This window comes from Oscillibacter valericigenes (assembly GCF_021531435.1).
In the GTDB taxonomy this organism is placed as follows: Bacteria; Bacillota; Clostridia; order Oscillospirales; family Oscillospiraceae; genus Oscillibacter; species Oscillibacter valericigenes_B.
The window spans coordinates 1-56176 of sequence record NZ_JAFBIS010000015.1; the positions used below are offsets into that span (position 1 = coordinate 1).

Genomic DNA, 56176 nt, shown 5'->3' on the forward strand with positions numbered 1-56176 from the left:
GCCCCGGCCCCCGCGCCGGAGCCTCAGCAGTTTTTCTTTACCCGGGAAAACTTCCCCCGTCTCAACGGCTCCACCTCCACGGTGCCCCTGGGCCAGGCCATCGCCAGCGTCCTGCTGGGTGAGAGCCGGGAGGAGGTCAGCGACCTTATCCAGTTCTCCAAGACCACCCAGTCCTACCGAGACCTGATGTGGGGCAACGCTGACCTGCTCATCGCCGCCGAGCCCGCGGAGGTCATCTGGCAGGAAAAAAAGGAGCAAGGCTTCGACTGGAACATGGAGCCCTTCGCCGTAGATGCCCTGGTGTTCGTGGTGAACGCGGACAACCCGGTGGATTCCCTCACCGTGGAGCAGGTGCAGAAAATCTACACTGGCGAGATCACCAACTGGTCGGAGGTGGGCGGCGATAACCTGGAGATCGTCCCCTTCCAGCGGAACGCCGAGGCCGGCAGCCAGACCGCCATGCTGAAGCTGGTGATGAAAGATCTGCCCATGATGGAGGCCCCCGCAGACTACGTCCGGGGGGAGATGGGCGACCTCATTGAAGCCGTGGCCGCCTACGACGGCACCCACGCCGCCATCGGCTACACGGTCTACTACTACGCCAACGACATGAAAATGGCCGACGGCCTGAAAATTCTGTCCATCGACGGGGTAGTCCCTTGCGCCGACACCATCCGCAGCGGCGCCTACCCGTTCCTGAACAACTACTACGTCCTCACCGCCGCTGACCTCCCGGAGGACGCCCCCGCCAAAATCCTCTACGACTGGATTTTGAGTGAGGAAGGGCAGAAACTGGTGGCCTATGAGGGCTATGTCTCCGTGCTGGATGTGGGGGATAACGCATGAAGCGGCTGACGGTTTCCCTACTGGCGCTGATCCTGCTGGCGGGCTGCGCGTCTCCCGCCCCGGAACCCGCACCGGAGCCGGAACCCCTCTCCCCGGTCTACACCGACTGGTCCAAGCTGACGCCCTATGAACCGGCGAAAGAGCAGTACGCCTACGCCGATACTTACCGGGAGGACGGCGCGCTCCGGCCCAGTGGAGATTACGGTTTTCTGCTGCCCTACATCGGCAGCTATCTGGAGACGGAAAGCTACATGGGCCCCCTCACCACTCTGGGCCTGGTCACCGTCGACGGGCGGCTGGTGACGCCGCCGGTCTACGCGGAAATTGAAATGGCGCGGGACTGGCTGACAAACGCCTACGCCCCGTTTCTGCTGCTGTACCGGGGCGAGGTCACGGCCCGCCATGAGAACGAATGGGGTTCCTGGGCGGAGGGCGATTTCAATTTGACCGTGGCCTCCCCGGACGGAAGCTGGGTCCGGGAGCTGCCGCCCTGCTACGGCGGCGGCTGTCTCCTCAGCGGCGACCGGTTAGCGTTGGCGCTGACGGACGGCTCCGTCCTCATTTTGAATCCCGACGGAAGCACCGCCATGACTTTCCCCGCCTCCGCTCTGGAGCCGTATCTGGGCGAGGGCTTCACCTGGCAGTGGGACGGCGGCCCTAGCCTGGACTGGGTAGATGATGTAGGCCGGGTCTGGAAGTATGATGAAAACGACCCGGAAGGCAGCCGCTACGCCTGCTGGCTGAACCCGGACACCGGGGCCGTCACAATGGACCCGCCGCCTAGCTTTGTGGAGCCGGAATATGAATACCAGGAAGGCCCGGAGTTGGCCTTTCCCGGCTACAACGACTGGGATACCCTCACCGACCCCGTGACCGGAAAGCTATACTGCTCAGGTGCCCGGACAGACGGCAGCGGTATCCGGGACCTGCTGGACGAACAGGGGCAGGTCATTCTGGAAGACTGCGAGCTGTCCTACTGGGTCATGGGCATTGAACACGGCTGGCAAAGCCCCTGGGTCTGGGCGGACCGCATCGCCTGTTCCGAGGACGGCGTTTTCTGTTACTACGACCTGGGCGGGAACTGCGTGTTCCGCCGGACTATCCAAACGAATCTGGACTGAAAAACAGTGCCGTGGCTCATCAGCCACGGCACTGTTTTTTATTGCATCACTTCGTCGGAAATCCAAAATGATCCCGCATGCTGAACAGGAACTCCAGAAAGCCATCGGGATAGGGAATGAACTCCCCGCTTTTCACCATAGCCAGCAGCTCCTCCAGCGTCACCCAGCGGACGGCGCTGACCTCCTCCTTCTGGAGCGCCAGCTGCGTCTCGTCCAGGTCCCGGTTCACGATATAAAAATCATCGAACCCCTCCGGGAAATTCACCGTCACGGAGGGCCGCAGCCCCGTCAGGTCCAGGGGATACCCCAGCTCCTCCCGGAACTCCCGCTCGGCGCCCTGGCGGCTGGTCTCGCCCGCGTCCACGCCGCCGCCCACGGTCACGTCCCACAAGCCGGGCCAAATACGCTTCTCCGGCGTCCGCTTCTGAATGAGGAGGCAGCCCCGGCTGTCGAACACGCAGACATGGACCACGATGCGGTGCTCGCCGGGTCCCTTGGGGGCGTGGCGCTCCGCCGTCCGGCCCAGGGGTATCCGGTTTTCGTCATATAAATCCACCAATTCCATGCTGCTCTCTCCTCACTGACGCCGGGCGGTCTGGTAATCGTCGCCCCGGCGGTAAAAGGGGCAGGCGTTGTTGGCGCTGCGCAGAAACCGCTCCATCTCGTCCTCGTCCAGGTCCATCGTGCAGTAATACGCGTCGATCTCGTCGTCATAGTCGTAGTGGACGCATTCCTCACAATTCATACCATCATTCCCTTCTCACAGGATGATAGCATAAATGCCGTCGATCATCAAGTGCCGCGCCATCACCAAGTCCTCCAACGCCTCCCGTGCGTCAGGCGGCGCCGCCCAGCACATCCCGCACCCGGCGGTGATGCTCCGGGGCACGGGGATCAGCCGCCCCGGAAGGCCCACCTCCTTGCAGGAGCGCTCCATCGCCATGGCTCCGGCGGTGGTGCGGAAAGTCACCACGCACTTTTCCTGTTTTTGGCGCATCTCATTCCTCCGCCAGGATACGGACGGCCTCCGCCGCCGCGTCGGTCTCCGCCTCCGTGTTGAAGTACGACCAGGAGAACCGGACAGCTCCCTGCTCGGTCGTTCCAAGGGCCCGGTGGAGCCGGGGCGCGCAGTGGGCGCCGGGCCGGGTGGCGATGCCGAACCGCTCCGCCAGCTCATCGGCGACCTCGCCGGAATCCACGTCGGCAATATTCAAAGTCACCACAGGCGCCCGCTCTGTTTTGCTGTGATCGCCGTACACGGTCACGCCGGGAATTTCCCGCACCTGCTCGTAGAACCGCCGGGCTAACGCCGTCTCATGGGCCCGGATGTTGTCCGGCCCGGTCTCCAGCAAAAAGTCCACCGCCGCGGACAGTCCCGCCAGGCCGTGGCTGTTCAGCGTTCCTGCCTCCAGCCGGGTAGGATACTCCTCCGGCTGAGACTCCAGAAAGCTCTGGACCCCGGTGCCACCCACGGCGAAGGGCCGGATGTCCAGCCCCTCCCGGACGCACAGTCCCCCGGTGCCCTGGGGCCCCAGCAAACTCTTGTGTCCGGTGAAGCACACCACGTCGATGTGCTGGCGCTCCATGTCGATAGGGAACACTCCCGCCGTCTGGGAGGCGTCCAGGATGAACAGCAGGCCATGGGCGCGGCAGAATTCCCCCACCCGGTCAATGTCCACCAGGTCTCCCGTCAGGTTGGAGGCGTGGGTGCAGACCACCGCCCGGGTGTCGGGCCGCAGCAGCCGTTCAAAATCATCATAGTCGATTTGGCCCCGGCTGTCGGCGGACACAAAATCCAGCCCCATTCCCTGCCGCTCCAGGCGGTACAGGGGCCGCAGCACGGAGTTGTGCTCGAAGTCGGTGGAGATCACATGGTCTCCCGGCCCCAGCAGACCGGAAATGGCGATGTTCAGCGCCAGGGTGGAATTGGGCGTGAAGCACACATGGTCGGGCCGCCGGCAGCCGAACAGCCCCGCCAGCTTCTCCCGGAGGCCGTACACCGTCCGGGCCGCCGCCAGAGCCTCCGGGTGGACGCCCCGGCCGCAGTTGCCCCAGCCGTCCATGGCCGCCGTCACCGCATCCGCCACGCCGGGGGGCTTGGGCCGGGTAGTGGCGGCGTTGTCCAGATAGATCAAGGCTTGACCACCTTCCCGGCGCCCGCCAGCTTCTCCACAATGGAGTACATGTTGGTCACGGACCCCACCGCTAATCTTTCCGTCAGGCCGTAGTAGTTCAGGCAGGTGCCGCAGGTCAGGATCTCCACGCCCTGCTCCTCCAGCTTTTTCAGGTCCTCCAGAGAAGCGGAGCCCTCAGTGGTCAGTTTCGCGCCGCCGTTATAGAACAGCATGGTCTTTGGCGGCACGGGAAGCTGACTGACGGCGAAGAGGAAGCCCTTCATCAGAGTCTTTCCCAGCTCCTCGCTGCCCCGGCCCATGGCATCGGTATCCACCGCCACTACGAAATCCCCGGCAGCGGGGACGGTACAGGCCATCTCCGGCTCCTCGATGGGCGCATCACCCACAGGGGCCGTGACCTCCATCCTCACGGCAAATTCCTTTTCGCCCCGTTTTTCGGTCACGGCGGTCAGATGGTTCCCCGCGGCCATCCGCAGCAGGTTCTGCACGGCGGTTTCGTTATCCACCAATATTTCCAGCGTTCCCGGCTCGGTCATCTCCCGCAGGGCGCGGGTGGCCTTTACCACGGGGATCGGGCACTGTTCTCCCAAAGCGTTTACGACGATCATCGGCTCATCCTCTTTCTCCGCCGAAGCGGTTTTTCTCATTGTACCGCCTGCCGCCGGGAATGGCAAGGGGTTATTTTTTCAAAAGGATAGCCAAAATAGCCACAAATCCCCGGGCTCTTCCCGGGAAAAACCCGTGCAGTTCGCCGTTTCTCGCCGGATTTCTTGACAGAGCAACGCTTTACATCGTAAAATAGCAGACATGGTATCCAATACGCGGGATTTCCCGCGATTCTGAACGATTCGAGGTCGCCGCCCATGAAAACGCCGTTTGTGACAAAAGACCAGCTGGAGGCCATCGCCGCCCAGTATCCCACCCCCTTCCACATCTACGATGAGAAGGGCATCCGTGAAAACGCCCGCCGCCTGAAGGCCGCCTTCGCCTGGAACCCCGGCTACCGGGAGTATTTCGCGGTGAAGGCCACTCCCACCCCCGCCATTCTGAAAATCCTGAAAGAGGAGGGCTGCGGCTGCGACTGCTCCTCCGAGGCGGAGCTGGTCATGGCCCAGCGGTGCGGCGTCACCGGGGATGGCATCATGTTCTCCTCCAACAACACCCCCGCCCGGGAGTACCAGCTGGCGGACGAGCTGAACGCCATCATCAACCTGGACGACCTGACCATGGTGGACTATCTGGAGCAGTCCATCGGCCACATTCCGGAAAAGGTCTGCTGCCGGTATAATCCCGGCGGCGTGTTCACCCTGGGCGAGACCCGGGAGGGCTTCCAGGTCATGGACAACCCCGGCGACGCCAAGTACGGCATGACCCGCGCCCAGATCGCCGAGGCGTTCACCCGCCTTGCAGCCAAGGGCGCCAAGGAGTTCGGCATCCACAGCTTCCTGGCCTCCAACACCCTCTCCAACGAGTATTATCCCGCCCTGGCCCGCATCCTGTTCCAGCTGGCGGTGGAGCTGAAGCAGGAGACCGGCGTCCACATCACCTTCATCAACCTCTCCGGCGGCGTGGGCATCCCCTACAAGCCCAACCAGCCCGCCAACGACATCGCCGTCATCGGCGAGGGCGTGCGGAAAGCCTATGAAGAAATCCTGGTGCCCGCCGGGATGGGCGATGTGGCCCTCTGCACGGAGCTGGGCCGCTTCATGCTGGCCCCCTACGGCCACCTGGTCACCCGGGCCATCCACGAAAAGCACATCTACAAGGAATACATCGGCGTGGACGCCTGCGCCTGCAACCTGATGCGGCCCGCCATGTACGGCGCTTACCACCACATCACGGTCATGGGCAAGGAAAACGCCCCCTGCGATCACAAGTACGATGTGTCAGGCGGCCTGTGCGAGAACAACGACAAATTCGCCGTTGACCGGATGCTGCCGAAGATCGACATCGGCGACCTGCTGGTCATCCACGACACCGGCGCCCACGGCTTCTCCATGGGCTATAACTACAACGGCAAGCTCCGCTCCGCCGAGCTGCTGCTCCGGGAGGACGGCAGCGTGGAGCTGATCCGGCGGGCGGAGACGCTGGATGATTACTTTGAAACTCTGGTCTGGTAAAAAGTGCTGACCGCCGCGGAACAGTTTGTTCCGCGGCGGTTTTTTTCGGCAAAAGACGCAACGTTTTTCCCCCGCCGCACGTCTAGGAAAGTGAATGCCGGGGGAGCGCTCCCCGGAAAGGAGGTGCCCCATGGACGATGATCTATCCGCCCGGCTGCGGCTGGGCGATCCCGCCGCCCTGGAAGAGGCCATGGACCGTTATGCGTCCTACGCGGCCAAAATCATCGCGGCCTATCTGAACCGCACACTGCCGCCCGAGGATATGGAGGAGGTCCTCTCCGATGTATTCGTCAGCCTTTGGAACAGCCGGGAGCGTCTGAAAGGCGAGGTAAAACCCTATCTGGCGGCGATCGCCCGGAATGCCGCCCGTCAGAAGCTGCGGCAGTTCCGGCCCATGGAAGCGCTGCCGGAGGACCGGGAGCTGGCGGATGAAGCGCCCCAGCCGGAGCAGCGGGCGGAGACAGCGGAACGGGACGCCTCCTTGCACCAGGCCATCGGCGCCCTGTCCCCGGAGGACCGGGCGCTGTTCATCCGTTACTACTACCTGGAACAGACGGTGGAGGAGATCAGCGCCGTCACGGGACAAAATCCCTCCACCCTGCGGGTCCGGCTCCACCGGGGCCGGAAAAAGCTGAAGCAATTTTTGTTGGAAAGGGGTGTTTGCGGTGACTGAATTTCATATTCCCACCGAGCAGGAGCTGGACGCCCTGCTTGGCGAGGAGCCGCAGTTCGACCTGGACGCCGTGAAGCGCCGCGCCCTTTCCCGTATCGGCGAACCGGCGGAACAGCCCCGCAAGCGGCGGCTGCCCCTGCGGGGCCTTCTGATCGCCGCCGTGGTCTGTGTCCTGTCCGCCGGCGTCGTGGCCGCGGCGGATCACGCCACCAACGGTCAGATCACCCAGGCTTTGGGCATCCGGAAGCCCGCGGTGGAGGCCGTGGCCCCGCCCGCGCCGGAGAAAGCCGCCGTACCGGAGGAAAAAGCGCCCCCTGTCCAGCCCGCAAAGCCGAAGCCCGTGCCGGAGGAGCCCCCGGAGCTGGATGAGCAGGTGGCCGAAGCCCTGTCCATTCCCAAGGTGCAGGCCCATAAGCTGCGCCCCGCTGTTCAAAAGGTCGGGCAGACAGCGGAGGACCAGGGCGTCCGCATGACGGTACTGCAGACCCTGGGAGACCCCTCCTGTCTGTATATCAAGCTGCGGTTCGACTTCCCGGAAACGGTCACCGCCAGCGGCTATCTGGAATTTGACTCCCTGAACATCTCTCTTGAAGACGCTGACGGGTACGGCTGGAGCGAAACCATTCTGGAGCAGGATGACCGCTCCATCACCTATCTGCTGTCGACCCATTTCTACGGCGGAGACTCCCTGAACGGCCGAACCATCACCGTGACCGCCGAAAACTACGGCCATCCCCACCAGTATACCGCCGATGAGTCCGTCCAGCTGGCAGGGGAGGCCGGAAAGCCCTATACCTCCATCCTATACCCCGACGGCACCATCGACTGGGCGGTCACGGAGGAGGACCTGGCCGCCCTGCCCCCGGAGGCGGAGCCCACCGTCATTCGCTCCGAAGGCTTCACCATCAGCGTGAGGACGGACGGCAGCAAGGTGGTGACCTACGACGGCGAGCACGGCGACCAGATGCTGACGGTCTATTTGGTGCCGGACTTCGACACGGTGGTCGCCGGCAAATGGGAACAGTCCTGGACGCTTCAATACCAGGACCTCTCCCTCTACTGGAGAGGCGAAACAGAGCTGTTCGACCCCCGGCTGACCCTAACGGAACTCCGCCTCTCGCCTCTTTCCTGGGAGGCCCGCTTCACCGCCCGGGAGCCGCAAGGGGAGGAACTGGGCTTCGGCCTGCTGTACGGCAAAGCCTGGAACACCCAGCTCCGCCGCCGGGACGGCTCCCTGACGGATCTCCCCCAGCATTTCAATGCCGGTCTCTCAGAAAACGGAACGCCGGACGGTATGTATACCGTCTCCACTTTCAGCACGGGCACCGTGTTTGACCAGCCCATCGACCTCTCGGACGTCACCGCCATCGTGATCGGCGGCACGGAATTTCCCCTCTCCTGACATAAAAAGCCTCTCCGCGGCGTTTCGCGGAGAGGCTTTTTCGTCACCGTGTGGGAATGATCTCGACCCAGTACCCGTCCGGGTCGCTGATGAAGTAGATGCCCATGGTGGGATTTTCAAAGCAGATGCAGCCCATGGCCTCATGCTTTTTGTGGGCGGCCTCAAAATCCTCCGCCCGGAGGGCCAGGTGGAACTCGCACTCGCCCAGGTCGTACTTCTGGGGATGGTCCCGCAGCCAGGTCAGCTCCAGCCGGAAGTCCGTTTTGCCATCGCCCAGATAGACGATGACAAAGCTGCCGTCGGCGGCTTCCTTCCGCGCCCCCACCGGCTCCAGTCCCAGGGCCTCCTTGTAAAACGCCAGGGACTTGTCCAGATCGGCCACGTTGAAATTAAAATGGTTGAATGAAAACATAACCGCACACCTCATCTTTCATATATTTCAGTATACCACAGCTGTTTCCGCTCCCGCAAGCCTTTCCAACTTACACAAAAGGGCAGAAAAAGTTTGTCGGTTTTTCTGACAGTTTTCTATTTGACGAAGGCAGTTAGTCGTGGTAAACTCTCCATAGTTAGAAAGAACTAACTTAGGAGGAGATTGTTATGACTTTAGATACTCTGCCTTTAAACCGGGACGCCATCATTACAGCTGTCGGCGGCGAAGGCCCCCTGCGCTGCCGCCTGCTGGACATGGGGCTGATCCCCAAGACCACTGTCCGGGTGGAAAAGGTTGCCCCGCTGGGAGACCCCATCGAACTGCGGGTCCGGGGCTATTCCCTGTCCCTGCGGAAGGAGGACGCCCGCAGCATCGAGGTGGAGGTGAAGGACGCATGATCTTTGCCCTTGCCGGAAACCAGAACTGCGGAAAAACCACCCTGTTCAACCAGCTCACCGGCTCCAACCAGCACGTGGGCAACTTCCCCGGCGTCACCGTGGACCAGAAGTCCGGCGCTGTCCGGGGTCAGAAAAACTGCACGGTGGTGGACCTGCCGGGCATCTACTCCATCCGGCCCTACACGCCGGAGGAGATCGTCACCCGGGATTTCATCATCGACCAGAAGCCCGACGGCATCATCAACATCGTGGACGCCACCAACATCGAGCGGAACCTGTACCTGACCCTCCAGCTGATGGAGATGCGCATTCCCATGGTACTGGCTCTGAATATGATGGACGAGGTCACCAGCGGCGGCGGCACCATCGACATCAAGGGCATGAGCCGCGCCCTGGGCATCCCCGTCATCCCCATCTCCGCCGTGAAAAACGAGGGCGTGGACGAGCTGATCCGCACCGCTGTGGAAACGGCCAAGAACAGAGTTTATCCCCAGGTGTACGACTTCTGCGCCCCCGGCCCCATCCACCGCTGCATCCACGCCGTGGTGCATCAGATCGAGGACCACGCCGAAAAGACCGGCCTGCCTGTCCGCTTTGCCGCCACCAAGCTCATTGAGGGCGATGAGGACATCCGGGCACGGCTGGAGCTGGACCAGAACGAGCTGGAGCTGATCGAGCACAGCGTTCAGGAGATGGAGGCCGAGCACGGCATGGACCGCAACGCCGCCCTGGCGGATATGCGGTATGACTTCATCGAGGGGGTCTGCGCCGACACGGTGGTCAAGTGCCGGGAATCCAGGGAGCGGACCCGCAGCGAGGCCATCGACCGCATCGTCACCAACAAGTATCTGGCCCTCCCTATTTTCTTCGGCGTCATGCTGCTGATCTTCTACCTGACCTTCAACGTCATCGGTGCGTTCCTCTCCGACCTGCTGGCGGCGGGCATCGACGCCCTCACCGCCGCTGTGGACGCCGGGCTGACGGCTTACGGCCTGAACTCCGTGGTACACAGCCTGGTCATCGACGGCGTATTCGCCGGTGTGGGCAGTGTATTGAGCTTTTTACCTATTATAGTGGTTCTTTTCTTCTTTTTGTCCATTCTGGAGGACACCGGCTACATGGCCCGCGTGGCCTTCGTCATGGACCAGCTTCTGCGGAAAATGGGTCTGTCCGGCCGCAGTATCGTCCCCATGCTCATCGGCTTCGGCTGCTCCGTCCCGGCCATCATGTCCACCCGGACGCTGGCCTCGGAGCGGGACCGCCGCATGACCATCCTGCTGACGCCCTTTATGAGCTGCTCCGCCAAGATCCCCATCTACGCCGTGTTCACCGCCGCCTTCTTCCCCAAATACGCGGCGCTGGTGATGATCGGCCTGTACCTGGGCGGTATTCTGGTGGGCATCATCGCCGCTAAGGTGCTGGGCGCCACCGCCTTCCGGGGCAATCCCGTCCCCTTTGTCATGGAGCTGCCAAACTACCGTTTCCCCTCTGCCAAGAGCGTAGGCCAGCTGTGCTGGGATAAGGCCAAGGACTTCCTGACCCGTGCTTTTACCATCATTTTTGTGGCGACCATCGTGGTCTGGTTCCTCCAGACCTTTGACACCCGGCTGAATCTGGTCAGCGACAGCGCCGACAGCCTGCTGGCCACCGTGGGCGCCGTTCTCGCTCCCCTGTTCAAGCCCCTGGGCTTCGGTGACTGGCGGGTCTCCACCGCCCTCATCACCGGATTTATCGCCAAGGAATCCGTCATCTCCACCCTGGGTATCCTCACCGGCGCCGGATCCGAGGTCACGGTGGCGGCCCTGGGCACGCTGTTCTCCACCGTCAGCGCCCTGAGCTTCCTGGTGTTCACCCTGCTGTACACCCCCTGCGTGGCCGCCATCTCCGCGGTGAAACGGGAGCTGGACTCCGGCTGGAAGGCCGCAGGCGTGGCCCTCAGCCAATGCGTAGTCGCCTGGGTGGTGGCCTTCCTGGTGTATCACGCGGCCCTGCTTGTGGTGTGATACTGATTTCAAATAAAATGATTTATTTGAAATCCCGCGTGCTTCACACGCTCGTGCCGCACATGCCGTGCGTCACGCCGTCTCATAAAAACCTGACGTGCTCCGCACTATAAAAAACTTTTTAGCTTTTTATCAGGTTTTAGTATAAGGAGGTCGTATGCTGGAAGTTCTGATCCTCGCCCTGCTGGGCGGCTGGCTGGTGCTGGCCCTGCGGTCCTGCCGCCGCAGAAAAGGCGGCTGCGGCGGCTGTGACGGCTGTTGCTCCACCTGCCGGAAGCACCGCTCCTGATAAAAAAGTCCCCGAGCCGCAGTTTTATAACTGCCGTTCGGGGGCTTTTCCATTTCAGTGCGCGTCCTTCAAAATGGTGTAAACATCATAGATCTCGCTGATGCTGTAAGTCGCCTTCACGCCGTCCGGCACATCCTTGTCCCGGGACGCCGTCAGGTGGGAGTGGATGTGGAACGTCGCGCCAAAGCCCAGATTCTGAGGGCCGATGACGTCGCGGGAGAAGGTGTCTCCCACGTAGGCGCAGGTGGACGGGTCGGACTGCACCTGCTTCAGGGCCACCAAAAAGATATTGGGGTCGGGCTTGCGGTAGCCGGTGACGGAGGAAAGGGTCACATCCTGGAAATAATCCCGGATGCCGTACTCCTTCAGGATCCAGAACACCTGATACATGCTGGCGGTGTTGCTGACAACGCCCAGCTTCATCCCCAGGCTCTTCAGCCCGTCCAGCATCTCTTTGACGCCGGGCCGCAGGCTGCGGTGGTAATAGGTCACTTCCCACATATGGGCCAGTTCCTCCGCGAAAGGCTTGACCGTCTCAAAGTCCAGACCAAAGCGGCCATTCAGAACATAATTGCCCCAGATCTCCTCCGGTTTCAGCTCCCGGTTCGTGGGGCCGCGGTAGGCCGCGTAGCGGTCCCAGCCTTCGGCCAGCTCCTGGACCGCCTCCGGAACATCCATGGAAACGGGGATTCCCTTTTCCCGCAGGATACGCAGGACTTCGCGGGCAGACGCCTCTTTGCTGGCGTCATCCACATAGATGTCCTCCAGCGTGCCGCCCATGTCAAAAAGAACGGTATCGATCATAATTTCACTGCCTTTTCCAGGGTTCCGCCTCCTTGACCGCAGGCGGGTTTTTCAGATAGCGACTGTAAAGAAAGGCCGATGCTCCGCCGCCCAGCAGGATCGGCGCCGGAACGGCCTGTGCGAAGAAAATGAGGAACAGATTCCTCGCCTCCGGCTCATCCCGCATCAGGACCAGCATGGCGATCAGGCAGGCCATGGCCAGCAGGAACATCCAGGTGAAGCTGGCCGGAAGCATCCGCTTTTCCTTAAAAAGCGGCCAGGTCAGCATACACACAGCTGTCCCGAAGACGGCGGGGACCAGGGCCTCCGTCAGATAGACCAGGGCTTTCGGCTCGCCGGATACCAGTGCCTCCAGCGGGTCCAGCAAAAAGAAGAACGAGACGGCATAAATGACGATAAATACCCAGCACAGGCAGAAAGAGTACAGCAGCAGCGTACTTTTCACCTTGCCGTTTTCCGTCATCTGAAACGCCGACCAAAAGCTGTCCGCCGCTTTCGTGACCTTCTGGTTCCACTCTTGATTCTCGATGGGGTTTGAGCCTTTGCCGAGCATGGGGTCCTCCTTTTAGAAGGGCGGGCGGCCGGTTGGCCGCCCGCCCAGTGCGTTTCCGCAATCAGCAATGGGTCAGGATGCTTACTTCTGGTTCAGCCAGTAGGTCCACATATCCTGAACATCGGGATAGATGGCATAGATCGCGTCCAGATCGTTGGGGATAGCGCCCAGCTCAGACAAAGTGGCAGGGTTCTTCTTATCCTCGAAGTCGTCACGCAGAGGCCAGTTGCCGACCTTGGTGAAGGGCTTCAGACCGCCGCTCTGGCAGTCAGCGCCGCCGGTGATGTAGCGGATGAACAGACGGGCGCCGGCAGGGCTGTTGGAGCCGGCAACGGCCATCAGGGATTCAACGTTCAGCAGTGCATTGTAAGGCTTCAGGTTGATGCACCAGGCGATGTTGTAGCCGGACTCCTCCTGGTTCTCGATCTTGCCGGCGGAGGCCAGGCACAGAGCGGGATCGTCCTTGGTGGAGTTATGGACAGCCAGCACCAGCTCGTCACCGTCGCCGATGAAGGTCATCTCAGCCTGAGTGAAGCGCCACAGGTACTCAACACCGGCGTTGTTCTCGGGCACCTCAAAGTTGAAGGAAGAAGCGTCATAGGTGTACTCCAGATCCTTGCCGTAAACGCGCTTGTAGTCCTCGGCCATCTGATCGGCGTTGTTGATGAAGCTGGCGAACAGGGACAGGTAAGCAGACTCCTGTCCGATCTCCTTGGTGTACAGGCGGAAACGCTGCTTGCCATTCTCGTCCTTCTCGATGATCTGCCACCAGCTGTCGATGGGCTGACCATCGGGAAACGCCTCGGTGTTATAATACCAGAAGGCCTGAGAGGCGTACAGAGGATAGCTGTACTTCAGGTTGCCCTCGTCGATGTGGGAGCAGATGTCGCGGGGATAGAAGGGCTCGATGATGCCCTGATAGTAGTACTCATAGAACACACTGCCGTTGACATCCTTGGTCTGCAGCACGTCGGCGGTGACGTTGCCGGTCTCGTTCTCGATCTGAGCCTTGCTCAGAACCTCGTCGGAGTCCAGGTCGGAAACGACCAGATCCAGACCGGGGTACATCTCTTCGAAAGGCTCCTCGGCCTTCAGCATCTTGGAGGAGGTGGCATAGACGTTGATGGTGGTGTCCTCCTTCAGAGCCAGCTCATAGAGCTCCTCGTCGGTCATGTCGCTCCACTCATCCCAGTAGGGACCGTAGGCCTCAGCGCCGGTGGTGGGGTCATAGCCCAGGGGGAGGTCAGTGGTGGGCTCAGCAGGAGCAGCGGGCTCCTCAGTAGAAGTGCCGGGGTCGGCGGGTGCGGCGGGGGTGTCAGCCTTCTTGCCGCAGGATGCCAGGCTGAGAACCATGACAACCGCCATCAGCAGTGCAAACAACTTCTTTTTCATCGGGTCTTCTCCTTTCGTTTTGAAAACATGTAGGGAATTCCGCTGGGACATTTATAAACTCGCGGTCAGACCGCGCGCTTAATGAGACGGGTGGTTTCTTTATTATACACGTTGAGCTTGTTCTGGTCAATAATCGCCCAGACCTTCTGGTCCAGATCGTAGTGGACCTGACCCAGCTCCTTCACCAGGAACTCCTCGTCGCCTGCCTTCAATGTCACGATGGTTTCGGAACCGGCGGGCTGGTTGGCGTACACGGTGACGGGCAGGGCGCCCTCCACGGGCTCCCGGGAGATGGTGATCTGCTCGGGGCGGCAGGCCAGCACGCAGTCGAACTCGCCGCTGGCGGGCTTCTCCTCGTCAGTCAGGAACTCGGCGCCGAAGGTATGGCCGCCCAGTTCGCTCTTGACCACCAGCTGGCCGTTCTTCATCTCGGCCTTGCCGGGGATCAGGTTGATGCGGGGGTTGCCGATGAAGTCGGCGGCCTCCAGATCGATGGGGTTGTTGTACAGCTCCATGGGGGTGGCCACCTGGTTCAGCTCGCCGGCCTTGAACAGGGCAATCTTGGTGGACATGGTCAGAGCCTCGGTCTGGTCGTGGGTAACATAGATGATGGTGGTACCCAGTTCCTTGTGCAGACGCTGCAGCTCGGCGCGCATGTCGATACGCAGCTTGGCGTCCAGGTTGGAAAGGGGCTCATCGAGGAGCAGCAGCTTGGGGCTGGAAGCCACGGCACGGGCAATGGCCACGCGCTGCTGCTGGCCGCCGGAGAGCTCCGTGGGATAGCGATCCTTGTACATATCGATGCGCATCATCTTCAGGGAGTCCATGACACGGCGGTCGATCTCAGCCTTATCCATCTTCTGGATCTTCAGGCCAAAGGCGATGTTGTCATACACGGTCATGTGGGGCCACAGGGCGTAGGACTGGAACACCAGGTTCAGTCCGCGCTTGCTGGGCTCGGCATAGTAGGCGTCGTTGGCGTTGATCATCTCAACGCCGTCGATGGTCATAATGCCGTTCTGGGGCTTCTCCAGACCGGAGACCACGCGCAGGGTGGTGGTCTTGCCGCAGCCGGAGGGGCCCAGCAGGGTCATGAAGTCGCCGTCCTCGATGGTCAGGTTGATGTCCCGCAGCACGTGGTTGCTGCCGTAAAATTTATCAATATGCTTTAATTCAATACGACTCATATCATTCTTTCCTTTCAGTCAATTGGCTCCGTGGATTACCAGCTCTTGCTGATGTCGGCGCCGCCGATCTTGTTGGCCGCGATGTAGCACAACAGGATGTAGAACAGCACGCACACGGAAATGGCGTCGGACATCTGGTTGTAGCCCTCCTGAGAGTAAGTGAAGGCCAGATAGGACAGCGTCCGGGTGGTGGGAGTCATCATGATGATGATCAGATCCAGCTCCTTGGCGATGGAAATGAACACCAGCATGAAGCCGGAGATGAATCCGTTCTTCGCCAGGGGGATGATGATGGAGGTCATCCGCTTCCAGAAGCTGGCGCCGGCAATGTCGGCAGCCTCTTCCAGCTCCACGCTGATGGACAGCATGTTGGCGGTACCGGAGCGGCTGGCGAAGGGGAAGTGCTTGACCACAGAGGTCAGAATGATGAGGGTAAAGGTGCCATACAGAGAGGGGATCAGGCCGCCCAGATGGGGACGGGAGAACATGGAGAAGTACATGGTGGAGAACGCCACGCCGCTCATCAGGTAGGGCACGAACACCAGCTGCTCGGTCAGGTTGCCATACCACTTGCCGCGGCCGCGGGAGCTGATGTAGCCCAGGAACTGGCCACAGAAGGCGGTGATGATGGAGGCGATCAGGGACAGGCGGACGGTGTTCCACAAAGCACTCATGAACTCGGGATTGCGGAAGATACCGGGATAGTTGGTGTACTTCACGGCGGCATCCGTGGTACCGATCCAGTTATACAGGGTCAGGTTCTCGAGGCCGTAGCCGGCGCCGGTGGTGATCTGGAATGTCTCCATGATCAGCACAAAGAAGGGCATGACCATAGCCAGGAACAGGAAGATGAACAGGAACAGCATCATGGGCTTCTTGGCGGCGCCCAGAGGCATCAGGGTGCTGCGGCCGCCCTTGCCGCCCACGGTGGCATAGGACTTGCGGACGCCGATGATGCGCTGGTTGCCCATCAGGATCAGAGCGGCCATGCCGACCAGAACGATGGACATGGCGTAACCGACGCCGCGGGGACCCTGATCGATGAACACGCGCATCTTGGTGGCCAGGGTGTAGTAGCCGATACGGTTGCCCAGGTTGGCGGCAACGCCGTAAGTACCGATGGACTTGGAAACGGTCATGACCAGTGCGGACAGCACGGAGGGCATGATCAGGGGCAGGGTGATGTGGCGCAGGATCTGGGCCTTGTTGGCGCCCTGGATCTCACCCATCTCCTCCAGCTCGGAGTTGATGGAGCGGAGCGCGCCGGATACCTGGATGTAGGAGAAGGCGTAATAATGCATGGACATGCACAGGATGATGGCGATGGGGCCGTAAGCCAGCCAGTCGGGAATGGGGATGCCCATACCGGCCAGGAAGCCGTTGGCGCCGCTGGTGGAGTTACGGAACACAGCCAGCCAGGCCAGAGCCTTGGTCCAGGAGGGGATCATGTAGGGGATGGTGACCAGCAGACCCAGCACCTTCTTGCCGGGGATGTCGGTACGGATCATCAGCCATGCCAGGACGGAGCCCAGGGGCACGGAGATCAGGGTCGTCATGGTGCCGCAGAACAGGGAGTTCAGCAGGGGCTCCCACAGAACAGCCTTGCTCATGTTGCTGGCGATCATGTATTTCCAGTAATACAGAGTAAACTGTCCGATGGTAGCGCCGGGATTGCGCCGCAGCTCGGACTGGGCCATGGTGAAGGTAGACTTGACCATCGTCAGCAGGGGAATGACGATCAGGCAGAACAGCACGATCAAGCTGACCAGTACGATCATGTTGAACGGATTCTTGATCACGTTCAAAATGAGGTTTTTCAGCCTTGTTTTCGTCAGTGGTTTCTTGGGAAGACCTTTCTTTGACACAGTAACACCTCTTTCTCAATACTGCCGGGAATCTTGCCTGGGCGATTTTTTTCTTTTCCCTCACATCCATTCTCATTTCGCGGTCTGCACCGATGGCCTTGATCAGAGGTCATTTTGTGCAAACGTTTGCGCTCTGTTGTTTACATTATAAAGAATTTTTGTGAGGTTTGTCAATGCATATGTTTGCCATTTTGCGGTGAATTTTTTATATCAAATCCACAATCGTCATTTAAAATGCACAAATTTAGTCACAGTTTCTTCGGCAATTTGACGGTCACCCCTATTTTCCCATCTCCTTGCTTGGAATACGTTTTCACGCCCTTCCCCTCTGTGAACGCAGTATTTTCAAATCCTCCACGCGCCTCGTCAGAATACCCCAAAACCGGAAAGCGCGCCGGCGCGGTACGGTCAGGCCTCTGTAAAATCTGTCCACTGCGCGGCATACAGGCGGGCGTAGATGCCGTCCTTTTCCAGCAGCTCCTCATGGGTGCCCCACTCCGCCACGCCGCCCTGGTCCAGCACCAGGATACGGTCCGCGCCCCGGATAGTGGCCAGCCGGTGGGCGATGACGAAGCAGGTCCGGCCCCGGCGCAGATGCTCCAGCGCCAGGCTGATCTCCCCCTCGGTCTCCGTGTCCACGTTGCTAGTGGCCTCGTCCAGAATGACGATGTCCGCGTCGGTCAGCAGACACCGGGCGATGGCCAGCAGCTGCCGCTGGCCCTTGGAAATGCCCGCCCCCTCGTCGGTGAGGACGGTGTCGTACCCCTCCGGCAGGGAGGTGATGAAGCGGTGGATACGGGCGGCCTTCGCCGCTTCGATGATCTGCTCCCGGGTGGCCCCCTCCGTGCCGTAGGCGATGTTCTCGGCGATGGTGCCACCGAACAGCCAGGTATCCTGGAGTACCAGGGCCAGCCGCCGGCGCAGCCCGTCCCGGCTGTACTGTCCCACCGGCACGCCGTCGATGGTGATGGAACCGCCCTGGGGCTCGTAGAACCGCAGCAGCAAACTCACCAGCGTGGTCTTGCCCGCGCCGGTGGGCCCCACCACCGCCGCCAGCCTCCCGGCGGGAACATGGGCAGTGAAGTCCCGCAGGACCGGGCGGGCCGGGTCGTAGCCGAAATCCACATGGTCAAAGGTGATGTCGCCCCGCAGGTCCCGGGCAGGCACCGCGTCCGGAGTATCCCCCGCCTCCGGGGTCTCATCCAGCAGGTCCAGCACCCGCTCCGCGGCGGCGGCACTGGCCTGCAGCTCGCTGAGGAGGTTGGCGGCCTCCCGGATGGGCCCGGAGAACTTCCGGGAGTACAGGACGAAGGAGGACAGGCTCCCCAGGGTCAGGGCGCCGTTCAGGTACATCAGGGCCCCGAACATGCTGATGGCCGCCAGGGATACATTATTGATAAAGTTGACGGAGGGCCCCAGAGCGGCGCTGGCCCGGTCCGCCTCGTAATAGGCCCGGGACGCCTTGTCGTTGAATGCCTCGAACTGCTCCAGGTCCGCGTCCTCCACGCCGTAGGTCCGGATGGCCCGCTGGCGGCCCACCCGCTCCTCGGCAAAGCCGTTGAGGGCGCCCAGCTCCCTGGAACGCAGCCGGAACAGCGGATGCACCCGCTTCATCTGGAACCGGGTCAGCACGACGGACAGGGGCACCGTCACAAAGAACACACAGGTCAGCTTCGGCGAGATGAACAGCAGCATCAGGAACGAGCCCGCCACCGTCAGGGCGCTGGTGCTGAGCTGCAGAAAGTCCGAGGAAATGGTGGCGTTCACCGTGTCCACATCGTAGCAGATACGGCTGATGAGGTCCCCCGCCGGGTGGGTGTCGAAATACTCCACCGGCAGCTCGCTCATGCGGTCGAAAGCCGCCTTCCGCAGGTCGTGAGACACCCCCTGGCCCACTTTAATGAGCCGGGAGGCGATGAGATAATTGAGGATAGAGGAGCAGGCGTAGCAGGCCAGCATCCCGCCGCCGTTCCGCAGGACGCCCGCGAAATCCACTCCGCCGGCCTCCGTGCCCACGGCGTCCACCGCCCAGCCGGACAGCATGGGCGCCATCAGCGCAAGAAGATTGGAGGCCACCATCAGCACCATCAGAACAAGCAGCTTGGGGCCGTAGGGCCGCAGGAACCGGGCCATCCGCCCCAGGAGGGACTTCTTCATCCGTTGGCACCCCCCATCTGCAGCTCCGTCATCCGCCGGTAGCGGCCGCACCGGGCCAGGAGTTGGCCGTGGTCACCCTGGTCGGCGATCTTTCCGTCCTCCAGCACCAGGATGCGGTCCGCCTCCCGCAAAGAGGCGATGCGCTCGGAGATGACCACCAGGGTCACGCCGGGGCAGTCCCGGTGGATGGCGCCGTACAGGGCGGCGGCGGTGCGGTAGTCCAGGGCGCTGTCTGCGCTGTCCAGCACCAGAATTCCCGGCTTTGCCGCCAGCGCCCGAGCGATGAGCAGCCGCTGGCGCTGTCCGCCGGAGAGGTTGGCGCCCCGGATGTCCACCCGGGTGTCCAGGCCCTCCGGCAGCGTCTCGATAAACTCCCACGCCTGGGCCGTTTTAGCCGCGGCGATGACGTCCTCCCGGGACAGGCCCCGGAGGAAGGAGATATTTTCATAAATGGTGTCGTTCAGCAGCGCCTCGTTCTGGAACACCACGCCGAACCTGCCCCGCAGGTCCTCCCTGCCCAAAGAGGCCGCGTCCCGGCCGCCCACCCAGACCACGCCGCTTTCGGCGTCATACAGCCGCAGAAGCAGGCTTACAAGAGTGGTCTTGCCGCTGCCGATGGGCCCCAGAATGCCCAGCATCTCCCCCTTTTTCAGGGAGAAGCTGGCGCCGTCCAGGTCTTTTTCCACACCCAGGTAGGAGAAGGACACGTCCTCCATTCCCAGCTCCGCGCCGGAGCGCTCCTCCGAGGGCCGCACCAGCTGGTCGGCGGGGGCCTGGATAATTTCTTCGATGCGCCGCAGGGACGCCGCGCCCTTGCTGATCTTCACGAAAATTTTCGCCATGCCCAGCGTGGCGTTCTGGATCAGGGCGAAATAGGACAAAAACGCCACGATCTGGCCCGCGTCCATCCGTCCCGCGTTCACCAGCACCGCGCCCACAGCCACCACCAGCACCAGGCCGGAGTTCAGCAGGAAGTCGGTGATGGGGTTGGCGGCAGCCATGACGCACCCGGCGGTCTCCTCGGTCCGGCGGGCGGTCTCGTTGGCGTCCTGGAACCGCTCCCGCTCCCGGCCCTGGCAGGCCAGGGCCTTGATGACCCGGACGCCGGAGGCGTTCTCACGGATGATGCGGACCACGGCGTCCACCGCCGTCTGCGCCTTCGTATAATAGGGAATGCCCCGGCGGGTCACAAGCCAGATGGTGAAAAACGTCAGCCCGCACACCGCCAGCTGCACCAGCCCCAGGGCCGGCGCCTGCAGAAAGGTCAGCACCAGGCCGCCCAGCACCAGCATGGGTGCCCGGATGCCGCCCCGCTGCACCTTGTCGAACATCTGGTGAACGTTATAGGTATCGTTGGTCAGGCGGGACACCAGGGACGAGATGGAAAACCGGTCCATCTGGGCGCAGGACAGCCGTTCCACCCGGCTGTACAGGTCCCGCCGCAGCACCCGGGTCACCTCCATGGACACCCAGGCCGCCATGCGGTTTGCGGTGATGTTGCAAATCGCCGCGCCGCAGGCCATCACCATCATCAGCCCGCCGGAGCGCCAGATGGCGTTCAGATCCCCCGCGGGCACGCAGTCGTCAATGATATGGGCCAGCAGCAGCGGCAGGATCAATTCCAGGATCGCGGCGGTGAATTTGATGGTCACGCCGCAGCACACCCGCCGGCCATAGGGCCGCAGGTAACGAAGGGCCGTTTTCATCGCGGTCTCCTCCCAAGCTCAAACGTTTACGAACCTTTTATGGTTCTATGATACCACGTCCCCCCTGCAAGTCAATTCGCATTTTGTTGCAACTTGCAACCTGTTTTTTGCTCATCTGACAGAGCGGAGACGGCTTCGCCCTCCCCAGGTCGAAAAAACGCGTTTCCCGTCTGTTTTTGTCTATTTTAGATAATTGATTCTGTTTTGATTTGACTTTTCTGTTATTTTCGCCGTCAGTTTGACGGTTGACTTTCCCGCTTTAAGCCTCTAAAATAAAAACCAACCTGAAACGAACCCCCATCGGAAAGGAGCTGAACACCATGACCTTCACCCAGATGCACAACCGCATGATGTCTCATGGTACGGCTTCTTCCTGTGCGGAAGCCGCGTCTTCCCGCGCGCAGTCCGCTCAGGCTTTCTTCAATTCCATTATGCTGATTTTGGGCGCCATTATTGTGGCGTCCATTATTATTGCGCGCCTGTCCCTGCTGGGCATTCTGGGCCTGCTGGTATTGGTACTGGTAGTTCTGCTGATTACCGCGCATTTTGATACGCCATGGACGCGAAACCCCGCCTGACTGTATGTTGATACAGCAAAGCGGCTCCGCCACATGGCGGGGCCGCTTTTTTGTATAATATCAAACCGAAAAAAGGAGAACCCAAGATGAAAAAGAAGTTTTTTGCACTCATGATGGCCATGGTTATGGTCCTCAGCCTGGCCGCCTGCGGCGGCAGCAAGTCCGAAGCTCCCGCTGAAAGCAGCGGCAGCTCCTCCGAAGAGGCCTCCGCCCCCTCCGGCGCCGCCTTCAAGCTGGGCGGCACCGCCCCCCTGACCGGCGGCGCCGCCATCTACGGCAACGCGGCCAAAAACGGCGCCCAGATCGCCGTTGACGAGATCAACGCCATGGGCGGCATCCAGTTCGAGCTGAAGTACGAGGATGACCAGCACGACGCTGAGAAGGCCGTCAACGCCTACAACGCCCTGAAGGACTGGGGCATGCAGATCTCCCTGGGATCCGTCACCTCCAAGCCCTGCGAGGCCACTTCCGCTGAGACCTACGCCGACCGCATCTTCGCCCTGACTCCCTCCGCCTCCGCCACCGCCGTCACCGAGGGCAAGGACAACATGTTCCAGATGTGCTTCATGGACCCCAACCAGGGCTCTGCCTCCGCCCAGTACATCTCTGAGAAAGGCCTGGGCTCCAAGGTCGCCATCATCTGGAAGAACGACGACGTGTACTCCAAGGGCATCCACGACACCTTCACCGCCAAGGCCGCTGAGATGGGCCTGGAGGTCGTCTCCGACACCACCTTTGCCGACGGCAACGACACCGACTTCTCCGTGCAGCTGAAGAACGCCCAGGACGCCGGCGCTGACCTGGTGTTCCTGCCCATGTACTATCAGCCCGCTTCCCTGATCCTGGCCCAGGCAAACTCCATGGGCTACGCCCCCACCTGGTTCGGCGTGGACGGCATGGACGGCATCCTGACCATGGAGGGTTTCGACACCTCTCTGGCTGAGGGCGTCATGCTGCTGACCCCCTTCAACGCCGACTCCACCGACGAGCGCACCCAGAACTTTGTCGCCGAGTACCAGAAGCGCTTCGGCGAGGTCCCCAACCAGTTCGCCGCCGACGCCTATGACTGCGTCTACGCTTACAAGCAGGCTCTGGAGAACGCCGGCGCCACCGCCGACATGTCCGCCGAGGACCTGTGTGCCGCTATGATCGAGCAGTTCACCTCCATGACCTTTGACGGTCTGACCGGCGAAGGCATGACCTGGGACGCCAGCGGCGCCGTGTCCAAGAGTCCTAAGGGCATGGTCATCGAAAACGGCGCTTACGTCGGCCTCGACTAAGCTCTCTTATCCTCCCTTACCGGTACGGAGCCGGAGAGGTTGACGCCTCTCCGGCCTGTTCCGGCCATACAGCGCGTATCTGAAAAGCACCGGGACCCGGTATTTTTCAGATACGCACTGATACTGATTTCAAATAAAAAGCTTTATTTGAAATCCCGCATGCTACGCACGCTCGTGCCGCACGTGCCGTGCGTCACGCCGTCTCATAAAAACCTGACGCGCTCCGCGCTATAAAAAGCTTTTCAAGCTTTTTAACAGGTTTTAGTATGAAGCGTTTCTCCCGTTCCAAGAAACCTATTTTAAAAGAGGTGTTGTCTTATGACCTTTCTGAACTTTCTGATCAGCGGGATCAGTCTGGGCAGCATTTACGCCATCATCGCCCTGGGCTACACCATGGTCTACGGCATCGCCAAGATGCTGAACTTCGCCCACGGCGACGTCATCATGGTAGGCGCGTACATCTGCTTCTATGCGGTCTCCCGCTTTGATCTGCCCCCGCTGGCGGGCGTCATTCTGGCGATGCTCGTCTGCACGGTCCTGGGCATGGTGGTGGAGCGCCTGGCCTACAAGCCCCTGCGGCAGGCCCCCTCCCTGGCGGTGCTCATCACCGCCATCGGCGTCAGCTACTTCCTCCAGAACATGGCGCTGCTGCTGTGGTCCTCCAACCCCAAGGTGTTCCCCGGCTTCTTCGTCTCCGCCTCCGGCGACACCGGCGTGGAGCTGTTCGGCGGGGAGCTGAAGATCTCCTACGTGACGCTGTTCACCATCCTCATCTGCATCGTCATCATGCTGGCGCTGACCTGGTTCACCGGCAGGACCAAGATGGGCAAGGCCATGCGGGCCTGCTCCGAGGACAAGGGCGCCGCCCAGCTCATGGGCATCAACGTGGACGCCACCATCTCCATGACCTTCGCCATCGGCTCCGGCCTCGCCGCCATCGCCGGCGTGCTGCTGTGCTCCGCCTATCCCACCCTGGTGCCCACCACCGGCTCCATGCCCGGCATCAAGGCCTTCACCGCCGCCGTGTTCGGCGGTATCGGCTCCATCCCCGGCGCCTTCCTGGGCGGCTTGCTGCTGGGCATCATCGAGATCTTCGCCAAAGCGTACATCTCCACCCAGCTCAGCGACGCCGTGGTGTTCGCGGTGCTGATCATCGTGCTGCTGGTGAAGCCCGCGGGACTTCTGGGCAAGCAGATCCGTGAGAAAGTGTGAGGTGGCGGACATGAAATCTTTGAAACTCAACAAGACCACCCGCCGGAATTACCTGACCTATCTGCTGGTCATTCTGGCCTATGTGATTCTGCAGGTGCTGGGCAGTGCCGGCGCCATCAGCTCCTCTTTAAAAGGTATGCTGGTCCCCATCTGCGCCTACATCGTCATGGCCATCTCCCTGAACCTGACCGTCGGCGTGCTGGGCGAGCTGTCCCTGGGTCACGCGGGCTTTATGAGCATGGGCGCCTTCACCGGCGTCACCGCCGCCATCGCCCTGCAGGACGCCATCCCCGCCGCCCCCCTGCGCATGGCCATCGCGCTGTTGGTGGGCGCGGCCTTCGCCGCCCTGGCGGGCTTCCTCATCGGTATCCCCGTCCTGCGGCTCAACGGCGACTATCTGGCCATCGTGACCCTGGCCTTCGGCGAGATCATCAAGAGCATCTTCAACAACCTCTATGTGGGCGTTGACAGCAAGGGCCTCCACATGAGCCTGCTCAGCGACACGACCAACCTGGCCGAGGGCGGCAAGCTCATCATCGCCGGGCCCATGGGCATCGGCGGCATCCAGAAGATCTCCACCTTCACCGCCGGCTTCATCCTGGTGATGGTCGCCCTGATCGTCATTTTCAACCTGGTGAACAGCCGGGCGGGCCGGGCTATCATGGCCATCCGGGACAACCGCATCGCCGCCGAGAGCGTGGGCGTCAATATCACGAAGTACAAGATGATGGCGTTCGTCACCTCCGCCGCCCTTGCGGGCGCCGCCGGCGCCCTGTTCGCCATGAACTACTCCACCATCGTCGCCAACAAGTTCGACTTCAACACCTCCATCCTGGTGCTGGTGTTCGTGGTGCTGGGCGGCCTGGGCAACATGCTGGGCTCCATTGTCGCCGCCGCTGCCCTGACCATCCTGCCCGAGGCCCTGCGCCAGTTCTCCGACTACCGGATGCTGGTCTACGCCATCGTGCTGATCCTGGTGATGCTGGCCACCAACAACCCCACCCTGAAATCCTTCTTCGGCCGGTTCAAGCCCGGCAAGTCCCACGGAAAGGAGGCCGCCTGATATGTTCGGAAAGCTGGTTCCTGTCCCCTCGGGCAGCATGATCCCCGACCGGGACATCGACAAAAAGCCCATTCTGGAGTGCATCAACCTGGGCATCACCTTCGGCGGCCTGAAGGCCGTGGAGGACTTCAACCTCACCATCGGCCGCACGGAGATCGCCGGTCTCATCGGCCCCAACGGTGCGGGCAAGACCACGGTGTTCAACCTGCTGACCAAGGTCTACCAGCCCACCACCGGCACCATCCTGCTGGGGGGCAAGGACACCCACAGCATGAACACCATGCAGGTGAACCGGGCCGGTATCGCCCGCACCTTCCAGAACATCCGCCTGTTCCAGAAGCTGTCCGTAGAGGACAACGTGAAGGTAGGCATGGACGCCAACATGAAATATAACATGTGGAGCGGCATTTTCCGCCTGCCCGGCTACTGGCATGAGGAAAAGACGGCCCATGAGCGGGCCATGGAGCTGCTGAGCCTGTTCAACATGACCGACCTGGCGGACGTTACCGCCGGTTCCCTGCCCTATGGCGCCCAGCGCCGCCTGGAGATCGTCCGGGCACTGGCCACCAACCCCTCCCTCCTGCTGCTGGACGAGCCCGCCGCCGGCATGAACCCCTCCGAGACGGCGGAGCTGATGGAGAACATCCGCAAAATTCGGGACACCTTCCAGATCGCCGTGCTGCTGATCGAGCACGACATGAACCTGGTCATGAACATCTGCGAGGGCATCTGCGTGCTGAACTTCGGCCGCGTCATCGCCAAGGGCAGCCCGGAGGACATCCAGTCCAACCCGGCGGTCATTGAGGCGTACCTGGGCAAGAAAAAGGAGGCGTAAGCATGGAAGCGATTCTGAAAGTTGAGGACATCAACGTCTATTACGGCAGCATCCATGCCATCAAGGGCGTCTCCTTCGAGGTCAACGAGGGCGAGATCGTCACCCTGATCGGCGCCAACGGCGCCGGCAAATCCACCACCCTGAACACCATCTCCGGCCTGCTCCACAGTAAGACCGGCTCCATCTCCTTCATGGGGGAGAACCTGGGCAAGTTCCCCTGCCACAAGATCGTCTCCAAGGGCCTTGCCCTGGTGCCGGAGGGCCGCCGCGTGTTCCTCCAGATGACCGTCCAGGAGAACCTGGAGATGGGCGCCTACACCCAGGGCGGCAAGAGCATGGACACGGACCTGGAGCGGGTCTACGAGCAGTTCCCCCGCCTGAAGGAGCGTTTCAAGCAGGTGGCGGGCACCCTGTCCGGCGGCGAGCAGCAGATGCTGGCCATGGGCCGCGCCTTGATGAGCCACCCCAAGCTGCTGATGCTGGACGAGCCCTCCATGGGCCTTGCCCCCATCCTGGTAGAGCAGATCTTTGAGATCATCGAAAACCTCCACAAGGCGGGCACCACCATCCTGCTGGTGGAGCAGAACGCCCAGGCGGCCCTGTCCGTCGCCGACCGGGGCTACGTGCTGGAGACCGGCAAGGTAGTCACCACCGGCACCGGCCGCGAGCTGCTGGAGAGCCCGGCCATCAAAAAGGCGTATCTGGGTGGTTGACACAATACAATTTATAAAAAGGAGAGCGTGTCTGCGCTCTCCTTTTTTCTTTGCAATTTTCCGCCAGTGTGCTATACTGCTGTCAAGACAAGTATCAAGGAGGGGTCTCCATGCGCGCGGAAGAACGCCGTCAGGCCATTTGTGACAGTTTAAAGGCAGCCCACCAGCCCATCAGCGCCACGGCGCTGGCGGCCCGGTTCTCCGTCAGCCGCCAGATCATTGTGGGGGACATCGCCCTGCTGCGGGCGGCAGGGGCGGACATCTCCGCCACGCCCCGGGGCTACGTCATTCAGAAATCCCCCTCCGGCCTCCTCCGGCAGGTGGCCTGCCGCCACACCGCCGAAGGCATGGAGGCGGAACTGAACGCCATGGTGGACCAGGGCTGCACCGTGCTGGACGTCATCGTGGACCACCCCATTTACGGTCAGCTCACCGGCCCTCTCCAGCTCTCCAGCCGGTATGACGTGGCCCAGTTCATCGCCCGCTGCGCCCAGGCCGACGCCCGCCCCCTCTCCGATCTGACGGAGGGCATCCACCTCCACACTCTCTCCTGCCCCAGCGAGGACGCCTTCCGGCGGGTCCGGACCGCCCTGCGGGAGATGGGCGTGCTGCTGGAGGGCTGAAACTGACTGTTGACAACCCATGTTTTTCCGTGTATAGTGTGATGGACAGGTGTCAAGACACCTGTCCATCACACTATTTTAAAGAAACCAGGTGCTCCCATGGAAAACATCAAAGCATTCTTAAAACGCAAAAATATCGTCTTCTCCGCCAAGCGGTACGGCATCGACGCTCTGGGCGCCATGGCCCAGGGCCTGTTCTGCTCCCTGCTCATCGGCACCATCATCAAGACGCTGGGCCTCCAGCTGGGCGTCCAGTACCTCACCGACATCGGCGCCTACGCCATGGCCGTCTCCGGCCCCGCCATGGCCGTGGCCATCGGCTACGCCCTGAAAGCGGACCCCATGGTGCTGTTCTCCCTGGCCGCCGTGGGCTGGGCCGCCAACGCTGAGGGCGGCGCGGGCGGACCTTTGGCGGTGCTCATCATCGCCATTGTGGCCGCCGAGTGCGGCAAGGCCGTCAGCAAGGAGACGAAGGTGGACATCCTGGTGACCCCCGCCATCACGATCCTGGTGGGCGTGGCTCTGGCAAAGCTCATCGCGCCGCCTATCGGCACCGCCGCCAGCGCCTTCGGCATCATCATCGACAACGCCACCAAGCTCCAGCCCTTCTGGATGGGCATTGCCGTCTCCGTGCTGGTGGGCGTGGCGCTGACGCTGCCCATCTCCTCCGCCGCCATCTGCTCCGTGCTGGGCCTGACGGGTCTGGCGGGGGGCGCCGCCGTGGCGGGCTGCTGCGCCCAGATGGTGGGCTTCGCCGTGATGAGCTTCCGGGAAAACCGCTGGGGCGGCCTGGTGAGCCAGGGCCTCGGCACCTCCATGCTGCAGATGCCCAACATCGTGAAGAACCCCCGGGTCTGGATCGGCCCCACGCTGGCCTCCGCCATCACAGGCCCCATCGCCACCTGCGTGTTCCGGCTGGAGATGAACGGCGCCCCCATCAACTCCGGCATGGGCACCTGCGGCCTGTGCGGTCAGATCGGCGTCTGGACGGGCTGGCTGGCCCCCAGTGAGGAGGCCATCGCCAAGGGCGCCGCCGCCATCTCCCCTACTGCTTTCGACTGGCTGGGCCTGATTTTGATTTGCTTCGTCCTCCCCGCCATCCTGGCTCCGGCCATCAACCAGGTGTGCCGCAAGCTGGGCTGGGTGAAGGACGGCGACCTGACCCTGGCGTGAGCCAAGTGCAAAAGAGCCGCTGCATATGCAGCGGCTCTTTTTTTATTCTGCCCGCAGTGTTTCCCGAATTTCACTGTCAAAGTAAACCACCGGGTTCTGGGCCTCGCCGTCCTGCCGCACCTCAAAGTGCAGGTGAGGCCCGGTGGACATGCCGGTGGAGCCCACGGCACCGACCATTTCCCCGGCCTTCACCATGTCGCCCTCTTTCACGTCCACGTTTCGGCAATGGGCATACAGGGTAGTCAGCCCGCCGCCGTGGTCCAGCACCAGATAGTTGCCCCGTTCCCGGTCAAACCCCACCTCGGTGACGGTGCCGTCCGCCGCCGCCAGAATGACAGCCCCCTGGTCGGCGGGAATGTCGATGCCGCTGTGCAGTTTTCCGTTGATGATGCCATAGGGATTGCCCTTCCATACCGTCCGGCTGTCCTGCACCGGCCACTGGAGCCAGCGGCTCTCCGTTTCAGACGCCGCGTAAACGCCGTAAACGAAGGGTTCTTCATCCCCCGCCAACTGGGGCAGCATGGTCCGCGTTCCGTCCTCCCCGTATTCCACCCGCAGGCGGCCGGTGGAGAGGGTATAGGTCTTGCTCTGCTCCCCGCCGTCCGCAAAGGCGGCGGTCACAGTCAGGCGGGCGCCGTCAAAGGTGTCGATGCTGGCCCAGGTCGCTTGCCGCAAGTCTGCATCCGGGTCCTCGTAATACTCCGGCACCCAGAAGCCGTAGCGCACCTCCGGGTCGTAGTCCTCCGTGACGCTGCTGCCCAGCGCGGTCATCACTTCGGCGTTCATGGGGCTGTCCTCGTCCTCGCCGTAGACGCTGCAGACCGGGCCGCCCGCCTCCTCCGCCTGCCAGAGCTTCCGCACCTCCCCGTCCGTCAGTCCCGTCAGGATTTCACTGCGATACAGGCCGCCCCGGTCAACAGAGAGGGAAACCGTTTCAATTCCCTCTCCCGTCACCTGAAACAAACATCCGGTATAGTGTCCGGCTTCTTCGCTGGCGATACCGGAACCGGAATCAAACGCCAGCCCGCCGTTGGCGTTGGGCCGGACCGTCTCTCCGGTGTCGGCGGCACAGGCCGTCAGGCCGAAAGAGTAGTCCAGCGTCATCACCGGCGTGTTCCCCGGCTGTTCCCCACGTTCCTCCACGGGCCGCAAATGGACAGTCCCCAGCACCAGCGCCAGGGCGCAGGCGGCGCATACGGCTCCCCGCAGAACGGGTTTCCAGCCCCGCTTTGCCAGGCGCTTCGGCCCCGCCTGTTCCACCCGCTGTGCCGCCCGCAGCACCCTTGTTTCCAGCTCCCCGGGGACAGGAATGTCCTCCATCAGTTTCCGGTAGTTATTCTCCATCTTCGTTACCTCCCAACAGGTCTTTTAGCTTCAGCCGCGCCCGGCGGAGCCGGGTCCGCACGGTGGCGGGCGGCACCCCCAGCAGCGCGGCGATCTCCTCCGTGGCATATCCTTCGGCGTAGTACAGGTGCACCGCTGTCCGCAGCTTCTCCGGCAGCCGGGCCACCGCGTCCCAGAGTTCGGCGGCGCTGTCATCCGCAGGGGCCGCGCCAGCGATGTCCTCCAGCGCCAGCACCGGCCGCCGCAGGCGGAAGCGGTGGATGTCGGCACAGCGGTTCACCGTGGCCCGCAGGAGCCACGCCTTGGTGCGCTCGCTGTCCCAGTCCGCCGCCTCCTGCTGGAAAAACCGCAGAAACACATCCTGATACACGTCCTCGGCGTCGGCAACGTTCTGCGTCCGGCACAGCGCCAGCCGGTACACCGCCCCGCCGTGGAGCCGCATGGCATTGCAAAGGGCTTGTTCCGTCATGCAATGCCTCCTTTCTCTCTGTCTGAAAAGCGCTTTTCACTTTGAACACGCCTGTTGGGGTCCAAATGTTCCCTGCTTCAAAAAAATATCCCACCGGAAAATCCGATGGGATATTTTTCATTTGATGCCGTAGATCTCAAACCGGCCGATAAGGTTCTGGAGCGTCAGCTTCTGGGCCAGGAGCTGCTGGTAGGTCGCCCCCTTGTTCTTCCCGGCGGCCCGGAGCTTCTCCATGTCGGACAGCACCTTGTCCCGCTCTTTCAGGAGGTCGGCGTACATGCGGTCATAGGCCGCGAGGCGTTCCAGATCAGACATTGAACCGGAAGTAGATCATGTCGCCGTCCTGGACGACGTAGTCCTTGCCCTCGCTGCGCAGCAGGCCCTTTTCCTTGGCGGCGTTGACGCTGCCGCACTTCATCATGTCGTCATAGGCGATGACCTCCGCCCGGATGAAGCCCCGCTCGATGTCGGTGTGAATTTTACCGGCGGCCTTGGGCGCCTTGGTGCCCTTCCTGATGGTCCAGGCCCGGCACTCGTCCTTGCCGTAGGTCAGGAAGGAGATGAGGCCCAGCAGGGAGTAAGAGCACTTGATGAGGCGGTCCAGGCCGGACTCCTCCACGCCCAGCTCCTCCAGGAACATCTGCTTCTCCTCGCCCTCCAGCTCGGCGATGTCCTGCTCCAGCTTGGCGCAGATGGGCAGCACCTGGGCGCCCTCCTTCTCCGCCAACTCCTTGACCTGCTGGTAATACTGGTTGCCGTCCAGGTCAGTGAAGCCGTCCTCGTCGGTGTTGGCGGCGTAGATGATGGGCTTCAGGCTCAGCAGGTCGGAGGTCGCGATGAGGGCCATGTCGTCGTCATCGCACTCGTAGGTCCGGGCGGACTTGCCGGCGTTCAGGTGCTCCGCCAGGCCCTTGAACACGTCCACCTCATGGAGGAACTTCTTGTCGCCCTTGGCGGCTTTCTGGGCCTTTTCGATGCGGCGGTTCACCATTTCCAGGTCCGCCATGATGAGCTCCAAATCGATAGTCTCAATGTCCCCCAGGGGGTCCACGGGCACGTTGGTGCCCGCGTCGGCCACCACGTGCATGATGTTCTCGTCGTCAAAGCAGCGGACCACATGGACGATGGCGTCGGTCTCCCGGATGTTGGCCAGGAACTTGTTGCCCAGGCCCGCGCCCTGGCTGGCGCCCTTCACCAGGCCCGCGATGTCCACGAACTCGATGACGGCGGGGGTCTTTTTGTCGGGCTCGTACATCTCAGCCAGCTTGTCCAGCCGCTCGTCGGGCACGGCCACCATACCCACGTTGGGATCGATGGTGCAGAAGGGATAGTTGGCACTCTCGGCGCCGGCGTTGGTGATGGCGTTGAACAGGGTGGACTTACCAACATTGGGAAGTCCAACAATACCTAATTTCATAAAAGCAAAACTCCTTTGCCACATTTTCGACATTGTATTGTACCATTATCAAACAGAAAGTGCAAGCATGATTGTGTGCGGGGCTCCGCAAAAGAAGCGCACCGCGTCTTCACACGGTGCGCTTTTCCTTTATATCTATCTGTATCCCTCCGCGCCTGTCGCAAAGGCGGCTGTTTTCCTTGCCGCGGCGATTGCCGCGAAGCCGCCGTCAGACGCGAGCGGGTCAGTTACCGTAACGGTTGCCGAAGAAGTAGTCGAAAATGTCGTAGGGGTTGGTGTAGCCATTGCCGGACTGGTTGTTATTGCCGCTGCCGGACTGCGTCTCCTCCTCGTTCTGCTGGTCGGCGGGGACGGCGTCCCAGGTCAGCTCTACCGTCATGGTCTCGCCGCTGCGGTAGATGGTCAGGGTGGAAGTATCTCCGGCGGCATACTGCTTCTTCACCGCCGTCAGGTCCTCCATGCTCTTGATGTCGTGGTCGTCCACCTTGGTGATGACGTCGCCCATCTGGAGGCCCGCCTTCTCAGCGGCCTTGCCCTCCTCCACGGAGTAGACGAACACGCCCTCCTTGATGTCGTAGCGGTACTGGGCGGCCATCTGCTCCGTCATGGAGCCGCCGGTGATGCCCAGGTACGGCTTGTTGGTGATATAGCCGTTGGTCATAATGTCCTGGATCATGGCGAACACGTCGTTGATGGGGATGGCGAAGCCCAGGCCCTCCACGGAGCTGTTGGAATAGCTGGAATACTTGGCGGACACGATGCCCACCACCTCTCCGTACTGGTTGAACATGGGGCCGCCGGAGTTGCCGGGGTTGATGGAGGCGTCGGTCTGGATCATGTTGAAGGGCGTGCCGGAGACATTGATGGCCCGGTTCACGCTGGACACCATGCCGCCGCTCATGGAGAAGGTCAGCTCGCCCAGGGGGTTGCCGACGGCCAGCACATGGTCACCCACGTTCAGCTTGTCGCTGTCGCCCAGGGTGACGGGCTGGAGGTCCGTGGCCTCCACCTTGATGACGGCGATGTCGTAATCCTCGTCGCCGCCGACATATTTGGCGTCATACTCGTCGCCGTTGTACATGGTGACCTTCACGGTGTCGGCGTCCTTCACCACGTGGTAGTTGGTGACGATGTAGCCGTCCTTCGTCAGCACGAAGCCGCTGCCGGCGGAGGCGGTCTTCACCGGCTGGCCGAAGAAGTTGGTGCCGGAGGTGCCGGTGACGTTGATGGACACCACGCTGTTCACACCCGCAGCATAGACCTCCGCGTCGGTCATGGCGGTCTTGCCGTCCACGGTCTTGACGGCCACCGCCGTGGCGGGGCGGCTGCTGACGTTCACCTCGGTGGCGCTGCCGCCGTTGCCCACGGCCCAGACAACGCCGCCGCCCACGGCGCCGCCCAGCAGGGCACACACAAGAGCCAGGGCCGCGATCTTCAGGCCCATCCGATTCTTTTTCACTGGTTTCATCTCCTGAATGGGCGGCTGTTCCCGCCGTCCGGCTTCAAAATGATTCAGTTGCTCGTCCACGGTGGGGCGGCTCTGCGTATCGTCGGACGCGGAACGGGCGTCGTAGCGCTGTCCCGGCTCGCTGCCGTCCTTGCGGTATGTGTAATGATACAAATTCTGCTCATCGTTATACATGATATGTCTCCTCCTGTTAAACTATCCCTTTGCCAGTATCATACCGGCAAACTGTGTCCAAATCGTGAAGAATGTTTGTACACGGTTTGAATTTCTCTGAACTTTGGTTTCAGTATAGCCCGGCTATCTTAAAAATGCCTGAAAGAATTTTGAAGCATTTGTGAACCTGGATATTTTCCCGGCGGAAAATCTATGCTAAAATAAACCCATATGAAAAAAAGAGGAAAGGAACCTCTGTTGTGCTGAAAATCGAATCCATCAAGCTCTCTCCCGGGCAGGATATGGCCGCGCTGACGGCGGAGGCCGTCCGGCTCCTGCGGGTGCGGGAGAAAGACCTGTTATCGCTGAAAGTCCTCCGCCGCAGCATCGACGCCCGGAAGGACGAGGTGGCCGTGGTCTACACCGTGGAAGCTGCGGTAAAAGATGAGGCAGCCGTTTTGAAACGCTGCCGCAATAAAAAGGTATCCCGGCTTGAGCGGAAGCCCGGCTATCTCCTGCCCGCCCCCCTGCCGGCGCCGGAGGTCCCTCCGGTGGTGGTGGGCGCGGGACCGGCGGGCTTGTTCGCCGCCCTGGTGCTGGCCCGGGCGGGCCTGCGGCCCATCCTGCTGGAGCGGGGCCGTCCCGTGGAGCGGCGGAAAGCGGACGTGGACCGCTTCTGGTCCACCGGAGAGCTGGACCTCACCAGCAACGTCCAGTTCGGTGAGGGCGGCGCCGGGGCTTTCTCCGACGGCAAGCTGAACACCGGGACGAAAGACCTCCGCCACCGCTTCATTCTGGAGACGCTGGTGTCCCACGGGGCGCCTGAGGACATTCTCATCGACGCCAAACCCCATGTCGGCACCGACTACCTCCACATCACCCTCCAAAACCTCCGGCGTGACCTGCTGGCCCTGGGGTCGGACATCCGCTTTGAGAGCAGGCTTACGGACCTGCGCATCGAAAACGGCGCTCTGGTTTCCATCACCGTCACCGGGCCGGAGGGGGCCTACGCACTTCCCTGCCGCCATCTGGTGCTGTGCCCCGGCCACTCCGCCCGGGACACCTTTGAGATGCTGTACCGCCGGGGCGTGCCCATGGAGGCCAAGCCCTTCGCCGTGGGCGTCCGCATCGAGCAGCATCAGGCCGACTGCGACGCCGCCCAGTACAGGCAGTACGCCGGGCACCCCGGCCTGCCCGTCTCCACCTATAAATTGTCCTGCCACCTGCCAAACGGACGGGCCGCTTTCTCCTTCTGCGTCTGTCCCGGCGGCGAGGTCGTCGCCGCCGCGTCGGAGGAACACCGGGTAGTCACCAACGGCATGAGCGAATTTGCCCGTGACAAGGAAAACATCAACGGCGCATTGCTGGTAAACGTCACGCCGGAGGACTTCGGCGGCGATTCCCCCCTGGCGGGCATTGCATTCCAGCGAAAGCTGGAGGACGATGCCTACACTCTCGGCGGTGGCCGTTACTTCGCCCCCGCCCAGCGGGTGGAGGATTTTCTCGCCCGCCGTCCCTCCACGGGCCCCGGCCGGGTGAAGCCCAGCTACCGCCCCGGCGTCACCTGGACGGACCTCCACCGGTGTTTGCCCTCCTTTATCACGGAGACCCTGGAGCAAGCCCTGCCCATCCTGGGCCAAAAATTAGCGGGCTACGACCAGCCCGACGCGGTGCTCACCGCCGTGGAGAGCCGCAGCTCCTCCCCCGTCCGCATCCCCCGGGACGAAGCGTACCAGTCCGCCATCCGGGGCCTGTATCCCTGCGGCGAGGGCGCGGGCTACGCCGGCGGCATCCTCTCCGCCGCGGCGGACGGCATGCGCTGCGCCGAACAGATCTGTCAATCCATCTCACAGGAGGTATGACTCTATGAGCCGTAATATTTGTATCTATCAGGAATTTCTGACGGACGCCCACAAGTCGCAGATTCAGAAAACCGCCGAAGAGCTGGGCTTCGCTCCCCATTTCTTTACTCTCGACCAGTTCGAGGAGGCGAAAGCCTGCGTACAGGACTGCGAAATTCTCTACGCCCACTCCCCGGAGCTGCTGCGCGCCGCCCCCGCTGCTTTAAAATGGTACTGCTGCTCCTTCGCGGGGGTGGACCCCTACTGCAAGGACCCGTCCATTTTCGCCAACCCCGACTGCGTGCTCACCAACTCCAACGTCTACGGCGTCACCATCGCCGAGCACGTGGTCATGGTGACATTGATGCTGCTGCGGCGGATGCCGGAGTACGAGGAGGTGGTGCGGAACCGGAGCTGGAGCAACCAGCTTCCCATCCGCTCCATCCGGGACAACGAGTTCACCATCCTGGGCACCGGCAACATCGGCGTCAACGTGGCGGACCGGGTGCGGGGCATGGGCGCCGCCAAGATCACCGGCCTCAGCCGCTCCGGAAAGCCCCACCCCGCCTTTGACGAGGTACATCCCATCGCGGAGCTGGACCGTGTGCTGCCCGACACGAAGATTTTGGTGATGGCCCTCCCCGGCACGGCGGAGACCATCCACATCCTGAACCGGGAGCGCATCGCCCTGCTGCCGAAGGATGCCTATGTCATCAATGTGGGCCGGGGCACCGCCATCGAGCAGGAGCCGCTGGTCGAGGCCCTGAACTCCGGCCGCATCGCGGGCGCCGCCTTGGATGTGATGGACCCGGAGCCGCTGCCCAAGGACCACCCCCTGTGGAGCGCCAAAAACCTCATCCTGACCCCCCACGTCTCCGGCAATATGACCCTGGGCTACACCTGCGACACCAACGTGACCATGTTCTGCGAGGATCTGAAAAACTACGCCGCCGGGAAAGCGCTCCGCGGCTTTGTGGACCGGACGAAAGGCTATTGATTTCCCCATTCTCACTATTTCAGGAGGTTTCCCATGAACAACTTTACATTTTATTCCCCCACCTTCTTCGCCTTCGGCGACGGTGAGGAACAAAACACCGGTTCTCTGGTCCGCCGCTTCGGCGGCACGAAGGCCCTGCTGGTCTACGGCGGCGGCAGTATCAAGCGCAACGGCGCCTATGACGCCGTCACCGCGTCCCTCCGGGAGGCCGGCATTCCCTTCGTCGAGCTTCCCGGCATCCAGGTCAATCCCCGCAGCGGCAAGGTGTACGAGGGCATCGAGCTCTGCCGCCGGGAGGGTGTGGACTTCCTGCTGGCGGTGGGCGGCGGCAGCGCCATCGACACCGCCAAGGCCATTGCCGTGGGCGTGCCCTACGACGGGGACTTCTGGGACTTCTTCTCCAAAAAGCCGGCGGAGACGAGCCTGCCGGTGGGCGTGGTGCTGACCCTGTCCGGTACCGGCAGCGAAGCCTCTGACTCCTCCGTCATCACCCATGAAAACGGCAGCCTCAAGTGGGGCAACCTGAAAAGTGATGTATTCCGCCCCGTCTTCGCCGTTATGAACCCCCGCTATACCTGCTCCCTCCCCGCCTACCAGACCGCCAGCGGCGCCACGGACATGCTCTCCCACATCTGCGAGCGGTACTTCTCCAACACCCCCGATGTGGTTCTGACGGACCGGCTGTGCGAGGCCCTGCTGAAAACCATCCTGGAGGCCGCGCCCAAGGCCCTGAAAAACCCCGATGACTACGCCGCCCGGGCCGACCTGATGTGGGCGGGGATGCTGGCCCACAACAACTCCTGCGGCGTGGGCCGGGTCCAGGACTGGGCCAGCCACCAGATCGAGCATGAGCTCTCCGCCTTCTACGACTGCGCCCACGGCGCTGGCCTGGCGGTGGTGATGCCCGCCTGGATGGAGTATGTGATGGACCACGACGTGATGCGCTTCGCCCGGTTCGCCGTCAACGTGTTCGGCTGCGAGATGGACTTCGCCCACCCCGAAAACACCGCGAAAGAGGGCATCGCCCGCCTGCGGAGCTTCTTCCGCGCCCTGGGAATGCCCACCACCCTTGCGGAGATCGGTGGCCGGGAGGCCGACATCCCCGCCATGGTGTCCCACCGGGCGGAAAAGCCGGGCGGCTTCCCCTTCGGCGGCTTCGTGAAGATCGGCCCCGAGGAAATGGAGGCCATCCTCCGGCTGACTGCCCGCGGATAACTTTATGCTTGACAGAGAGAAGGCGCAGCCGATGGAGCGCAAGGCCCTGAATGGCAATCAGCTGAAGGTCATCGCCATGGCCGCCATGACCATCGACCATGTCACCTGCGTCCTGTTCCCCGGCTATCCGAAGGTCTGGTGGATCCTGCTGCTGCACATCATCGGCAGGATGGCGGCGCCCATCTTCTGGTTCTTCGTAGCGGAGGGATACTACTACACCCATGACCGGAAACAATACGCCGGCAGGCTGCTGGTCTTTGCCCTCATCAGCCACTTCGCCTATAACTTTGCCTTCGGCATCCCCTTCATCCCCTTCCGGACCTCCGTGTTCAACCAGACCAGCGTGCTCTGGCCCCTGTTCTGGGGCGTGGTGGCGCTGTCCGTTGCCGACAGCGAACGGCTGAAACAGTGGCAGAAATTCCTGGCGGTCATCGCCATCACCGTCGTCACCTTCTGCGCGGACTGGAGCTGCATCGCGGTGCTGGCAATTCTGGAAATTGGGCAGCACCGGGGGAACTTCAGGCGGCAGATGACGGGCATGATGCGCTGGGTGGCGCTGTACGCCGCCGTGTACGTCATCTTCATCGACCCGGTCTACGGCGTTCTCCAGTTCTTCACCGCCCTCACCATCCCCCTGCTGGGGCGGTACAACGGCCAGCGGGGGAGCTGGAAGGGCATGAAATGGCTGTTTTATGTCTACTATCCCCTCCACCTGTTCCTCTGCGGCCTCATCCGCGTCGCCCTCCACGGCAACATCGGCGTGATGATCGGCGGCTGATACTGATCTCAAATAAAATGCTTTATTTGAGATCCCGCATGCTGCGCATGCTCGTGCCGCACGTACCGTGCGTCACGCCGTCTCATAAAAACCTGACGCGCGACCCGCTATAAAAAGCCGCTTTTTATAAGCCGCTTTTTATAAGCCGCTTTTTATCAGGTTTTAGTATGAAAAACGCAAAAAAGCGGTCCCTTTCGGGACCGCCTTGGAATCACGCCAGCATTATCGATTGAAATACATGGCGCCGCCCAGAACGACGATGGAAAGCAGAGCGTAGAACATTTGGGGCACCTCCTTCTTTCTTGATGTTGGCTATATGATACCACGTCTTTTCTTCAAAGACATTGAATATCTTGCCGGGTTTTCAAGTTTTCTAACGTTGTCAGTTTCACGAAATTTTCGCCCATTTTTTGTTGAAACTGCTTGATTTTCAAGGTTTTCCGCCGCTGCCAACCTCTGCGTCCCGGCAGTTGTGTGTCCCGCCGGATTTTTATAACATCTTGCTGTCCCGTCGGGACGGCCCAGGGAGGACCGCTTATGCAGGACCCGCAGATCCAGTGTTTTGTCAAACGGAATTATCAGCCCGCCTTCACGTCGGAGACCATGCCCCGGCTGCTGTACGTCAGCCGCCGGCCTCCCACTCAGGAGGCCCATCCACGGCTGCTCCACGCCCACCCGGACTTTGTGGAGGTACTGCTCATCGACGAGGGGCATGCCCGCTTCCTGATCGGCGACAACGCCTACGAGGTCCGGGCGGGGGACCTGCTGGTATTCAACAGCGGCGTGGTACACGACGAGCTCTCCAGCAGTCCCTTCGGCAGCTGGTGCATCGCCGTGGGCGGCCTGCGGCTGCCGGGCCTGCGGGAAAACGCCCTCATCCCCGAGGACGAGTCCCCGGTCCACCCCGTGGGTGCGGAGCTGCCGGACCTCCGGGCCCTGTACGACGTCATGTTCCGCTACCTCTCCACGGAGCGGCAGGACTGCGAGGTGTTCTGCCACCGCCTGATGCTGGCCCTGCTGGACCGGGCGCTGACCATCACCGGCTCCCTCTCCCTGCGGATGCCCTCCAACCCGGAGCCCGGCTCTCTGGCCCGGCAGGTGCGGGAGTACATTGACCGCCACTTCCGGGAGCCGCTGACCCTCCAGGGCCTGGGGGACGCCCTCCACGCCAGCCCCTACTACCTCTCCCATGTGTTCAAGGAGTCCAGCGGCTACTCCCCCATGCAGTACCTGACCCGCCGCCGCATCGGTGAGGCCCAGAACCTGCTGGTGGAGACCGACCTGCCCATTTCCCGCATCGCCGAGGAGGTGGGCTACGACACCCAGAACTATTTCAACCTCCAGTTCTCCAAGCATGTAGGGATGCCGCCGCGAAAGTTCCGGCAGTCCCTCCATCGCACACCGGAGGCCGATGAATAAAAAAGACGGGACGCCGCGGCGTCCCGTCTTTTTTATTCCCGAATGCCCATCGTCTCCCACTTGTGTCCGTGGAACCGGGGGAGGAAGAAGGCCACCCGCAGCATCCAGTCGGCAAACATGGCCATCCAGATGCCCACCACGCCGAAGCCCCAGTACCGGCCCAGCAGGATGCCCAGGCCCACCCGCAGCATCCACATGGACACGGTGGAGACTACCATGGTGAACCGGGTGTCGCCCGCGGCCCGGAGGGCCTGGGGCAGGGTAAAGGAGGCGGGCCACAGAACGCAGGCCACGATGCCGTGCATCCAGATGATCTCACGGGCGTACGCCGCCGCCTCGTCAGAGACGTTGTACAGCCGCATGATCAGGGGCAGCAGGAGCAGCGTCAGCGTAATGGTGCCCCACATATAAAAATAAGTGGACTTCAGCAATTTTTTCGTATAGAACCGGGCTTTTTCGTAATTGCCCGCGCCGACACACCGGGACACCACCGTCACCATGGCCAGGCCCAGGGCGTTGCCGGGGACGCACTGGAAGGTACAGGCCGTGTTGCTGATGGCGTTGGCCGCCACGGAAGCGGTGCCCAGCACCGACACCGTGGACAGCAGCAGAATTTTGCCCAACTGGAACATACTGCCCTCCATGCCGTTTGGCACGCCGAAGCGCAGGATGTGCTTGACCACATAGCGGTCATGGTGAAAGGTAAAGCTCTCTATCCGCAGAGGCAGGCCCGGCCGCTTCAGCAGGACGATCATGGCCGCGGCCGCCGCCAGGCGGGAGACCAGGGTGGGGATGGCGACGCCCTCCACGCCCATGTGGAAGCCGAAGATCAAAAGGGCGTTGCCTGTCACGTTGATGACATTCATCAGCAGGGAGACCCACATGGAAATTTTGGAATTGCCCATGACCCGGAACAGGGCCGCTCCCGCGCTGTACAGCGCCAGGAAGGGGATGGACGACTCCACGATGAGGTAGTAGGTGTTGGCGTAGGCCGCCACGTCCGGCTCCACCTGGCCGAACACCACGCCCAGCACGAAGCCCTTGCCCAGGTAGAACAGGAGCATGACAAGGAGGGACACCTCCCCCATGAACAGCAGGAGCTGCTGGCCGGAATGCCCCGCCTTCTGCGGCTCCCGGCGGCCCAGATACTGGCCCGCGATGACGGCGCCGCCGGTGGCCAGCGCCGAAAACGCGTTGACCAGCAGGACGTTCACGGTATCCACCAGGCTGACGGCGGAGATGGCCGCCTCGCCCACCTGGGAGACCATGACGGAGTCGAACAGGCCCACGGTGATGGCCAACAGCTGCTCGATGACCAGCGGGATGATGAGCCGCCGCAGGTCCTCCTTGGTAAATTCGATGTTGATCCTCCGGACCTGTGGGAGGGTTTCCTTGGTTTCCATGGGATGATACTTCCTTCTCTTTCTCGTTTCTGACTTACAATCAGCGGAATTCCCGGGGGCTCATGTGGAACGTGTTCTGGAACGCCCGCAGGAAGGTGGAATACTCGGCAAAGCCCGCCTGCTCCGCCGCCTTCATCACGGGAACCCCCTGGCGGATCAGCTCCCCGGCCAGCAGCAGCCGCTTCTGGCTGATATACTGGTGAACGGTGAAGCCGGTGACGGCCTTGAAGCGGTGCATCAGATAGTACCGGCTCAGGTAGAACCGCTTGGACAGGCTGTCCACCGACAGGTCCTCGTCCAGATGGTGGACGATATATTGCAAAATCTCCTCCATCTTCGGGTCCACCCGGTAGCTGTCGGGGGCCTCCGCGGCGGTGCGGCTGGCCAGGACGTCCCGGTTCACATCGATGAGGAGCTGCTGGCACAGGGTGTCCGCCAGCCGCCCCGCGCCGAATTCCTTGGAGTGGAGCGCCTCCTCCAGCCGCTGGATGGTCCGCATATACTCCAGCCGCCGGGCGCCGTCCGTCCGCAGCAGGTGAAAGCCCCGCTCCCGGACGGTGTCGAAGCAGGCGTCCAGCCTCTCGCCGGGGTCGCTGCGCTCCGACAGCCACGTCCGGTCCAGCCACACCACCACCCGCTCGTAAGGCTCCGCCGGGTCGATGATGGGCTTGTGGATGAGGCTGTGCTGCACCAGCAGCACGTCCCAGGGCTGGAGGAAGTAGGTGACGCCCTCCACCACATAGGTGACCTTGCCGCCCAGCAGCAGAATGAGCTTATCGAACTCATGGTAGTGGTAATCCAGCTTCTGGGCCCGGGTATCCTTCAAATGGAACAGGCGGAAGCCCTCGTTCAGGTAGCCCCGCTTGCCCACCTCGCTGACGTCCAGCACAGCCCATCCCCTCCCCTCGTTTTCAGCCGGCTTATCTTATCGCACATTTTACCATTTTACAATCTGAAATTAACACAAAACCCTGAAAATATTTGGGCGTTCTTTGTCGAAAAGGCTGTGGAATTCACACTGCATATCTGTTATACTGTCTTTGGAAAAAGAAAAAGGAGGCAGCCGCCATGAGCTATGCCGATACCCGCTTCATCGAAAACTGCCGGGACATTCTGGAAAACGGCGTCTGGGACACCGACCGGGAAGTCCGCCCCCACTGGGAGGACGGCACCCCCGCCCACACCGTCAAGAAGTTCGGCATCGTGAACCGCTACGACCTGCAGAAGGAGTTCCCCATCCTGACCCTGCGGCGGACCTACTGGAAAACGGCGGTGGACGAGCTGCTGTGGATCTGGCAGAAGAAGTCCAACAACGTCCACGACCTGAACGCGAAAATTTGGGACGAGTGGGCCGACGAGACCGGCTCCATCGGCAAGGCCTACGGCTATCAGCTCTCCGTGAAGCACCACTACCCCGAGGGCGACATGGACCAGGTGGACCGGGTGCTCTACGACTTGCGCAACAACCCCGCCTCCCGCCGCATCATGACCAACATCTACAACTTCGCCGACCTTTCGGAGATGCACCTGTACCCCTGCGCCTACTCCATGACCTTCAACGTCTCCGGCAACGTCCTCAACGCCATTTTGAACCAGCGGAGCCAGGACATGCTGGCGGCCAACAACTGGAACGTGGTGCAGTACGCCGTGCTGGTGCATATGATGGCCCAGGTCAGCGGCCTGGTGCCCGGCGAACTGGTCCACGTCATCGCCGACGCCCACATCTACGACCGCCACGTGCCCATCGTGGAGAAGATGCTCTCCGCCCCCCAGTCCCCCGCGCCGAAGTTCACCGTGGACCCCACTGTGACGGATTTCTACGCCTTTACCCGGGACAGCTTCAAGCTGGAGGGCTACACCCCCGCGCCCTTTGCGGATCAAATTCCCATTGCCATCTGAGGTGAACTGCTGAAATGAATGCCATCGTTGTTGTTGACCGGAACTGGGCCATCGGCCGGGAGGGCGGACTGCTGTACTCCCTGCCCACGGATATGAAGCGCTTCCGCTCCCTGACCATCGGCGGAACGGTCATTTTGGGCCGCAAGACCCTGGATTCCTTCCCGGGCGGCAGGCCCCTGCCCAAGCGGCGGAACATCGTCATCACCCGGAACGTGGATTTTGACCGGGAGGGCAGCGAGATCGTGGCAAGCCCCCAGGCCGCCGTGGAGCTGGCAGCCGGGACCGAGGACGACAAGCTGTGGGTAATCGGCGGCGGCAGCGTCTACGCCGCCCTGCTGAGCCGGTGCAAACGGGTCTACCTCACCAAGGTGGACGATGAGGCTCCGGGGGCCGATACGTTCTTCCCCAACCTGGATAAGCTGCCGGGGTGGGAGATCGAGGTGACAAGCGAGCCTGTGGAGGAAAACGGGGTCACGTACCGGTTCGTGGACTATGTGAATACCAAGCTGTAAAAAGGCGCGGAGGGCAAACCTCCGCGCTTTTCTTATTTCCGTTCCGCCCAGTAATCGGCACTGACCTCGTTGTATCCGTAGACCGCTTCGTCGGCTTCACTAGCGGAGGGTAATTTCATACCCTCCTCCCACAGGAGGATGGCGTCCTCTCCCCGGCCATACCAAACGTGGTCAATTTCCCGGAAGCCCATAAACTTCGCCTGGTCGTCTACCATCTCCATGTCCAGAAGCAGCTCCATGTTCGCCGGGGAATTTCCCTCCCACCGCTTCTCCGTGATCAGCGCCCGAACGGGAACACAATACATGTTTCCATCCTCACCGTACTCAAATTTAGTTCGCCGAAGGTTCAGGCCGTCGTCGATAAAAAAGTGGTACAGGACCCGGCCGTCGGACAGCTGGCGGACATTGGTGATTTCAATTTTCTCCGCCGGGACGGGAAAGAGGTACAGCTGCGTGGCCGCCATCCATGCCCCGAACAGCAGCAGGCACACCGCCGCCGCGATAGCCGCGCCTTTCAGCCTGGCTTTCCATTTGGCCTTTTTCCACTCGTCGCTGATTTTCTTCACCGCCGCTCCGTCGGCGGTGTTTTTCCGCGCTTCCGCCGCCGGCAGGGGCGCGTCCATCTCCGCCAGGGCTTCCCGGCAGGTCCCGCAGGTCTTTAAGTGTTCCTCCACCGCCGCCCGGCTGGCCTCCGAGCACACACCGTCGTGGTACAGGGGCAGCAGGTCCAAAATAATATCATGTTCCATCGAATCCCTCCTTCAATTTCCGGCGGGCCCGGAAGTAGGTCACCCGGGCCCAGCTCTCCGTTTTGCCGAACAGCTCCCCGATTTGGGAAAAGGGCAATTCCCCAAAGGTCCGCAGGGAAAAGACTTCCTTGTACGGCTCCGGCAGGGCGTGGAGCAGGATGTGGAGCCGCCGGGCGTCCTCCCGGTCGGCGAAGCCCTCCTCGATGCCGCTGTCTCCGGGCTCCGGCTCCGCGTCCGTGAATTTTTTCCGCTCCCGGCAGAGTGTCAAATACTGGTTCCGAGCAATCTGGCACAGCCACACCCGCAGCTGGCAGTCGCCCCGGAAGCTGTCGATGGCGGTCAGGGCCTTGAAGAAGGTCTCCTGGGTCACCTCCTCCGCCGTCTGTTCGTCCCGGCTGAGGGCCAGGGCATACTTGTAGACATCCGCGAAATATTGGCGGTACACCGCCTCGAAGTCCGGCACTGCTCCACCTCCTCTCTGTCCGGCATCCATAGGACGGCGGGAACACGGTTTTGTTACAAAGACTTTTCAAAATCACTGAAATTGATTATAATGGAACCACGACTTGATGGAAAGGGGGAAACCTCATGGCGGACCTGAACACCGATGTGCGCCATATCAAGGGCATCGGCGAACAGCGGGCCAAGGCTTTGGGCAAGCTGGGCATCACCACGCTCCGGGACCTCATCAGCTGGTTCCCCCGGCGGTACGATGACCGCACCCAGGCGAAGAAAATTTCCGAGCTGGTCCCCGGCGAGGCCGCCTGCGTGGCCGCCATGATCGCCTCGGAGCCCAAAATGTCCCACATCCGCAAGGGGATGGACCTGGTGAAGGTCCGGGCGGTGGACGACACCGGCGTGCTGGACGTCACCTTCTTCAACCAGACCTGGCTGAAAAACAGCCTGCGCCAGGGCGAAACGTACATCTTTTACGGCAAGGCCGAGGGGAACCTCCTCCGCAGGACCATGGCCTCCCCCATTGTGGAGCCGGAGGGCCGGCGGGAATTCACAGGCCGCATCGTGCCCATCTATCCCCTGACGGCGGGGGTCAGCCAGCTCATCCTCTCCCGCTCCATCCGGCAGGGCCTGGACGACTGCGCCGCCATCCTCCCGGATGTGCTGCCGGACAGCGTGCGGCAGGCACACCACCTCTGCCGCATCGAATACGCCTACGAGAACATCCACTTCCCGGAGAGCGCCAAGGCCCTGGACCTGGCCCGGCGGCGGCTGGCCTTTGAGGAGCTGTTCCTCTTTACCATCGGCCTGAAGCGGCTGCGCTCCCGGCGGGAGACCGTCCATGTGCCGCCCTGTCATGATGTGGACATGGAATCGTTTTACGGTGCCCTGCCCTTTACCCTGACGGACGCCCAGCGGCGGTGCGTGGAGGAGGCCCTGGCGGATATGCGCTCCGGGGTGCCCATGAACCGGCTGTGCCAGGGCGACGTGGGCTCCGGCAAGACCATGGTGGCCGCCGCCTGCGTGTACTTCTGCGTGAAAAACGGCCGTCAGGCGGCGCTGATGGCCCCCACGGAAATTCTGGCGAAGCAGCACTACGCGGGACTTGCCCCGCTTTTGGAGGGTTTGGGCATCCGGTGCGACCTGCTGACCGGCTCCACCCCGGCGAAGACGAAGCGCTCCATTGCGGAGCAACTGGCAGCGGGGGAGATCGACTTTGCCATCGGCACCCACGCCCTCATTACGGAGGGCATCGCGTACCGCGACCTGGGCCTGGTGGTCACCGACGAGCAGCACCGCTTCGGCGTCGCCCAGCGGGCGGCCCTGGCCGCCAAGGGGGAGCATCCCCACACCCTGGTCATGTCCGCCACCCCCATCCCCCGGACCCTGGCCCTCATTCTGTACGGCGACCTGGAGGTCTCCGTCATCGACCAGCTTCCCCCCGGACGGCAGCCGGTGGAGACCTACGCCGTCCCCGGCAGCTACCACCAACGGGTGTACAACTTCATCCGCAAGCTGGCGGCGGAGGGGCGGCAGGCCTACATCGTCTGCCCCATGGTATCCGAGAACGATGAGCTGCCGGACGAGCGGAAGGCCGTCACGGAGTATGCGAAAAAGCTGCAAAACGAAGTGTTTCCCGACCTGAAGGTGGCGTTCGTCCATGGAAAAATGAAGGCCCGGGAGAAGGACGCGGTGATGACGGCCTTCGCCGCCCACGAGACGGACATTCTGGTGTCCACCACCGTCATCGAGGTAGGCGTGGACGTACCTAACGCCGCCGTGATGGTCATCGAGAACGCGGAGCGGTTCGGCCTTTCCCAGCTCCACCAGCTCCGGGGTCGGGTGGGCCGTGGAAAGCACCAGTCCTACTGCATCCTCATTTCCGACAATCAAAACGAGGAGACAAAGCAGCGCCTCAAGGTCATGGCAAAGACCACCGACGGCTTCAAAATCGCAGAGGAGGACCTGCGGCTGCGGGGCCCCGGCGACTTCTTCGGCCAGCGGCAGCACGGCCTGCCGGGGTTGAAGCTGGCAGACATCGGCTGCGACGCCCAGCTGTTGAAGGAGGCCCAGCAGGCGGCGGAGGACCTGCTGGCCCGGGACCCGGAGCTGACCTCCTGCCCCGCCGCGGCGGAGCGGCTCCGGGAGCTGTTTACCCAGGCGGCGGACACGCTGAACTGAAAAAGCGGAGGCAAACGCCTCCGCTTTCTTAGTTCATATGTGCTTCCATAAAGTTCAGCAGCGCCGTCTGGTAGGCAGGCATATCCACGTACCAACTGATGCCGTGGCCCGCGCCGGGGACGGTCAGCACCTCCACCGGGGAGGCGCAGGCGTCCCGCAGGGCGTATACCATCTCGCAGGGCACCACATGGTCGTCCTCGCCATGCACCAGCAGAATGGGCAGGCGGGCATGATGTACGCACGCCAGAGCGGAGGTCTCCGTGACACGGAACCCGCCGAACAGCCGGGCCCCCAGTGCCGCCAGCCGGTATGTGGGAAATTCCGGCCAGCGCCAGCGGCGGATGGTCTCTTTCAGGATGCCCGCCGGGGTGTCGTAGCCGCAGTCCGCCACGATGCCCCGCACGTTCTCCGGCAAGGAGAGGTCGGAAGCCATCAGCACCGTGGCGGCGCCCATGGAAACGCCCCACAAAAAGACAGGCGTTTCAGGCCCCATGCGCTTCGCCGCGTACCGGGCCCAGGTCTGGCAGTCGTACCGCTCCCGGACGCCGAAGGTGATAGTCCCGCCCTCGCTCTCCCCGTGGGCCCGCTGGTCCACCATCAGGATGTGCCAGCCCTTCTCCCGACACAGCTGGAAGCCGCCGCTGCCGTCCCGCTCCGCCGTGGAGCGGTAGCCGTGGAAAAAGAGCATCAGGGGCGCGCCGGGGGCTCCCTCATAATATTTGCCTGCCAGCTTCAATCCGTCATGGGAGCGGACCGTCACCCGCTCATAGGGGGTCTCCAGCAGGCGGTCAATGTTGCGCAGCATCTGCTCCCGGTAAGGGTCGTACGGTTCCCCGCTGGGGATCGTTCGAATGGGGGACTGGCGCTTTTCGCTGCGCCGGAAGGCCACATCATAGCCGTACCAGGCGCCGCCCAGGGTCAGGGCCGCTGCTGAGGCCGCCAGCGCCGCCGCTTTTTTCACAGCGTTCATTTCAACTCGTCCAGGGTCAGAGAGAAGCTGTCGATGAAGGTGTCCAGGAAGTAGGCGACCTCCGGCAGGCCGTAGCCCTCCAGGGCTTTGCGGGTCTGGGCGGCGGCCTCCCGGAACTCCGTGTTCCCGGCTTTCAGCTCCTCCACGCACTTGATGTAGGCGGAGAGCTTATCCGCCGCCTTGACAAGGCGCTCCACATCGGGGTCCGTGGGGGTCAGGATGGGCGCGTAGACGCTCTGCAGCTCCTGGGGCAGCATGTGGAGCAGCTTTTTCTCCGCCACCGCCTCCACCTCCTTGTAGGCGTGCTGGATGGCGGGGTTGTCGTACTTGATGGGGGTGGGCATGTCGCCGGTCAAAATCTCGCTGGCGTCGTGGTACAGCGCCGCCACCGCCACCTGGCCCGGGTCAACGGCGCCGCCGAATTTTTCATTGCGGATGACCGCCAGGGCGTGGGCCAGGACAGCCACCTGATGGCTGTGCTCCTGGACGTTTTCCGGGGCGGTGTTGCGCATCAGCGCCCAGCGCTGGATGAACCGCATCCGGGAGATATAGGCAAAAAAGTGACTTTTCATCGTTCAATCCTCGATTTCTCCAAAGAGTACGTCGCCGTCGGTGGCGGTCACCCGGACGTTCTTTACCACGTTGTGCAGGTTTTCGCCCTCCGCCAGCACCTCCATGTAGTTAGGGGCGTGGCCGAAGAATCTGCCGTCCCGGGGCTGCTCGAACAGCACGGGATAGGTCCGGCCCACGCAGGCGGTCAGGTAGTCCCGGCGCATCTCCGCGGCGACGGCAGCGGCGCGGTGGGCCCGCTCCTCCTTCACAGCCTTCGGCACCTGGGCCATCTCCGCCGCCGGCGTGCCGGGGCGGACGGAATAGGGGAAGATGTGCATTTGGGCAAAACCGCACCGGCGGATGAAGTCCAGCGTCTGGGTAAACTCCTCCTCCGTCTCCTCCGGGAAGCCGGTGATCATGTCCGTGGTGATGGCCGGATGTTCAAAATATTGATTCAAAAGTGCAACAGACTGTGCGAAACGAGCCGTATCATACTTCCGGTTCATGCGCTTCAAGGTGGCGTCACAGCCGCTCTGCATGGACAGATGGAACTGGGGACAGAGCATGGGCAGGACGGCGGCGCGGCGGCAGAAATCCTCCGTGATGGTCCTGGGCTCCAGGCTGCCCAGCCGGATACGGACGCCGGGGGCGGCGGCGCAGATAGCCTCCACCAGGTCGATGAGGGTCTGGCCCGTCTTGAGGTCCTTGCCCCAGGAGGAAATTTCAATGCCCGTCAGGACGATCTCCCGGTAGCCGTCGGCGGCCAGGCCCTTCGCCTGCTCCGCCGCCTTGTCCAGGGGGAGGGAACGCACCGGGCCACGGGCGTAGGGGATGATGCAGTAGGTGCAGAAGTTGACGCAGCCGTCCTCCACTTTCAGCATGGCCCGGGTGCGGTTTTCCATGCCGCCGGCGGGCAGCACCTCGAACACCCGGCGCTCGAAGGACTTGTCAATGGCCTCCAGGTGCCGCTTTTCCGCCACCGCCTGCTCCAAAAGGCCAATGAAACCGGTGCGGTCGCCGGTGCCCGCGATGAGGTCCACATCCAGCTTCCGCACATCGTCGGCGTGGGTCTGGGGATAGCACCCGCAGACCGCCACCACGGCCTCCGGGTGCTGCTTTTTCGCCCGGTGGACCATCTGGCGGGACTTCTGGTCGCTGACCGCCGTAACGGAGCAGGTGTTCACCACGTAGGCGTCCGCCGCGTCTGCAAAGTCCACGACCTCATGGCCCCGGGCCCGGAGGGACTGCTCCATGGCCTGGGTCTCGTACTGATTCACTTTGCACCCGAGGGTGTAAATCGCAACTTTCATCGGTTTCTCCTTGCGCTTTTTTGAAATTCTATATATAATGAGAAATTGCGCTCTGATTATATTATTATACGTTGATTTTCTCTCAAGGGCAAGACAAAAGGAGATATTTGATATGATCTATCTGGACCACGCCGCCACCACCCCCGTTCCCCGGGAGGTAGCGGACGCCATGTACGCCGTGCTGACGGAGCAGTACGGCAACCCCAGCTCCCAGTATCCCCTGGGAGCGGACATGAAAAAGCAGGTGGAGGGCTGGCGGAAGACTGTGGCAGGCGCCCTGGGCTGCCAGCCGGAGCAGCTGTTCTTCACCTCCTGCGGCACCGAGGGCGACAACTGGGCCGTCACCGCCGCCTGCTGGCAAAACCGGCATCTGGGCCGTCACATCGTCACTACGGCGGTGGAGCACAGCGCCGTGCTGGAGGCCTGCAAGTGGATGGGGCAGCAGGGGTATGAGGTGACGTACCTCGCCCCCGACGGAAACGGGAACATCACGGCGGAGCAGGTGCTGGCGGCCGTCCGGCCGGACACGGCGCTGGTCTCCGTCATGTTCGTGAACAACGAGACGGGAAATGTGTACCCCATCGCGGACATCGCCCGGGGCCTTGCGGCGAAAAATCCCAAGACGCTGCTCCACACCGACGCGGTGCAGGGCTTTTTGAAGGTGCCCTTCACCGCCAGGACGCTGGGGGCGGACTTCATCACCATCTCCGGCCACAAGATCGGCGGGCCTAAGGGCGTGGGCGGGCTGTACATCGGCCCCCGGGTGCGGAATCCCCGGCCCCTGCTGGCCGGCGGCGGCCAGGAGAAGGGCCTCCGCTCCGGCACCGAGGCCACGGCCCAGATCGCGGGCTTTGCCAGGGCGGTAGAACTGCGGATGGACGGGCTGGATGACAAGCTGACCCACATGGCCCACATGAAAGCATACGCCAAAGAGAAGTTGGCGGCCATTCCTGACCTCCGATTCATCGGAGACGGCACCGCGCCCCACATTCTGGCGGTGTCTCTGGTGGGCTGGCCCAGCCAGAACATCGTCAATGACCTGGGCAGCCAGGGCATCTGCATTTCCGCCGGCTCCGCCTGCCACCAGGGGAAGCCCAGCCATGTTGTGGCGGCGCTGAAGCTGCCGAAAAAGGCGGCCGGGGGCGTCATCCGGCTGAGCTTCGGACCGGAGACCACCGAGGCGGACATTGATGCCTGCGCTGAAGCGCTGAAAAAGCATCACGACACCCGGATGCCGATGCTGTAAATTTTCGAGGGGGAGCGGGCTCCCCCTCGACCTCCCCTACCACCAGTCTGCGGACTGGTGAACGCCGCCCCCGGCGGCTGAGTCAAGGTATTTTTGCCACGTACATGCCGCGGCAAAAATGATTGAATTTTTAGGTGCACTTCAACATCCGGATACCTATGCTGTAACTTAGCAGTCAGAGTTTTCTTCCAAAATAACCAATATATTGTCTTAAAAGTCTTTTATTATGTTCTATTATCTCCGCCGGGAGGCAGGGTTTTACAGGCGGCTGGTCCGTCTGGCCCTGCCGCTGGTTTTGCAGAACCTCATCACGACCTCCCTGGGCTTTGTGGACACCTTCATGGTGGGGCTGCTGGGGCAGGACGAGCTGTCCGCCGTCACCGCCGCCAACACCCCGGTCTTTCTGGTGCAGATCATCATTCTGGGCCTCATCAGCGGCCTGACCGTTCTGGTGAGCCAATACTGGGGCAAGGGCGATGTGGAGGCTATCAACCGCTGCATGGGCGCGGCGCTGTACGCCGGGCTGTCCATCTCCGGGGCGGTGGCGCTGGCGCTGCTGCTGTTCCCAAACGGCGTCATGGCTCTGGTCACCGACAACGCCCGGCTGGTGGAGCTGGGGGCGCCGTACCTGCGCATCGTGGGCGTCAGCTACGTGTTCAACGCCGCCAGCTCCGTGTACGTCGGGATGCAGCGCAGCACGGAAAAGCCCGTCATGGGCATGGCCATCTTCGCCGTGTCCATGCTGCTGAACACCCTTTTGAACTACATCCTGATTTTCGGAAAGCTGGGCGCGCCCGCCCTGGGTATCACCGGGGCGGCCAGTGGCTACATTGGCCTCCCGCATCGTGGAGTTCCTCATTACTTTGGTGTGCGCCCTGTGCAGCCGCCACGTGCCCCTGCTGCCCGCCGCCATCCTGCGGCCCGGCGGCGCCATCTGGCGGGATTTTGCCAAATACTCCGCTCCCGTTCTGGTGAACGAGACGCTGTGGGGCCTGGGCGTCAGCGTGATGACCGCCATCATGGGCCACATGGCCATCAGCACCGAGATGCTGGCGGCCTACGCCGTCATGGGCGTGGTGCTCATCTGTATGATGCCCACAAAGGCCATGGACATCACCAATATCACCGGCCTCCTCCGGGCCGGAGGCGACGCCCGGACGGCCTCCCTTATCGACCTCTCCTGCCAGTGGATCATCGCCGTGCCCCTGTCCTTTGTCACCGCGCTGGTGCTGCATGCCCCGGCGGCGGTGGTGTGCTTCGCCATTCAGTCTGAAAATTTCTGCAAAGCGCCCTGGTGCGTCCTCCGGCTGCGGAGCCGGAAGTGGATCCACGACGTCACCCGGGGCAGTATATAAGGAGTGCTTATGCTGCGCTGTCTTCGCCGGGAACCCGGCTTTTACAAGCGGCTGTGGATGCTGTCCCTGCCGGTCATTCTGCAAAACCTCATCACCTTCTCCCTGGGGCTCATCGACACCTTCATGGTCAGTCAGCTGGGCAACGAGGAGATGGCCGCCGTGTCCTCCGCCAACGTGCCGGTGTTTCTGCTCATCAGCATCGTGTTCGGCTTCCAGAGCGGGCTGGGCATTCTGGTGAGCCAATACTGGGGCAAGGGCGACCTGAAGAACATCAACCGCGCCCTGGGCGTGGCCTGCTTCCTGGGGGCCGGGGTCACCGCCGTGCTGGCGGTGGTGCTCGCCCTGTTCCCCGTGCAGGTGATGGACCTGCTGTCCAACCGCCACGACCTGAGCCTGCTGGGAGCGCCGTACCTCCAGGTCATCGGCTTCTCCTATGTGTTCAACATGCTCTCCTCCCTCTACGCCAGCGCCCAGCGCAGCGTGGAAAACTCCACCTTCGGCATGAAGCTGTTCGGCTTCTCCACGGTTCTGAACACCGCTCTGAACTATCTGCTCATTTTCGGCCACGGCGGATTCCCGGCCCTGGGCGTCCGGGGCGCGGCAGTCGCTACGCTGCTGGCCCGGATGAGCGAGTTCCTCATCTGCGTGGTCTGCGCCGTCCGCAGCAAAAACATTCCGCTGGACCTGGGCTGCTTCCTGCGGCCCGGCACGGAGATGGTGGGCCGGTTTTTGAAATACGCCTCCCCGGTGGTGCTGAACGAGACCGCCTGGGGCCTGGGCAACTCCCTGCTGACCGTCATTCTGGGCTACACCGACAACTCCGTGGAAATGCTGGCGGCCAACGCCGTCATGGGCAACCTGAACCGATTGTTCTTAGTGGTGTGCTTCGGCCTGGGCGCCGCCACGGCGGTCATCGTGGGCAAGGCCATCGGCGAGGGAAAGACAAAGGACGAGGTCCTGTCCCTGAGCCAGGCGCTGCTGTGGTTTGCGGTGCTGGTGGGCGGCGCCGTGGGGCTGGCGGCCCTGGTGCTGGTGCCGACCTTGTTCGTGCCGGTCATCTTCCCCATGTTCAAGCTGTTCGGGGAGTCTTCCGCCATCGCCGCGGCCATGGCGGTGGCGGGCTTCGCCACGATTCCCCTCCACGCCTACGCCATCTCCGCCGTCACCGGCGTGCTGCGGGCGGGAGGCGACGTGGCCTTCTCCACCGCGCTAGACCTGGGACCCCAGTGGCTGCTGTGCCTGCCGCTGACGGCCCTGTGCGCCCTGGTGCTGAAAACCGGGGCATGGCCCATCGCCATCGCCATTCAGATCGAGTGCGTGGTCAAGTCCCCGCTGTGCGCCTGGCGCATCGGCGGCGGCAAGTGGATCCACGATGTGACAAGGGGGCGTGAGGTATGAGCTTGTTCCGCTGTCCCGTCTGCGGCGGGCCGCTGGAGCGGGGAGAGCACACCTACCGCTGTGAAAAGGGCCACAGCTACGACATCGCCAGGGAGGGCTACACCTACCTGCTGCCGCCCAACCAGAAGCACTCCGCCGCCCCCGGCGACGACAAGGGCATGGCGGCGGCACGGCGGGAGTTTTTGTCCAAGGGGTATTACAAGCCTCTGCTGGACACGCTCTGCCGGGAAATTCTGGCCCGGGCCGGGGATGCGCCAGCCATTCTGGACACCGGCTGCGGCGAGGGGTACTACACCGCCGGGGTGTACCGGGCCTTGCTGCAGGCCGGGAAATCACCCCGGATGGCGGGCATTGACATCTCCAAATTCATTCTCCGCTACGCCGCCAGGCGGGAAAAGGGCGTGGAGTTCGCCGTGGCGTCCTCCTACCGCCTGCCCGTGGCGGACAGCAGCGTGGACGTCCTGCTGAACTGCTTCTCTCCCCTGGCGCTGGAGGAATTCCGGCGGGTGCTGCGCCCCGGCGGGACGTTTCTCTACGTCGTCCCGGCGGCGGACCACCTGTGGGAGCTGAAAGAGGTGCTGTATGAGCGCCCCTATCCCAACGAGGAGAAGGAGACGCCCTACGAGGGCTTTGACTACGAGGCCATCGTCCCCGTGGACGGGCGCATTTCCCTGAAAAACCAGGCGGACATCCACGCCCTGTTTCAGATGACGCCCTACTACTGGAAAACGCCCAGGGAAGGCGCCGAGCGGCTGGCATCGCTGGATACGCTGGACTGCCGCATCGCCTTCCGGGTGCATATTTTCCGAAAGAAAGCATGAAAAAGCCGGATGCCCGTGATTGGGCATCCGGTTTTTGCGTTTATTCGGGCCGGAACGCGGGCACCAGCACCCCCGCCGTGTCCGCCGTCACCTCGAAGGACGGGCCGGACAGCCGGTGAACGGTCTCACCGGGCCACAGGCGGAGGAAGTCCTCCACCCCCGCCACGTTGGACAGGCCGTAGGGGGCGTGATGGTAGTGCATGGGGATGACGCACCGGGCACCGATGGCGTCGCAGACCGCCTTGGCCCCCTCCGCGTCCACGGTGTAGACGCCGCCCACGGGCAAGAGCACCGCGTCCACGCTGCCGATGGCATCCAGCTGCGCCGCCGTAAGCTGGTGGCCCAGGTCGCCCAGGTGGGCCACAGACACGCCGCCGGCGGTGAACACCCGGACGGTGTTGCCGCCCCGGAGGGCGCCGCCCCGGTCATCGTGGCAGGTCTCCGCCTCCCGGACGGCGAAGGGAGACTTCACCGGGGGCAGCGGGGTCACGGCGTCCACGGCGTCGTGGTCAAAGTGGTGGTGGCTGCAATAGACGGCGTGGGCGGAGACGGCCAGGGGCGGATAGCCCTCCACGCCGGTGTAGGGGTCGGTGACAAGGCGATAGCCGTCCTGCTCCAGCAGGAAGCAGGAGTGGCCCAGCCAGGTGAGCTTCATAGGGGCGGCCTCCTTTTACAAGTGGTTCCCTATATTTTAGCAGGGTTTTTCCGGCTTGTCATCCGCCTTTTTCGCCTTGCGGCGGCGCTTGCGGAAAATACGGACCACCGCCACGGCCACAGCCGCCAGAATCAGCACCCACATCCAGCCGTAGGCCAGGGCCACGGCGAAGTTCTCCAGGCCGTCGGTGAAGTCCGACCAGCCGCCGCTGAAGGCCTTCCCCAGACGGCTTATAAAGCTGTCGGGGACCTCCTCCACGTCGGAGAGCTTGTAGACCTCGCTGAGGGAGATGGAGACGGTGGCATAGTCCACCTGGCCGTCGTAGTGCCGCAGGGTGCCGGAGAGGTCGTCGATCATCTGCTCCGTCTCGGAGATGGCGGACTCGATGGTGATGATGTCCTCCATGTTCTCCGCCCTGGCCAGCAGCGCCTGGAGCCGCTCCAGCTTGATCTGCTGGGTTTTCAGGCGGCCCTCGGTGTCGTAATACCGCTCGCTGATGTCCTCCTGCTGGGCGTCCCGCCAGGTCTCATGGCACAGCTCCCCCGCCTGGTCCAGAAACGCCTGATACTTCTCCGCCGGGACCCGGACGGTGTACTCCGCCCAGCGGCCATTGCTCCGCTTGCCTACGCTGCTGGACTCGAAGTAGCCGCCCATCTGCTCCGTCAGGTCCGTCAGGCCCCGGACGGCCTCCTCAAAGGCGGTGGTCTCCAGCTCCATCCGGGCGGTGCGGATGAGCTTCTGCCCGGTGGGGTAGGCCGCCCCACCGGTGGCCGTGCTGCCGGAATCGAAGCCCAGATACTCCTCCGCCATTTCCGTCTCCACGGGGTATGCCATGTCCGCCGCGGCGGAGGGGGCTTCCGCCGTGAACTCCATCGATTTGCTGCCGCCGCAGGCGGCCAGGGACAGCACCAGTACCAGTGCAAGCGTCAGTGCAAACAGCCTTCTTTTCATGGTCCATCCTCCTTTATGTCCGGCCCCGCTCTTCCAAAACGGGCCATTTGCTGGTT

General features: G+C 62.5%; 55 protein-coding genes and 1 pseudogene. 29 read left to right on the forward strand and 27 right to left on the reverse strand.

What is annotated here, in order from left to right:
• A partial coding sequence (locus tag JQM68_RS09290; protein ID WP_235222733.1) for a PstS family phosphate ABC transporter substrate-binding protein occupies positions 1-846 on the forward strand: 846 nt, incomplete at its 5' end.
• A complete protein-coding gene (locus JQM68_RS09295) occupies positions 843-1967 on the forward strand; it encodes a hypothetical protein (RefSeq protein ID WP_235222734.1) in 1125 nt (374 codons plus the stop codon). The genes JQM68_RS09290 and JQM68_RS09295, both read left to right, overlap by 4 nt.
• Before the next feature lie 46 nt (positions 1968-2013).
• Here the strand turns inward: JQM68_RS09295 and JQM68_RS09300 are convergent, their stop codons facing one another.
• Genes JQM68_RS09300 through yedF form a run of 5 tightly spaced genes read right to left on the reverse strand, consistent with a single transcriptional unit; the run spans position 2014 to position 4749 of the window.
• On the reverse strand, positions 2014-2532 hold the full coding sequence (locus JQM68_RS09300; protein WP_235222735.1) for an NUDIX hydrolase: 519 nt from the start codon (positions 2530-2532) through the stop codon (positions 2014-2016).
• 12 nt (positions 2533-2544) lie between these two features.
• Entirely contained in the window at positions 2545-2712 is a 168-nt protein-coding gene (locus JQM68_RS09305; RefSeq protein ID WP_235222736.1) for a DUF6472 family protein, read from the reverse strand.
• Between the two features lie 15 nt (positions 2713-2727).
• A complete protein-coding gene (locus JQM68_RS09310) occupies positions 2728-2964 on the reverse strand; it encodes a DUF3343 domain-containing protein (protein ID WP_235222737.1) in 237 nt (78 codons plus the stop codon).
• 1 nt (position 2965) lies between these two features.
• A complete protein-coding gene (locus JQM68_RS09315; protein WP_235222738.1) occupies positions 2966-4102 on the reverse strand; it encodes an aminotransferase class V-fold PLP-dependent enzyme in 1137 nt (378 codons plus the stop codon).
• A complete protein-coding gene (gene yedF / locus JQM68_RS09320) occupies positions 4099-4749 on the reverse strand; it encodes a sulfurtransferase-like selenium metabolism protein YedF (protein ID WP_412758467.1) in 651 nt (216 codons plus the stop codon). The genes JQM68_RS09315 and yedF overlap by 4 nt, the downstream gene beginning before the upstream one ends.
• A gap of 216 nt (positions 4750-4965) precedes the next feature.
• On the opposite strand from yedF, the gene JQM68_RS09325 reads away from it, so the two are divergent.
• From JQM68_RS09325 to JQM68_RS09335, 3 genes are all read left to right on the forward strand, one after another.
• Complete coding sequence (locus JQM68_RS09325) at positions 4966-6222, forward strand: diaminopimelate decarboxylase (protein WP_235222739.1); 1257 nt, start codon at positions 4966-4968, stop codon at positions 6220-6222.
• A 130-nt stretch (positions 6223-6352) separates the two neighbouring features.
• Entirely contained in the window at positions 6353-6895 is a 543-nt protein-coding gene (locus JQM68_RS09330; protein ID WP_235222740.1) for an RNA polymerase sigma factor, read from the forward strand.
• Positions 6888-8297: a hypothetical protein gene (locus JQM68_RS09335; RefSeq protein ID WP_235222741.1), complete on the forward strand. Its 1410-nt coding sequence runs from the start codon at positions 6888-6890 to the stop codon at positions 8295-8297. Before JQM68_RS09330 ends, JQM68_RS09335 begins: the two co-directional genes overlap by 8 nt.
• Positions 8298-8340: 43 nt before the next feature.
• Here the strand turns inward: JQM68_RS09335 and JQM68_RS09340 are convergent, their stop codons facing one another.
• Positions 8341-8709: a VOC family protein gene (locus JQM68_RS09340; RefSeq protein ID WP_235222742.1), complete on the reverse strand. Its 369-nt coding sequence runs from the start codon at positions 8707-8709 to the stop codon at positions 8341-8343.
• Positions 8710-8897: 188 nt separating this feature from the next.
• On the opposite strand from JQM68_RS09340, the gene JQM68_RS09345 reads away from it, so the two are divergent.
• The 3 genes from JQM68_RS09345 (at position 8898) to JQM68_RS09355 (ending at position 11420) form a co-directional block, all read left to right on the forward strand.
• The gene (locus JQM68_RS09345) at positions 8898-9128 is read left to right on the forward strand and encodes a FeoA family protein (protein WP_235222743.1); all 231 of its coding nucleotides are present in this window, start codon (positions 8898-8900) and stop codon (positions 9126-9128) included.
• Positions 9125-11131 (forward strand): ferrous iron transport protein B, encoded by a 2007-nt coding sequence (gene feoB / locus JQM68_RS09350; protein WP_235222744.1) that lies wholly within the window; start codon positions 9125-9127, stop codon positions 11129-11131. The genes JQM68_RS09345 and feoB overlap by 4 nt, the downstream gene beginning before the upstream one ends.
• Positions 11132-11288: 157 nt before the next feature.
• A complete protein-coding gene (locus JQM68_RS09355; RefSeq protein WP_235222745.1) occupies positions 11289-11420 on the forward strand; it encodes a FeoB-associated Cys-rich membrane protein in 132 nt (43 codons plus the stop codon).
• A gap of 54 nt (positions 11421-11474) precedes the next feature.
• Here the strand turns inward: JQM68_RS09355 and JQM68_RS09360 are convergent, their stop codons facing one another.
• From JQM68_RS09360 to JQM68_RS09390, 7 genes are all read right to left on the reverse strand, one after another.
• On the reverse strand, positions 11475-12224 hold the full coding sequence (locus tag JQM68_RS09360; RefSeq protein ID WP_235222746.1) for an HAD family hydrolase: 750 nt from the start codon (positions 12222-12224) through the stop codon (positions 11475-11477).
• 4 nt (positions 12225-12228) lie between these two features.
• Positions 12229-12777, reverse strand: coding sequence for a hypothetical protein (locus tag JQM68_RS09365; protein WP_235222747.1), 549 nt, complete (start codon positions 12775-12777; stop codon positions 12229-12231).
• An 81-nt stretch (positions 12778-12858) separates the two neighbouring features.
• Positions 12859-14169, reverse strand: a complete 1311-nt coding sequence (locus tag JQM68_RS09370; protein ID WP_235222748.1) for an extracellular solute-binding protein — start codon at positions 14167-14169, stop codon at positions 12859-12861.
• A 65-nt stretch (positions 14170-14234) separates the two neighbouring features.
• Positions 14235-15356 (reverse strand): ABC transporter ATP-binding protein, encoded by a 1122-nt coding sequence (locus tag JQM68_RS09375; RefSeq protein WP_235222749.1) that lies wholly within the window; start codon positions 15354-15356, stop codon positions 14235-14237.
• A 35-nt stretch (positions 15357-15391) separates the two neighbouring features.
• Complete coding sequence (locus JQM68_RS09380) at positions 15392-17221, reverse strand: ABC transporter permease (protein ID WP_235222750.1); 1830 nt, start codon at positions 17219-17221, stop codon at positions 15392-15394.
• Positions 17222-17629: 408 nt separating this feature from the next.
• Positions 17630-19378, reverse strand: a complete 1749-nt coding sequence (locus tag JQM68_RS09385; RefSeq protein ID WP_235222751.1) for an ABC transporter ATP-binding protein — start codon at positions 19376-19378, stop codon at positions 17630-17632.
• On the reverse strand, positions 19375-21084 hold the full coding sequence (locus JQM68_RS09390; protein ID WP_235222752.1) for an ABC transporter ATP-binding protein: 1710 nt from the start codon (positions 21082-21084) through the stop codon (positions 19375-19377). The genes JQM68_RS09385 and JQM68_RS09390 overlap by 4 nt, the downstream gene beginning before the upstream one ends.
• Positions 21085-21404: 320 nt before the next feature.
• On the opposite strand from JQM68_RS09390, the gene JQM68_RS09395 reads away from it, so the two are divergent.
• The 8 genes from JQM68_RS09395 (at position 21405) to JQM68_RS09430 (ending at position 28561) form a co-directional block, all read left to right on the forward strand.
• Entirely contained in the window at positions 21405-21662 is a 258-nt protein-coding gene (locus tag JQM68_RS09395) for a hypothetical protein (RefSeq protein ID WP_235222753.1), read from the forward strand.
• Positions 21663-21748: 86 nt separating this feature from the next.
• Entirely contained in the window at positions 21749-22942 is a 1194-nt protein-coding gene (locus tag JQM68_RS09400; RefSeq protein ID WP_235222754.1) for an ABC transporter substrate-binding protein, read from the forward strand.
• 318 nt (positions 22943-23260) lie between these two features.
• On the forward strand, positions 23261-24154 hold the full coding sequence (locus tag JQM68_RS09405) for a branched-chain amino acid ABC transporter permease (protein WP_235222755.1): 894 nt from the start codon (positions 23261-23263) through the stop codon (positions 24152-24154).
• 10 nt (positions 24155-24164) lie between these two features.
• The gene (locus tag JQM68_RS09410; protein ID WP_235222756.1) at positions 24165-25217 is read left to right on the forward strand and encodes a branched-chain amino acid ABC transporter permease; all 1053 of its coding nucleotides are present in this window, start codon (positions 24165-24167) and stop codon (positions 25215-25217) included.
• A gap of 37 nt (positions 25218-25254) precedes the next feature.
• Positions 25255-26052: an ABC transporter ATP-binding protein gene (locus JQM68_RS09415; protein ID WP_412758468.1), complete on the forward strand. Its 798-nt coding sequence runs from the start codon at positions 25255-25257 to the stop codon at positions 26050-26052.
• A 2-nt stretch (positions 26053-26054) separates the two neighbouring features.
• Positions 26055-26765: an ABC transporter ATP-binding protein gene (locus JQM68_RS09420; RefSeq protein ID WP_235222758.1), complete on the forward strand. Its 711-nt coding sequence runs from the start codon at positions 26055-26057 to the stop codon at positions 26763-26765.
• 110 nt (positions 26766-26875) lie between these two features.
• A complete protein-coding gene (locus tag JQM68_RS09425; RefSeq protein WP_235222759.1) occupies positions 26876-27388 on the forward strand; it encodes a transcription repressor NadR in 513 nt (170 codons plus the stop codon).
• A gap of 99 nt (positions 27389-27487) precedes the next feature.
• Positions 27488-28561 (forward strand): PTS transporter subunit IIC, encoded by a 1074-nt coding sequence (locus tag JQM68_RS09430; protein WP_235222760.1) that lies wholly within the window; start codon positions 27488-27490, stop codon positions 28559-28561.
• A gap of 42 nt (positions 28562-28603) precedes the next feature.
• On the opposite strand, the gene JQM68_RS13870 is transcribed toward JQM68_RS09430, so the two are convergent.
• The 5 genes from JQM68_RS13870 to JQM68_RS09455 form a co-directional block, all read right to left on the reverse strand.
• Positions 28604-29905: a M23 family metallopeptidase gene (locus JQM68_RS13870; RefSeq protein WP_328283728.1), complete on the reverse strand. Its 1302-nt coding sequence runs from the start codon at positions 29903-29905 to the stop codon at positions 28604-28606.
• Positions 29895-30374, reverse strand: coding sequence for an RNA polymerase sigma factor (locus JQM68_RS09440; protein ID WP_235222761.1), 480 nt, complete (start codon positions 30372-30374; stop codon positions 29895-29897). The genes JQM68_RS13870 and JQM68_RS09440 overlap by 11 nt, the downstream gene beginning before the upstream one ends.
• A gap of 117 nt (positions 30375-30491) precedes the next feature.
• Positions 30492-30689, reverse strand: a complete 198-nt coding sequence (locus JQM68_RS09445; protein ID WP_235222762.1) for a hypothetical protein — start codon at positions 30687-30689, stop codon at positions 30492-30494.
• The gene (gene ychF / locus JQM68_RS09450; protein WP_235222763.1) at positions 30682-31791 is read right to left on the reverse strand and encodes a redox-regulated ATPase YchF; all 1110 of its coding nucleotides are present in this window, start codon (positions 31789-31791) and stop codon (positions 30682-30684) included. Before ychF ends, JQM68_RS09445 begins: the two co-directional genes overlap by 8 nt.
• Before the next feature lie 223 nt (positions 31792-32014).
• Positions 32015-33433 carry a S1C family serine protease gene (locus tag JQM68_RS09455; RefSeq protein ID WP_235222764.1) on the reverse strand — a complete coding sequence of 473 codons (1419 nt, stop codon included), beginning with the start codon at positions 33431-33433 and terminating at the stop codon, positions 32015-32017.
• A 239-nt stretch (positions 33434-33672) separates the two neighbouring features.
• Between JQM68_RS09455 and JQM68_RS09460 the strand changes: the two genes are divergently transcribed.
• The 5 genes from JQM68_RS09460 to JQM68_RS09480 all read left to right on the forward strand — a co-directional run bounded on the left by JQM68_RS09460 (position 33673) and on the right by JQM68_RS09480 (position 39662).
• Positions 33673-35274 carry an NAD(P)/FAD-dependent oxidoreductase gene (locus JQM68_RS09460; protein WP_235222765.1) on the forward strand — a complete coding sequence of 534 codons (1602 nt, stop codon included), beginning with the start codon at positions 33673-33675 and terminating at the stop codon, positions 35272-35274.
• Between the two features lie 4 nt (positions 35275-35278).
• Entirely contained in the window at positions 35279-36250 is a 972-nt protein-coding gene (locus JQM68_RS09465; RefSeq protein WP_235222766.1) for a D-2-hydroxyacid dehydrogenase, read from the forward strand.
• 33 nt (positions 36251-36283) lie between these two features.
• Positions 36284-37465, forward strand: coding sequence for an iron-containing alcohol dehydrogenase (locus tag JQM68_RS09470; RefSeq protein ID WP_235222767.1), 1182 nt, complete (start codon positions 36284-36286; stop codon positions 37463-37465).
• Positions 37466-37496: 31 nt separating this feature from the next.
• Positions 37497-38243: a TraX family protein gene (locus JQM68_RS09475; protein ID WP_235222768.1), complete on the forward strand. Its 747-nt coding sequence runs from the start codon at positions 37497-37499 to the stop codon at positions 38241-38243.
• Between the two features lie 537 nt (positions 38244-38780).
• Entirely contained in the window at positions 38781-39662 is an 882-nt protein-coding gene (locus JQM68_RS09480; RefSeq protein ID WP_235222769.1) for a helix-turn-helix transcriptional regulator, read from the forward strand.
• Positions 39663-39694: 32 nt separating this feature from the next.
• Here JQM68_RS09480 and JQM68_RS09485 read toward each other — a convergent pair whose 3' ends face one another.
• Positions 39695-41065 carry an MATE family efflux transporter gene (locus tag JQM68_RS09485; protein WP_235222770.1) on the reverse strand — a complete coding sequence of 457 codons (1371 nt, stop codon included), beginning with the start codon at positions 41063-41065 and terminating at the stop codon, positions 39695-39697.
• Positions 41066-41105: 40 nt separating this feature from the next.
• Complete coding sequence (locus JQM68_RS09490) at positions 41106-41954, reverse strand: AraC family transcriptional regulator (protein WP_235222771.1); 849 nt, start codon at positions 41952-41954, stop codon at positions 41106-41108.
• A 179-nt stretch (positions 41955-42133) separates the two neighbouring features.
• Here JQM68_RS09490 and thyA point away from each other — a divergent pair, with 179 nt between their 5' ends.
• On the forward strand, positions 42134-42964 hold the full coding sequence (thyA, locus tag JQM68_RS09495; RefSeq protein ID WP_235222772.1) for a thymidylate synthase: 831 nt from the start codon (positions 42134-42136) through the stop codon (positions 42962-42964).
• Positions 42965-42978: 14 nt separating this feature from the next.
• Complete coding sequence (locus JQM68_RS09500) at positions 42979-43476, forward strand: dihydrofolate reductase (RefSeq protein WP_235222773.1); 498 nt, start codon at positions 42979-42981, stop codon at positions 43474-43476.
• Positions 43477-43508: 32 nt separating this feature from the next.
• On the opposite strand, the gene JQM68_RS09505 is transcribed toward JQM68_RS09500, so the two are convergent.
• On the reverse strand, positions 43509-44225 hold the full coding sequence (locus JQM68_RS09505) for a zf-HC2 domain-containing protein (RefSeq protein ID WP_235222774.1): 717 nt from the start codon (positions 44223-44225) through the stop codon (positions 43509-43511).
• Positions 44215-44688 (reverse strand): RNA polymerase sigma factor, encoded by a 474-nt coding sequence (locus JQM68_RS09510; RefSeq protein ID WP_235222775.1) that lies wholly within the window; start codon positions 44686-44688, stop codon positions 44215-44217. Before JQM68_RS09510 ends, JQM68_RS09505 begins: the two co-directional genes overlap by 11 nt.
• 125 nt (positions 44689-44813) lie before the next feature.
• On the opposite strand from JQM68_RS09510, the gene recG reads away from it, so the two are divergent.
• Positions 44814-46862, forward strand: a complete 2049-nt coding sequence (gene recG / locus JQM68_RS09515) for an ATP-dependent DNA helicase RecG (protein WP_235222776.1) — start codon at positions 44814-44816, stop codon at positions 46860-46862.
• A 28-nt stretch (positions 46863-46890) separates the two neighbouring features.
• On the opposite strand, the gene JQM68_RS09520 is transcribed toward recG, so the two are convergent.
• Genes JQM68_RS09520 through mtaB form a run of 3 tightly spaced genes read right to left on the reverse strand, consistent with a single transcriptional unit; the run spans position 46891 to position 49694 of the window.
• Positions 46891-47832, reverse strand: coding sequence for an alpha/beta hydrolase (locus tag JQM68_RS09520; RefSeq protein WP_235222777.1), 942 nt, complete (start codon positions 47830-47832; stop codon positions 46891-46893).
• Complete coding sequence (gene yfbR / locus JQM68_RS09525) at positions 47829-48404, reverse strand: 5'-deoxynucleotidase (protein ID WP_235222778.1); 576 nt, start codon at positions 48402-48404, stop codon at positions 47829-47831. Before yfbR ends, JQM68_RS09520 begins: the two co-directional genes overlap by 4 nt.
• A 3-nt stretch (positions 48405-48407) precedes the next feature.
• Positions 48408-49694, reverse strand: a complete 1287-nt coding sequence (mtaB, locus tag JQM68_RS09530) for a tRNA (N(6)-L-threonylcarbamoyladenosine(37)-C(2))-methylthiotransferase MtaB (protein WP_235222779.1) — start codon at positions 49692-49694, stop codon at positions 48408-48410.
• Positions 49695-49806: 112 nt separating this feature from the next.
• Here mtaB and JQM68_RS09535 point away from each other — a divergent pair, with 112 nt between their 5' ends.
• The 5 genes and pseudogenes from JQM68_RS09535 (at position 49807) to JQM68_RS09555 (ending at position 54514) form a co-directional block, all read left to right on the forward strand.
• Positions 49807-50940, forward strand: a complete 1134-nt coding sequence (locus JQM68_RS09535; protein WP_235222780.1) for a cysteine desulfurase family protein — start codon at positions 49807-49809, stop codon at positions 50938-50940.
• A gap of 340 nt (positions 50941-51280) precedes the next feature.
• A pseudogene (locus tag JQM68_RS09540) lies at positions 51281-51649 on the forward strand (MATE family efflux transporter); the annotation flags it as partial.
• Between the two features lie 112 nt (positions 51650-51761).
• Complete coding sequence (locus tag JQM68_RS09545; RefSeq protein ID WP_235222797.1) at positions 51762-52295, forward strand: MATE family efflux transporter; 534 nt, start codon at positions 51762-51764, stop codon at positions 52293-52295.
• 9 nt (positions 52296-52304) lie between these two features.
• The gene (locus JQM68_RS09550; RefSeq protein WP_235222781.1) at positions 52305-53693 is read left to right on the forward strand and encodes an MATE family efflux transporter; all 1389 of its coding nucleotides are present in this window, start codon (positions 52305-52307) and stop codon (positions 53691-53693) included.
• Positions 53690-54514: a putative RNA methyltransferase gene (locus tag JQM68_RS09555; RefSeq protein WP_235222782.1), complete on the forward strand. Its 825-nt coding sequence runs from the start codon at positions 53690-53692 to the stop codon at positions 54512-54514. The genes JQM68_RS09550 and JQM68_RS09555 overlap by 4 nt, the downstream gene beginning before the upstream one ends.
• Before the next feature lie 40 nt (positions 54515-54554).
• Here the strand turns inward: JQM68_RS09555 and JQM68_RS09560 are convergent, their stop codons facing one another.
• Positions 54555-55169: an MBL fold metallo-hydrolase gene (locus tag JQM68_RS09560; RefSeq protein ID WP_235222783.1), complete on the reverse strand. Its 615-nt coding sequence runs from the start codon at positions 55167-55169 to the stop codon at positions 54555-54557.
• A gap of 36 nt (positions 55170-55205) precedes the next feature.
• Positions 55206-56120, reverse strand: a complete 915-nt coding sequence (locus tag JQM68_RS09565; protein WP_235222784.1) for a DUF4349 domain-containing protein — start codon at positions 56118-56120, stop codon at positions 55206-55208.
• Positions 56121-56176: the final 56 nt, after the last annotated feature.

What these genes read in the sequence shown, in the direction of transcription:
- JQM68_RS09295 (WP_235222734.1), top strand. Translation starts at nt 843, where the DNA reads ATGAAGCGGCTGACGGTTTCCCTACTGGCGCTGATCCTGCTGGCGGGC.
- JQM68_RS09300 (WP_235222735.1), bottom strand. Translation starts at nt 2,532, where the DNA reads ATGGAATTGGTGGATTTATATGACGAAAACCGGATACCCCTGGGCCGG.
- JQM68_RS09305 (WP_235222736.1), bottom strand. Translation starts at nt 2,712, where the DNA reads ATGAATTGTGAGGAATGCGTCCACTACGACTATGACGACGAGATCGAC.
- JQM68_RS09310 (WP_235222737.1), bottom strand. Translation starts at nt 2,964, where the DNA reads ATGCGCCAAAAACAGGAAAAGTGCGTGGTGACTTTCCGCACCACCGCC.
- yedF (WP_412758467.1), bottom strand. Translation starts at nt 4,749, where the DNA reads ATGAGAAAAACCGCTTCGGCGGAGAAAGAGGATGAGCCGATGATCGTC.
- JQM68_RS09325 (WP_235222739.1), top strand. Translation starts at nt 4,966, where the DNA reads ATGAAAACGCCGTTTGTGACAAAAGACCAGCTGGAGGCCATCGCCGCC.
- JQM68_RS09330 (WP_235222740.1), top strand. Translation starts at nt 6,353, where the DNA reads ATGGACGATGATCTATCCGCCCGGCTGCGGCTGGGCGATCCCGCCGCC.
- JQM68_RS09340 (WP_235222742.1), bottom strand. Translation starts at nt 8,709, where the DNA reads ATGTTTTCATTCAACCATTTTAATTTCAACGTGGCCGATCTGGACAAG.
- JQM68_RS09345 (WP_235222743.1), top strand. Translation starts at nt 8,898, where the DNA reads ATGACTTTAGATACTCTGCCTTTAAACCGGGACGCCATCATTACAGCT.
- feoB (WP_235222744.1), top strand. Translation starts at nt 9,125, where the DNA reads ATGATCTTTGCCCTTGCCGGAAACCAGAACTGCGGAAAAACCACCCTG.
- JQM68_RS09355 (WP_235222745.1), top strand. Translation starts at nt 11,289, where the DNA reads ATGCTGGAAGTTCTGATCCTCGCCCTGCTGGGCGGCTGGCTGGTGCTG.
- JQM68_RS09360 (WP_235222746.1), bottom strand. Translation starts at nt 12,224, where the DNA reads ATGATCGATACCGTTCTTTTTGACATGGGCGGCACGCTGGAGGACATC.
- JQM68_RS09365 (WP_235222747.1), bottom strand. Translation starts at nt 12,777, where the DNA reads ATGCTCGGCAAAGGCTCAAACCCCATCGAGAATCAAGAGTGGAACCAG.
- JQM68_RS09370 (WP_235222748.1), bottom strand. Translation starts at nt 14,169, where the DNA reads ATGAAAAAGAAGTTGTTTGCACTGCTGATGGCGGTTGTCATGGTTCTC.
- JQM68_RS09375 (WP_235222749.1), bottom strand. Translation starts at nt 15,356, where the DNA reads ATGAGTCGTATTGAATTAAAGCATATTGATAAATTTTACGGCAGCAAC.
- JQM68_RS09385 (WP_235222751.1), bottom strand. Translation starts at nt 19,378, where the DNA reads ATGAAGAAGTCCCTCCTGGGGCGGATGGCCCGGTTCCTGCGGCCCTAC.
- JQM68_RS09390 (WP_235222752.1), bottom strand. Translation starts at nt 21,084, where the DNA reads ATGAAAACGGCCCTTCGTTACCTGCGGCCCTATGGCCGGCGGGTGTGC.
- JQM68_RS09395 (WP_235222753.1), top strand. Translation starts at nt 21,405, where the DNA reads ATGACCTTCACCCAGATGCACAACCGCATGATGTCTCATGGTACGGCT.
- JQM68_RS09400 (WP_235222754.1), top strand. Translation starts at nt 21,749, where the DNA reads ATGAAAAAGAAGTTTTTTGCACTCATGATGGCCATGGTTATGGTCCTC.
- JQM68_RS09405 (WP_235222755.1), top strand. Translation starts at nt 23,261, where the DNA reads ATGACCTTTCTGAACTTTCTGATCAGCGGGATCAGTCTGGGCAGCATT.
- JQM68_RS09410 (WP_235222756.1), top strand. Translation starts at nt 24,165, where the DNA reads ATGAAATCTTTGAAACTCAACAAGACCACCCGCCGGAATTACCTGACC.
- JQM68_RS09415 (WP_412758468.1), top strand. Translation starts at nt 25,255, where the DNA reads ATGATCCCCGACCGGGACATCGACAAAAAGCCCATTCTGGAGTGCATC.
- JQM68_RS09420 (WP_235222758.1), top strand. Translation starts at nt 26,055, where the DNA reads ATGGAAGCGATTCTGAAAGTTGAGGACATCAACGTCTATTACGGCAGC.
- JQM68_RS09425 (WP_235222759.1), top strand. Translation starts at nt 26,876, where the DNA reads ATGCGCGCGGAAGAACGCCGTCAGGCCATTTGTGACAGTTTAAAGGCA.
- JQM68_RS09430 (WP_235222760.1), top strand. Translation starts at nt 27,488, where the DNA reads ATGGAAAACATCAAAGCATTCTTAAAACGCAAAAATATCGTCTTCTCC.
- JQM68_RS13870 (WP_328283728.1), bottom strand. Translation starts at nt 29,905, where the DNA reads ATGGAGAATAACTACCGGAAACTGATGGAGGACATTCCTGTCCCCGGG.
- JQM68_RS09440 (WP_235222761.1), bottom strand. Translation starts at nt 30,374, where the DNA reads ATGACGGAACAAGCCCTTTGCAATGCCATGCGGCTCCACGGCGGGGCG.
- JQM68_RS09445 (WP_235222762.1), bottom strand. Translation starts at nt 30,689, where the DNA reads ATGTCTGATCTGGAACGCCTCGCGGCCTATGACCGCATGTACGCCGAC.
- ychF (WP_235222763.1), bottom strand. Translation starts at nt 31,791, where the DNA reads ATGAAATTAGGTATTGTTGGACTTCCCAATGTTGGTAAGTCCACCCTG.
- JQM68_RS09455 (WP_235222764.1), bottom strand. Translation starts at nt 33,433, where the DNA reads ATGTATAACGATGAGCAGAATTTGTATCATTACACATACCGCAAGGAC.
- JQM68_RS09465 (WP_235222766.1), top strand. Translation starts at nt 35,279, where the DNA reads ATGAGCCGTAATATTTGTATCTATCAGGAATTTCTGACGGACGCCCAC.
- JQM68_RS09470 (WP_235222767.1), top strand. Translation starts at nt 36,284, where the DNA reads ATGAACAACTTTACATTTTATTCCCCCACCTTCTTCGCCTTCGGCGAC.
- JQM68_RS09475 (WP_235222768.1), top strand. Translation starts at nt 37,497, where the DNA reads ATGGAGCGCAAGGCCCTGAATGGCAATCAGCTGAAGGTCATCGCCATG.
- JQM68_RS09480 (WP_235222769.1), top strand. Translation starts at nt 38,781, where the DNA reads ATGCAGGACCCGCAGATCCAGTGTTTTGTCAAACGGAATTATCAGCCC.
- JQM68_RS09485 (WP_235222770.1), bottom strand. Translation starts at nt 41,065, where the DNA reads ATGGAAACCAAGGAAACCCTCCCACAGGTCCGGAGGATCAACATCGAA.
- thyA (WP_235222772.1), top strand. Translation starts at nt 42,134, where the DNA reads ATGAGCTATGCCGATACCCGCTTCATCGAAAACTGCCGGGACATTCTG.
- JQM68_RS09500 (WP_235222773.1), top strand. Translation starts at nt 42,979, where the DNA reads ATGAATGCCATCGTTGTTGTTGACCGGAACTGGGCCATCGGCCGGGAG.
- JQM68_RS09505 (WP_235222774.1), bottom strand. Translation starts at nt 44,225, where the DNA reads ATGGAACATGATATTATTTTGGACCTGCTGCCCCTGTACCACGACGGT.
- recG (WP_235222776.1), top strand. Translation starts at nt 44,814, where the DNA reads ATGGCGGACCTGAACACCGATGTGCGCCATATCAAGGGCATCGGCGAA.
- JQM68_RS09520 (WP_235222777.1), bottom strand. Translation starts at nt 47,832, where the DNA reads ATGAACGCTGTGAAAAAAGCGGCGGCGCTGGCGGCCTCAGCAGCGGCC.
- yfbR (WP_235222778.1), bottom strand. Translation starts at nt 48,404, where the DNA reads ATGAAAAGTCACTTTTTTGCCTATATCTCCCGGATGCGGTTCATCCAG.
- mtaB (WP_235222779.1), bottom strand. Translation starts at nt 49,694, where the DNA reads ATGAAAGTTGCGATTTACACCCTCGGGTGCAAAGTGAATCAGTACGAG.
- JQM68_RS09535 (WP_235222780.1), top strand. Translation starts at nt 49,807, where the DNA reads ATGATCTATCTGGACCACGCCGCCACCACCCCCGTTCCCCGGGAGGTA.
- JQM68_RS09550 (WP_235222781.1), top strand. Translation starts at nt 52,305, where the DNA reads ATGCTGCGCTGTCTTCGCCGGGAACCCGGCTTTTACAAGCGGCTGTGG.
- JQM68_RS09555 (WP_235222782.1), top strand. Translation starts at nt 53,690, where the DNA reads ATGAGCTTGTTCCGCTGTCCCGTCTGCGGCGGGCCGCTGGAGCGGGGA.
- JQM68_RS09560 (WP_235222783.1), bottom strand. Translation starts at nt 55,169, where the DNA reads ATGAAGCTCACCTGGCTGGGCCACTCCTGCTTCCTGCTGGAGCAGGAC.
- JQM68_RS09565 (WP_235222784.1), bottom strand. Translation starts at nt 56,120, where the DNA reads ATGAAAAGAAGGCTGTTTGCACTGACGCTTGCACTGGTACTGGTGCTG.